Here is a 40,778-nt window from a genome sequence, read left to right as displayed (position 1 = left end):
GCCGCGCCCCGGGCGAAGCCGGCGGTGTCGGGCCAGGCGCCTGCGCGCGCGTCGGCGGTGACCACGTCGCCCGCACGCGCGCCGAAGACGGCGCCTTCGAGCAGCGAGTTCGACGCGAGCCGGTTGGCGCCGTGCACACCCGTGCGCGCCACCTCGCCGACGGCGTAGAGGCCCGGCAGGCTCGTGCGGCCGAACAGGTCGGCCGTGATGCCGCCCATGAAATAGTGCGCGGCGGGCGTCACGGGGATGGGCTCTCGCGACCAGTCCCACCCGCGCTCGCGCACGGCGCCGTCGATCGTCGGAAAGCGGCGGGCGAGGAATGACGACGTCTGCTTGCGGGTCGGGCGCAGCCCGGTCGCATCGAGCAGCACGGGGCGCCCGCCTTGGCTCGCCATGACATCGGCGATCGTGCGGGCGACGACGTCGCGCGGGGCGAGTTCGGCGTCGGGGTGCACGTCGAGCATGAAGCGCCGCCCCTGCTCGTCGCGGAGCACCGCCCCCTCTCCGCGTACAGCTTCGGAGACGAGGAAAGGTGCCGCGGCCGCGCCGTCGGCGCTGTGCGCCGGGAGCACCGTCGGGTGGAACTGGAAGAACTCAAGGTCGACCACGGCCACGCCGGCCCGGAGCGCCGCGGCGATGCCGTCGCCCGTGGCGACCGGCGGGTTCGTCGTGTGCGCGTACAGCTGGCCGGCGCCACCCGTCGCAAGGATCACGGCGTCGGCCTTGAGCCGCTCGCGGCGAGCGGTCTCGCCGACGGGGGAACCGCCGGGAGCCGGGGCGTCGACGAGCAGGTCGACACCTGTCACTCGGCCGCCGTCCACCACGAGATCGACGAGGAAGGCGTGCTCGACGATGCGCACCGCACCGGCACGCACGCGCTCGACGAGAGCGTGCTCGATCGCGCTGCCGGTCGCATCTCCACCCGCGTGCAGCACGCGCGGATACGAGTGCGCCGCCTCGAGGCCCTTCACGAGCGCGCCGTCGGGGCCGCGGTCGAACGCCACACCCTCTTCGATCAGCTCGCGGATGCGGGCGGGGCCCTCTTCGACGAGCGCGCGCACCGCGTCGGGGTCCGACAGCCCGGCGCCGGCGACGAGGGTGTCGTGCAGATGCGCGGCGGCGCTGTCGTCGTCGAACATGACCCCGGCGATCCCGCCCTGCGCGTACCGGGTGTTGGCGTGGTCGAGCACGTCTTTCGTGACGAGGGTGACGTGGCATCCGGATGCCACGGCGTGCAGCGCCGCCGTCAGGCCCGCGATGCCCGACCCGACGACGACCACCGCGGTCATGGCCGCGCCGCCAGCATGCGCTCGAGCGCGACGCGCGCCGGATCGGCGACGCCTGCCGGCACCTCGATGCGGTTGACGACCCGCCCTGCGACCAGTTCTTCGAGCACCCACGCGAGGTAGCCCGGGTGGATGCGGTACATCGTCGAGCATGGGCAGACGACGGGGTCGAGGCAGAAGATCTCGTGCTGCGGGTACTGCGCGGCCAGGCGCTGCACGAGGTTGATTTCGGTGCCGATCGCGAAGGTCGTCGGCTCGGTGGTGGCGGCGATGGCCTTGCGGATGTAGTCCGTCGAACCGGCTTCGTCGGCGGCATCCACGACGGCCATCGGGCATTCGGGGTGCACGATCACGCGCACGCCGGGGTGCTCGGCGCGCGCCTGATCGATCTGATCGACCGTGAACCGGCGGTGCACCGAGCAGAAGCCGTGCCAGAGGATGACGCGGGCGTCGGCGAGCTCGCGCTCCGACGATCCACCGAGGGGCTTGCGCGGGTTCCACATCGGCATCTGCTCGAGCGGCACGCCCATCGCCTTGGCGGTGTTGCGGCCGAGGTGCTGGTCGGGGAAGAAGAGCACCCGACGCCCGCGGGCGAAGGCCCACTCGAGCACCGTACGGGCGTTCGACGAGGTGCAGACGATGCCGCCGTGCCGCCCCACGAACCCCTTGATCGCGGCCGACGAGTTCATGTAGGTCACCGGGACGACGGGGACGAGCCCGTCGGCACCTGGCGTGTCGAGGTCGCCGTAGAGGTCGGCGAGCTGTTCCCAGCAGTCTTCGACCTCGTCGATCGAGGCCATGTCGGCCATCGAGCAGCCCGCAGCGAGGTTCGGCAGGATCACCGCCTGGTCGGGGCGGGAGAGCAGGTCGGCGGTCTCGGCCATGAAGTGCACACCGCAGAAGACGATCGCCTCGGCCTGCGGCTGGGTGAGGGCCGCGTTCGCGAGCTGGAACGAGTCGCCCACATAGTCGGCGTGGGCGACGACCTCTTCGCGCTGGTAGAAGTGCCCGAGCACCACGACGCGGTCGCCGAGGGCCGCTTTCGCCGCAGTGATGCGGTCGTGCAGCTCTGCTTCGGATGCCTCGCGGTACCCCGCAGGCAGCTCGCCCTGGCGCGGCGCACCCGTCGGGATCACATCGCCCATCGACGACCCCGGGCCGTACCCGGGCCGCGCGTCGAAGTCCCACGGACCCGCGGCGAGGTCGGTGTTGCACGTCTCGGCGTTCGAGGCGCCCGACACGATCGCCTGGATGCCGTGGTCGACCGAGGGGTCGGCAGGCTCGCCGGGCCGGGTGGACTGGAGCGTGAGAAGGGTCATGCGAGAGCCTTTCGGGAAGGAAGGGTTCGGCCGGGCAGCGGGCCGCGATCGGCCAGCTCGACGTCGTGGTCGTAGCGGTAAAGACGGGCGGGGCGGTGGCTGCCCGTGCGGAACCGCTCGGTGGGGATGAGGTTTCCCGAGTTCTCGACCTGGCGGCGGAAGTTCGCGGGGTCGAGGTCGCGTTCGAGGATCGCCTCGTATACCTCGCGGAGCTCAGCGAGGGTGAACAGGTCGGGCAGCAGGCCGTGGGCGATGCGGCTGTAGCCCACCTTGTTCTGCAGCCGCCACAGCGCGTAGTCGACGATGTGGTTGTGGTCGAAGGCGAGCGGCGGCAGGTGAGCGGCGTCGAACCACGACACGTTCTGTGCATCGAGGGGCAGCTGGGCCCCTTCTCGCAGAAGCGCCCAATAGACGATCGACACCACACGCTCGGGGGACCGGTCCACGTCTCCGAACGCGTAGAGCTGTTCGAGGTAACTGGGAGCGAGTCCGGTGGTTTCGGCGAGGGTGCGCGAGGCGGCGTGCTCGAGGTCTTCGCTGTGCGCGAGCCAGCCGCCCGGCAGGGCCCAGCGGCCCTCGTGCGGGTCGCGCGTGCGCCGCACGAGCGGCAGGACGACAGACATGCCTCGCCCGCCGGCGCCGCGGCGCAGGCTGAAGATCACGGTAGAGACCGCGACGCGGATGCCGTCGACTGACGGGTCTGTTCTTGTCATGATGACCATAACCTCGCTGCGATCTTAGAGTCAGAGTGACTCGAAGGGCAAATCCAGTTCCTCCCGCATTCGGCGTCATCGTCGGCAGATGCGCAGGCAAGGCAGAGCCGCGCCCGCTACCGTGAGCGCGGAAGGGGGTCCCGTGCTGATCGTCGATGTCATCGCCGTGGTCGTTCTCATCGGCGCGTTCGCCGGAGGGCTCGCGCGCGGCTTCTTCGCCAGTCTCGGCACGGTCGTGGGTACCGTGCTCGGCGCCGTCGCCGCGTTGTGGCTGCTGCCGCTCGTGACCCCGTGGGTCGCCACGGTCGTGCCCGAGGGCGTCTGGCGTGCGGCGGCTCTCGCCGCCGCGGCGGTCGCGCTCGTGGCCGTGTGCGCGGCGATCGGTGGCGCTATCGGCCACGTGATCCGGCGCGGCGTCGACCGGGTGCGCCTGCGCGCGGTCGAGCGCTTCTTCGGGGGCGTGCTCAGCCTCGTCGCCGCCTCACTCGTGCTCGTACTCGTGGGGACGGGGCTCGCGGGCGCGGGCATTCCGCAGGTCTCGGCGGCGGTCGCCTCCTCGCGCGTGATCGGCGCGCTCGACGCTCTCACTCCGGCTCCGGTCGAAGACGCCCTCGCCCGCGCGCGCGGTGCCTTCCTCACCGACGGCCTGCCTCGCCTCGAAGCGGTGATCGGCGCGGTCGTCGCCCCGACCGAGCCGGCGATCGCGCTCGATGACCCGGAGCTGCAGGCCGCGGCATCCTCGGTGGCGCGCATCAGCGGCACGGCGTACGCGTGCGGCGTCTCGCTCACCGGGTCGGGCTTCGTCGCCGCGCCCGGCCTCGTCGTCACGAACGCGCACGTCATCGCGGGCGTCGACGCGCCCGTCGTCGAGCTTCCGGGTGGCCGCGCCGCCGAAGGCCGCATCGTGCTGTTCGATCCGACGGTCGACCTCGCGGTCATCGCGATCGGCGGGGTGGATGCCACGCCGCTCGTGATCGCGCCGACGGCGCCCGCCGGCACGCAGGCCGCCGTGCAGGGATATCCGCACGGAGGACCCTTCACGAGCACGACCGCCGCGATCCTCTCGGTGGCGACGGTTCCCGTGCCCGACATCTACGACGCCGCGTCGGCGCCGCGCGAGATCTACGTGCTCGAGGCCGATGTGCAACCGGGAAACTCCGGCGGACCGCTCCTCGACGCCGACGGGGAGGTGCTCGGCGTCGTCTTCGCGCGCGGCACCGGCACCGACGAGGTGCGCGGCTACGCCATCACGACCGACGAGCTCACACCCGTCCTCGGCAGCGTCACGGCCGACTCGCCGAGCGTCAGCTCGGGAACCTGCACGGGCTGACGACGCTCGCCCACCGCTCGAGCCGCTATGCTGACACCGCAACTGAAGACAGGCCGCATGACGTGTGCGGGAGAGCCCTGGCATCCATTTTCTCCACGGAGGCCGGGCACCGAAGGAGCAAGCCTCCCCGCCAATCTCTCAGGTCCGCGTACCGCACGCGTCCGGCCGCTCTGAAAAGCGATCCCCGCCGTGTGATGGGGGATCCGCCGACGGTGAAAGCCGGCTCGCGCCGGTGAAGCTCTCAGGCCCATGACAGAGGGGGAGTTCCCGCCTGCCGGTTCCGGCAGGCGCCAGCCCGCCACCCGGGAGAACTCGTGTCAGACCTTCGCACCACTCCGCTCCACGATCGCCATGCCGCCCTCGGTGCCTCGTTCACCGACTTCGGCGGCTGGTCGATGCCCGTGCGCTACACCTCCGACCTCGCCGAGCACCACGCGGTGCGCGACGCGGCGGGGCTGTTCGACATCTCGCACATGGCCGAGTTCACCCTCGTCGGCCCCGAGGCGGCGGCTGTGCTCGACCACGCGCTGGCCGGACGGATCTCGGCGATGAAGATCGGCAAGGCCAAGTACTCGCTGCTGCTCTCGGATGCCGGGGGTGTCGTCGACGACGTCATCGTCTATCGGCGCGGTGACGAGGACTTCCTGGTGATCTCGAACGCGGGAAACCGCGGCCTCGTCGCCGCCGCGCTCGACGGCTATCGCGACCGCGCGGAGATCACGGACATCTCCGACGACGTCGCCCTCATCGCCGTGCAGGGGCCCCGCGCCCGCGAGATCGTGGAGGCGACCGCAGGGATCGACGGCGTCGCACCGGCTCTCGCCGACCTCGGCTACTACGCCTGGTCGGGCGGCACCTTCGACGGCGAGCCGCTGTTCATCGCGCGCACCGGCTACACCGGCGAAGACGGCTTCGAACTGCTCGTGCCGAACGCGGTCGCCGCCGCCCTGTGGGACGCGCTGCTCGTCGCGGGCGAGCCCCTCGGTCTCGTTCCCGCCGGCCTCGCCGCGCGCGACACCCTGCGCCTCGAGGCGGGCATGCCGCTGCACGGTCACGAACTGACCGACGAGATCCTCCCCGCGCAGGCCGGGCTCGACCGCGTCGTCGCCACAGACAAAGACGACTTCGTCGGAAAGGCCGCCCTCGCCCAGGCATCCGACGACCTTCCGGTGCTCGTCGGTCTCGCCGCCGAGGGGCGCCGCGCGGGCCGTGCCGGCTACGCGCTCTACGCGACCGTCGACGGCGCCGAGCCCGTCGGTGAGATCACGAGCGGCGTGCTCAGCCCGACCCTGGGGCATCCCGTCGCCATGGCTTTCGTGCCGCCCGCCCTCTCGGCGCTCGGCACCGACCTGTTCATCGACGTGCGCGGAACCCGCATTCCCGCGACCGTCACCGCCCTGCCCTTTTACCGGAGGAACGCATGACCGATCTCACCGCCCTCAAGTACACCGACGAGCACGAGTGGGTCGCCCTCGCGGGCGACGTCGCGACCGTCGGCATCACCGACTACGCCGCCGACAAGCTGGGTGACGTCGTGTTCGTCGACCTGCCCTCGGTGGGCTCGTCGGTCACCGCCGGCGAGGTCTGCGGCGAGATCGAGTCGACGAAGTCGGTGGGCGAGCTCTACGCGCCGCTCACCGGCGAGGTCGTCGAGGTCAACGACGCCGTGATCGACGACCCCGCGTCGGTCAACGGCGGCGCGTTCGACGCGTGGCTGATCAAGATCCAGGTCGACCCGGCCGACGTCGAGGCACTCCTCGACCGGGCCGCCTACGTCGCTCTCACGGGCGGCGAGGCGTGAGCTCCACCGCCTTCGGGATCGACGAGGGGTTCCGCGCCCGCCACATCGGCACCGACGCCGATGCGCAGGCGATCATGCTGAACGCCTTGGGCTACGACTCGGTCGAGGCCCTCGTCGAGCGCGCCGTTCCCGGCTCGATCCGCCCTGCCGGCGGTGCCGTGCCCGGCCCGAGCGACGGGAGCGTGATCCCGCCCGCCGCGACCGAGGCCGAAGCGCTGGCCGAGCTCCGCGCCCTCGCCGCTCTGAACAAGCCGGCGCGCCCGATGATCGGGCTCGGCTATTACGACACGCTCACGCCGTCGGTGATCGCCCGGAACGTCTTCGAGAACCCGTCCTGGTACACGGCGTACACGCCCTACCAGCCTGAGATCTCGCAGGGGCGCCTCGAGGCCCTCATCAACTTCCAGACGATGGTCACCGACCTCACGGGGCTCGCGACGGCCAACGCCTCGATGCTCGACGAGTCGACCGCCGTCGTCGAGGGCATGCTCGTCGCGCGGCGCGCCTCGAAGTCGGCCTCGAACGTGTTCCTGGTCGACGCCGACGCGCTGCCCCAGACGAAGGCGCTGCTCGCGCACCGCGCGGCGGCGCTCGGCATCGAGATCGTCGAGGTGCCAGTCGGCCCGTGGGAGGGTTCCGGCGCGGGCTTCGAGGCGGACGTCGCCACCGAAGCAGCCGGGATCGACGCGTTCGGCGCCTTCTTCCAGTACCCGGGCGCGAGCGGTCGCGTGTGGGATCCGTCGGGTCCGATCGCCGCCGTCCAGGCCCAGGGCGGCCTCGCGGTCGTCGCCGCCGACCTGCTCGCCCTCACCCTGCTGCGCTCGCCCGGATCACTCGGCGCCGACATCGCCGTCGGCACGACGCAGCGTTTCGGTGTGCCACTCGGCTTCGGGGGACCGCATGCCGGCTACATGGCGGTGCGCACGGGGCTCGAGCGGCAGCTCCCCGGGCGTCTCGTCGGTGTGTCGGTGGATGCCTCGGGCGCGCCCGCGTACCGGCTGTCGCTGCAGACCCGCGAACAGCACATCCGCCGCGAGAAGGCGACCTCGAACATCTGCACCGCCCAGGTGCTGCTGGCCGTCATGGCATCCATGTACGCCGTCTACCACGGGCCCGACGGCCTCCGCCGGATCGCCGCCGACGTCACCCGCAAGGCGCACCTGCTGCGCGACTGGATCGTCGAGGCCGGGAACGACGTGCTGCATGAGGACTTCTTCGACACGATCGTCGTGTCGGTGCCCGGGCGTGCGGGCGCCGTAGTCGAGGCGGCACGCGAGCGCGGGTTCCAGCTGTGGTTCCGCGACAGCGACTCGGTCGGTATGTCGGTCGATGAGACCACCACGACGAGCGAGCTGCACGCGCTCGCGCAGGTGTTCGGTGGGCCCGAGCAGCGGGCGTTCGGATTCTGGGCGAGCTCGGGGCCGGAGCACCTGACCGGGCTTCTGCCCGAAGCGTTGCGGCGCGAGGACGAGTTCCTGACGCACCCGGTGTTCCACGTGCACCACTCCGAGACGGCGATGATGCGCTACCTCAAGCAGCTCGCCGACCGCGACTACGCGCTCGATCGTGGCATGATCCCGCTCGGCTCGTGCACGATGAAGCTCAACGCGGCGACCGAGATGGCGGCCGTGTCGTGGCCCGAGTTCTCGCGCGTGCACCCGTTCGCGCCCGCCGACGACGTCGCGGGGTACCTCGTGCTCATCGAGCAGCTCGAGTCGTGGCTCGCCGAGATCACCGGCTACGACGCGGTGTCGCTGCAGCCGAACGCCGGCTCTCAGGGCGAGCTCGCGGGGCTCCTCGCGATCCGCGGGTACCATCACGATCGGGGCGACCTGCAGCGCGACGTCTGCCTCATCCCGTCGTCGGCGCACGGCACGAACGCGGCGTCGGCCGTGCTCGCGGGCATGCGCGTCGTCGTCGTCGCGTGCGACGAGGCAGGGAACGTCGACCTCGGCGATCTGCGTGCGAAGATCGCCACGCACGCCGATGCGCTCGCGGCGCTCATGATCACCTACCCCTCGACCCACGGTGTGTACGAGCACGATGTCGTCGACATCTGCGAGGCCGTGCACGAGGCGGGCGGGCAGGTCTACGTCGACGGCGCGAACATGAACGCGCTCGTCGGTCTCGCCCGCTTTGGCGACTTCGGCGGCGACGTGTCGCACCTGAACCTCCACAAGACCTTCGCGATCCCGCACGGCGGCGGCGGGCCCGGCGTCGGACCGGTCGCGGCCAAGGCGCACCTTGCGCCATATCTGCCTTCGCACCCGCTCGCGCAGCGCGCCGAGCACGCGGGCGGATTCGTCTTCGACGGGGGTCCGGTGTCGGCCGCGCCGTACGGCTCGGCATCCATTCTGCCGATCTCGTGGGCGTACATCCGCCTGATGGGCACCGACGGGCTGAGGGATGCCAGCGGCGCCGCCGTGCTCGCGGCGAACTACGTCGCCGAGCGGCTCCGCGGGCACTATCCCGTGCTGTACGCGGGCGACGGCGGGCTCGTGGCGCACGAGTGCATCCTCGACCTGCGGCCGCTGAAGGACGAGACCGGCGTGACGGTCGACGACGTCGCCAAGCGCCTGATCGACTACGCGTTCCACGCCCCGACGATGTCGTTCCCCGTGGCGGGAACGCTCATGGTCGAGCCGACCGAGTCGGAGGACCTCGGCGAGATCGAGCGCTTCATCGAGGCGATGATCGCGATCCGCGCCGAGGCTGCGCGGCTGCAGGCGGGGGAGTGGGAGGCATCCGACAACCCGCTCGTGAACGCCCCGCACACCGCCGCGGCCGTCGTCGCGACGGAGTGGACGCACCCCTACCCGCGCGAACTGGCCGTGTACCCCGTGCACACGCTCGTGCGCACGAAGTACTGGCCGCCCGTCCGCCGCATCGACAACGCCTACGGCGACCGCAACCTCGTCTGCGCGTGCCCTCCCGTCGAGGCCTTCGCGTAGCCGCCCGCCCTCGCGCTGCGCTTCTCCTCGACGAGACACCGCCTGTGCGCCGAGACACCACCGATGGACCGGCGTCTCGGCGCACGGGCGGTGTCTCGTCGCCGCGCGCCCGATCAGTGGCCGCGTACGGCGGTCGGGAGCGTCGCGAGGAAGGTCGGCTGGGGCGCCCGGACGATGGGGATGCCCGCACTGAGAAGAGCCGTCCGCAGCGGAGCGGCGTCGATCGCATCGGCCCACGACCAGTGCGGTACGGCGGCGACGCCGCGGGCGATCAGTCGACCGTCGCGTGTGCGTCGTGCGCGCAGCGCCTCACGGGCATCGCCCATGGCCCCGCTGTACTTGACGTCGCCGTCGCCGTCGGCTTCGCCGGCGACGTTCCACCGCCGCCAGAACAGATCGACGCGGTCATCACCGATCCACACTTGCGATTCTGCAGCCGGGAAACCGAGCCACTCGATCACGGCGATGCTCACGCTCTCGAGCGGTGATTCCGGTGTTCCGGTCGCCCTCGCGCACACCCACCGCGCGCGCGACCGACCTCGTGACGAGGGGTGGGTCTCCGCGAGGTCACCGATGTCGGCGACCGTGAGAGTCCCGTCGGCTCGGAGTGCACTGTCAGCGATCGCGAGCGCGACCGCCGGGTGCGACAGGCGCGCCGCGTCGGCCGCGACTTCACCCGCCGTGGCGACGTTGAAGCTGCCGAGCCGCTCGAACCGCGGCATCCGTTCTGCGGCGTGAAAGCGCGTCGTGCCTCTGATGCGGGTGCGTCCCGCGTCCTGCGCGACGGCGTGGACGTCGCGCGGCTCGCCGAAGACCGCGATGCCCCGGAGCGCGGCTGCGGACTCGCGCACGAAGATGGCGTTCGGATGCCTGAGGGCGACAGCGTGCACGCGGGCGAGGTAACGGTCCCACGGGGCGAGCGCGTCCCACAGCGTCTTCGGCGCGTACACCCCGCGGTCGACGCGCGCGAGATCGCCGCGGGCGACGTCTCGGTCGATGTGCGTCGCAGCGGCGCGGGTGACGAACGGAACCGGACAGGCACGCGCATCGGACAGGAGCGGAAGCGGCATCCACGCATCACACCGCATGTCGCCCACCACCGGGAGCGCCTCACCCCGGATTGTGCACAACTCCGTCGATCCCGCCCCTGTGGACAACGCGGCGCGCGCGAACGCGCCCCCGGACGAGACACCGTCTCCGCGCCGAGACACCGGTCCATCGGCGGTGTCTCGGCGCACCAACGGTGTCTCGCGGGCGGAGGGGCCGGACCGGGGCCACGCGCCGCGCTGGGGTCAGAACACGCCGGGCCACCAGGCGGCGGCGAGGGGATAGCCGACGAAGGCGATCACGTCGATCACGGTGTGGGCGATCACGAGGGGCATGACCCGCCCGAACCGGGCGTAGACCCAGCCGAACACGATGCCCATCGCCATGTTGCCGATGATCGAGCCGAAGCCCTGGTACGCGTGGTACGCACCGCGGAGGGCCGCAGTCGAGAGGATGACCGTCCACGTGCTCCAGCCGAGCCGGCGCAGCCGGTCGAAGAGGTACCCGATGAAGATCACCTCTTCGGTGAGCCCTGCGCGAAGCGCCGCGAGAAGCAGGAGCGGGATCGTCCACCACGAGGCATCGAGGGGCGCGGCATCCACCTGCACGGTGACCCCGAGGGCGCGCCCGGCGGCGTACAGGCCGAGCCCGGGCACGCCGATGACCGCGACGAGCAGCAGACCTGTGCCGAGATCCCGCCCGGCATGGCGGAAGTCGAGGCCGATCCGGCGGAACGCCGACACCCCCGGCTCCCACAGCAGGTAGATGGCGAGCGCGATGGGCGCGAACCCGAAGAACGCCCCGACGAACTGGTAGAGCACGTCCCAGAACTGCTGTGCGTTCGCCCCCGGATTCAGCGAGGTCGACTGGTCGCCCAGTGCCTCCTCGCGGGTGAGGGCCTGCACGAGCTGCAGCACCGAATACACCGCCGAGCGCCCCACCGAGAGTGAGAGCACGATCGCGATCTCCCACCAGAGCGAGGTGCGCAGTCGGGCGGTGGATGCCGAGGGTGCAGCAGGGCCGAATGGGTCACGATCGGCGATCATCTTGTCAGATTGCCACATCTGGCGTCGCTTGAGTTAAGGGTCTGTAACGTTTTCCCGGGTTGATTTGTCGAAGACTGTCGCGTTACTTACAGTTTCCCTATTCCCGCCCCTGCGTTCACACAGCACGCTGTGGGCGATTCACCCTTGCACAGGAGGACAAGTTGAAGCGCAACAAGATCGCCCTTGCGGGCATCGCGCTGCTGGTCGCCGGAGGACTCGCTCTCGCGGGTTGCTCCAGCAGCGGCAGCGGTACGCCGAGCGCATCGGGCGGCAACACCACCGCCATCATCAAGACCAACGGTTCCGAGCCCGAGAACCCGCTGATCCCGACCAACACCAACGAGGTCGGTGGCGGCAAGATCCTCGACGAGATCTTCGCGGGTCTCGTCTACTACGACGCCAAGGGTGCGCCGCAGAACGACATGGCCGAGTCGATCACGGTCGACGACGCGCAGCACCTCACGGTCAAGCTCAAGAAGGGCCAGAAGTTCACGGACGGCACCGAGGTGCAGGCCCACAACTTCATCGAGGCCTGGAACTACGGCGCGAAGCTCTCGAACAAGCAGCTCAACAGCTACTTCTTCGAGGACATCGAGGGCTTCAGCTACGACGCCGACGCCGAGCTGACCGGCCTCAAGGAGGTCGACGACTACACCTTCACGATCGCGCTCAACAAGCCGGCATCCGACTTCGCGCTGCGCCTGGGCTATTCGGCCTTCTACCCGCTGCCCGACTCGGCGTTCGAGGACATGGATGCCTTCGGTCAGAACCCGATCGGCAACGGCCCCTACAAGATCGCTTCGGACGACGCGTGGCAGCACAACGTGCAGATCTCGCTCGTAAAGAACGACGACTACCAGGGCGGCCGTGCAGCGCACAACGCCGGCCTCGACATCGTCTTCTACGCGACGCAGGACGCGGCATACGCCGACCTGCTCTCGGGCGAGGTCGACGTCATCGACGGCGTTCCCTCGTCGGCGCTCGCGACCTTCGAGTCGGAGCTCGGCGACCGCGCGGTCAACCAGCCCGCCGCCGTGTTCCAGTCGTTCACCATCCCGGGCCGCCTCGCGCACTTCTCGGGTGAAGAGGGACAGCTCCGCCGCCAGGCGATCTCGATGTCGATCAACCGCGAAGAGATCACAAAGGTTGTCTTCAACGGCACGCGTACCCCCGCGAGCGACTTCACCTCGCCCGTCATCGACGGTTGGTCGGACAAGCTCGAAGGCTCCGAGGTGCTCGCGTACAACCCGGACGAGGCCAAGAAGCTGTGGGCCCAGGCCGACGCCATCTCGCCGTGGTCGGGCACGTTCCAGATCTCGTACAACGCCGACGGCGGCCACCAGACGTGGGTCGACGCGGTTGTGAACTCGATCAAGAACACCCTCGGCATCGACGCGTCGGGCAACCCCTACGCCGACTTCGCCTCGCTCCGCAAGGACGTCACGAGCCGTACGATCGAGACCGCGTTCCGCACCGGTTGGCAGGCCGACTACCCCGGTCTGTACAACTTCCTCGGCCCGCTGTACGCGACCAACGCCGGCTCGAACGACGGTGACTACTCGAACCCCGAGTTCGACAAGCTCCTCTCCGACGGCATCTCGGCGACCGACTCGGCCGCGGCCAACGAGGACTTCCAGAAGGCTCAGTCGATCCTGCTGAAGGACCTCCCGGCGACCCCGCTGTGGTACTCCAACGTCACCGGCGGTTTCGCCGAGGGCGTGCAGAACGTCGAGTTCGGTTGGAACTCGGTGCCGCTGTACTACCTCATCACCAAGTAATCAGATCATCCCGGATCGTCCCGTGGGGCGGTGACACCTCGTCACCGCCCCGCGGTATGTCCATCTGGCTCTCGCGTCCGCGCTCCCCGCGCGGCACGATGTTTCTCGCGGGTGACTCAGGCCGTGCCCGACGCGCCGCACCCCACATCTGAAGGAGAGGGATGTTCGGTTACATCCTCAGACGCCTGTTGCAGGTGATCCCCGTGTTCTTCGGGGCCACCCTGCTCATCTATTTCATGGTCTTCGCGCTGCCCGGAGACCCGATCATCGCGCTGTTCGGTGACAAGACGCCGAACCCGGCGGTCGTCGAGCAGCTGCGCGCGCAGTACCACCTCGATCAGCCGTTCATCGTGCAGTACTTCTACTACATCACCGGCATCTTCCAGGGAAACCTCGGCTCGACGTTCTCGGGGCAGTCGGTCAACGACGTGCTCGCCCGGACGCTCCCGGTCACCGCGCGCCTGGCCGTCATGGCCATCGCGATCGAGTTCACGCTGGCGATCATCATCGGCACCGTCTCGGCGCTGCGCAAGGGCAAGCTGTTCGACAACACGATGCTCATCATCGCGCTGATCTTCGTCGCCCTGCCGATCTTCGTGTTGAGCTTCCTGGCCCAGTACTTCCTCGCGATCCAGTGGGGCTGGTTCAAACCCACGGTCGGCGCGCAGAACGATTGGGGCGACCTCTGGCTGCCCGCGATCGTGCTGGGTCTCAGCCTCTACGCCACCAGCATGCGCCTGATGCGCTCGTCGGTGATCGACACGCTCAACCAGGACTGGGTGCGCACCGCCTACAGCAAGGGCCTGACCCGCTCGCGCGTCGTCCCCGTGCACGTGCTGCGCAACTCGCTCATCCCCGTCATCACGAACTCCGCCACGAACTTCGGCGTGCTGCTGGTGGGTGCCACCGTCACCGAGGGCATCTTCAACGTGCCCGGCGTCGGCAACACCCTCTTCCACGCCGTGCAGAAGCACGAGGGGCCCACGGTCGTCTCGTTCGTCACGGTGTTCGTGATCATCTATGTGCTCGTCAACCTGGTCGTAGACCTGCTCTACGGCCTGCTCGACCCGAGGATCCGCTATGTCAAGTGATCTCAACGACCCCACGGGGGTGAACCACTACGTCGCTCCCGCCCCGACCACGACCCTCGTCGTCGATGCCGTCCGCGTCGACGAGAAGCCGAGCAACCTCTGGAGCGACGCGTGGCGCGACCTGCGCCGCCGCCCCGTGTTCTGGCTGAGCCTGCTGGTGGTGGCCATCGTCCTGCTCATGGCCATCTGGCCGACCCTGTTCACGCAGGTGCCGCCGAACAACGACTGCCAGCTGGCAAACAGCAACGGCGGCCCGACCGACGGGCATCCGCTCGGCTTCACGTTCCTCGGCTGCGACGTCTGGGCGCGCATGGTCTGGGGTGCGCGCACCTCGCTGACCGTCGGCCTGCTCGCGACGATCATCGGCACGGTCATCGGCCTCATCATGGGCGCGTTCGCCGGCTTCTACGGCGGCTGGCTCGACTCGCTGCTCTCGCGCATCGGCGACATCTTCTTCTCGATCCCGTACATCCTCGCGGCGATCGTCGTGATGAGCGTCTTCTCCACGAACCGCAACGTGTTCACGCTGGCGTTCGCGATCGGTGGCTTCGCCTGGGCATCCACCGCCCGTGTCGTCCGCGCCGAAGTGCTGCGCGTGCGTCAGGCCGACTTCGTCACCGCCTCCCGGGCGCTCGGCAAGTCGCGCTTCGGCACGCTCGTCAGCCACGTCGTGCCGAACGCGATAGCGCCGCTGCTGGTCATCACGACGATCTCGCTGGCGGCGGCGATCGTCGCCGAGGCGACGCTCGCGTTCCTCGGTGTCGGCCTCGGCAGCAACGTCATGTCCTGGGGCAACGACATCAGTGCCGCACAGCAGTCGCTGCGCGTCGCGCCGATGGCGCTCATCTACCCGTCGATCATCCTGACGGTGACGGTGCTGGCCTTCATCCTTCTGGGCGAGCTCATCCGCGACGCCCTCGACCCGAGAGCGAGGGCCCGCCGATGAACGCGACCTCACGCGAGCCGCTGCTGAGCGTGCGCGACCTGCACGTCGCGTTCGAGTCGCAGTCGGGCAGCCGCGAAGTGCTGCACAGCGTCACGTTCGACATCTTCCCGGGCGAGACCATCGCCATCGTGGGCGAGTCGGGGTCGGGCAAGTCGACGACCGCGTCGGCGATCATCCAGCTGCTTCCGGGCACCGGGCACGTGACGTCGGGCAGCATCATGCTCGGCGACGACGACCTGACGCTGTACAACCAGGCGCAGATGGCGAACATCCGGGGCCGTGAGATCGGCTACGTGCCGCAGGACCCGATGTCGAACCTCAACCCGGTGTGGTCGATCGGCTTCCAGGTGAAGGAGGCGGTGCGTGCCAACGGCATCGCGAGCGGCAAGAAGGAGATCGAGGCCCGCGCGGTAGAGGTGCTGAAGCAGGCGGGTCTGGCGGATGCCGAGAAGCGCATGCACCAGTACCCGCACCAGTTCTCGGGCGGCATGCGCCAGCGCGCGCTCATCGGCATCGGCCTCGCGGCCGACCCGAAGCTGCTCATCGCCGACGAGCCGACCTCGGCGCTCGACGTGACGGTGCAGCGCGTGATCCTCGACCACATGGCGAAGCTCACGCGCGAAAAGGGCACGTCGGTGCTCCTCATCACGCACGACCTGGGCCTTGCGGCCGAGCGCGCCGAGCGGATCATCGTGATGAAGGACGGCGAGATCGTCGAGTCGGGGCCGAGCCGGCTCATCCTCGAGAACCCGCAGCACCCCTACACGCAGCGGCTCGTCGCGGCGGCGCCCTCGATCGCCTCGCAGCGCATTCAAGCGGTCGTGGAGGATCGCGGCGTCACGAGGGCCGCCGACATCGTCGACGCGACGCCGACCCTCCGCGTGCGCGAGCTGACCAAGGACTACAAGATCCGTCAGGGCAGCTTCCGCAGCGAGCCGTTCCGTGCCGTGGATGCCGTGTCGTTCGACATCCCGCGCGGCAAGACCCTCGCCCTCGTCGGCGAGTCGGGGTCGGGCAAGTCGACCGTCGCGAAGATGGTGCTGAAGCTCGAGGAGCCGACGTCGGGCACGATCGAGGTCGACGGGGTGGATGTCGCGGGGCTCTCCCGCAGGGAGACGTTCGCGCTGCGCCGTCGCATGCAGCCGGTGTTCCAGGACCCGTACGGCTCGCTCGACCCGATGCGCAACATCGGCAACACGATCGCCGAGCCGCTCGAGATCCACAAGGTCGGCGACGCCGCGTCGCGCCGCGCACGGGTGACGGAGCTGCTCGACCAGGTGTCGCTACCGCAGTCGCTCGCCTCACGGTACGCGAACGAGCTGTCGGGCGGCCAGCGTCAGCGTGTCGCGATCGCGCGCGCTCTGGCGCTCAAGCCCGACATCGTCGTGCTCGACGAGGCCGTCTCGGCGCTCGACGTGCTGGTGCAGGATCAGATCCTGAAGCTGCTCGCCGACCTGCAGTCCGAGCTCGGGCTCACGTACCTGTTCATCACGCACGACCTCGCGGTCGTGCGGGTGGCGGCCGACCTCGTCTGCGTCATGGAGCGCGGAAAGGTCGTCGAGCAGGGCACGGTCGACGAGATCTTCGCGAACCCGACCGAGGAATACACCAAGCGCCTCCTCGACGCGATCCCCGGGGCATCCATCCCGCTCGGCGGGGGAGCGGCGGCCGGGCTCTGAGCGGGCGACGCTTCTCCGGCGCGGCGGGTGTCACCCCGCCGCGCCGGACCCTCCGCGCGACGTCGGGCACCATCGCACTGATCTTCGCGGGCGCCGTCGCGGTGCTGCTGCTCGGCGACGCGCTCGTGCGGGCGGGTGTCGTCGAGATGCTGCGCCTGGTGCCCTGGGTGCTGCTCGCCGTATGGGCGGTATACGTGCTGCTCTACGCCTCGCACATCACCTTCGACCGCGAGGGCGCCACCGTGCAGAACTATCTGCGTATCACCCGGGTGCCCTGGCCGCGCGTGCGCGACATCGCGATGCGCTGGCAGGTCGTGTTCGGCCTCGACGACGGCTCGTCGCTGCCCGCCTCCGGGGGCCCGGGGGCGGGTCGGCGGGGGCGCGCACCCCGCACCGACCGGCCGCGGTCGGCCGGCACGGGCCCCGCCGACCCGTCACCGGGGCGCGCGGTGCCCGCCGCGCTGCGCGACGTCGCCGAACTGCGTGACGCCTGGCAGGGCGTGGATGCCTGGCAGTCGGGCGACGCCGCCGGGGCCCCCGCCGGTCGGGATGCCGGCGACCTCGGCATCCAGCGATCGTGGGATGTTCCCGCCCTCGTGGCTCTCGCCGTCGTCGTGGTCGGCGCAGTGATCTCTGCGCTCAGCACGACCGCCTGAAAGTATCAGGATTGCCTATGAACGCCACCACGCACGGGTCATTTTGCGAAGGCGTGACCCAATGTTACGGTCGTGCAAAGACTCCACAGCACCGACGGTCGCAGCGTCGCGCCGGGGTTAGGGTCGAAGGATCGGGAGCCTCCATGCGTTCCCCGCACACGCTGCATCCCCTGATCTGATTCGACGAAAGAACGACGATGTACACGTCTGACCCCCGGCAGGCCGCGAGGCCGGCTCAATGACCATCTACATCTTTCGGCGGTTCCTGAACTACGCCATCCTGAGCCTCATCGCGACGTGCATGGCGTACATCCTCGCGAGCATCGCGCTCGACCCCGCCGCGCGCTTCTACGGAATGAACCCGAGGCCGCCGCAGTCCTCGATCGACGCGTCGCTGGATGCCATGGGCGTGAACCCCGACGTGCCGATCCTCGTGCGGCTGTGGCACTGGCTGACGAACCTGTTCACCCAGTTCTCGCTCGGCACCACGGTCGGGGGCGCCCAGGTGACGGCGGAGATCGCCGCTCGCTCGGGCGCGAGTCTTCGCCTGCTGCTGATCGGCTCGATCATCGGCGCCGTGCTCGGCGTGCTGCTGGGCGTCTGGGGGGCGGTGCGCCAGTACCGCGCCAGCGACCAGATCGTCACGTACGCCTCCTACATCGTGTTCGCGACGCCGACCTTCGTGATCGGCGTGCTGCTGATGATCCTCGCGACGCAGTTCAACAACCTCGTCGGGTCTCAAGTCATCAACTTCACCGGGGAGTACACCGCCGGCATCAGCGGGAGCTGGTGGGATCTCGCCGTCGATCGAGCGGTGCATCTGCTGCTGCCGACGCTCGCGCTCGTGCTGATCGGCGCGGCATCCTTCTCGCGCTACCAGCGCAGCGTGATGCTCGACGTCCTCGGCGCCGACTACATCCGCACCGCCCGCTCGAAAGGGCTGCCGCGCACGAAGGCGCTCGTCCGTCACGGCGTGCGGCTCGCGCTCATCCCGATGTCGACGTTCTTCGCGTACAGCTTCGGCGTGCTCATCGCCGGCTCCGCGATGCTCGAGATCGTCTTCAGCTGGCGCGGCATGGGGCAGTTCCAGATCGAGGCCATCCAGAAGAACGACATCAACGCGGTCGCCGGTGCCGCCCTGTTCGTCGCGATCCTGTACCTCATCGCGTCGACGCTGTCCGAAGTGCTCTACGCCGCACTCGATCCGAGGGTGAGGAGCTGACGTGTCCGTGATGCAGGAGAAAGCGATCGAGGAACCGCTCGAGCCCGTCAGCGACGTCACGCAGACTCGCAAGCCGCTCTCGCGCTCGGGGCTCGTCTGGTCGCGGTTGAAGAAGATGCCCCGATTCTGGATCGGCATCACGGTCGTCGTCGCGATCATCCTCTGGGCGTTTGTCGGCCCCCTCGTCTATCCGTGGTCGATCACCGACCGCGACCCGCTGAACATGGGCCTCGGGCCCACCATGATCCACTGGTTCGGCACCAACTCGATCGGGCAGGACATCTACGCCCAGACCCTCGCGGGCCTGCAGAAGTCGCTCGTCATCGGTCTGGTCGCCGGACCGACGGCCACGATCATCGCGGCGCTCGTGGGTTCGACGGCCGGATACATCGGCGGCTGGGTCGACCGGGTGATCCAGTGGATCATCCTGCTGCTGCTCGTCATCCCCGCCTTCTTCCTGTTCATCTTGCTGAGCCCCCTCATCAAGGGCCTGTCGTGGGTCGTGCTGATGTTCTACATCGCCCTGTTCAGCTGGATGATCATGGCGCAGGTCGTGCGATCTCAGACGAGGTCCCTGCGAAACCGCGACTTCGTGCGTGCGGCCCGGTACATGGGCGAGCCGACGCGCACGATCCTCACGCGGCACATCATCCCGAACATGGCATCGATCTTGATCATCGACGCGACGCTCGGCGTCGTCTCGGCGATCATGGCCGAGACGTCCCTCAGCTACTTCGGCTTCGGCATCCAGAAGCCCGACGTCTCCCTCGGCACGCTCCTGTCCGACGGCACCGCCGCGGCGGTGACGCGCCCGTGGCTGTTCGTCTTCCCCGCCTTCGTCCTCATCATCCTGCTGTTCGCCATCAGCCTCGTCGGCGATGCGCTGCGCGACGCGATCGACCCCACCTCTGGAATGAACCGTGACTGAGCCCGCCACCTTCGCCACCGCAACGCGCGAGCGGACGGGGACACCGCTCCTGTCGGTGCGCGACCTCAGCGTGACCTTCCCGCAGCGCGACGGCGCGCCCGTGCATGCCGTGCGTGGCATCTCGTACGACGTGTATCCGGGTGAGTTCCTCGGCATCGTCGGCGAGTCGGGGTCGGGAAAGTCCGTCTCGTCGCTCGCGATCATGGGCCTGCTGCCCTCGACGGCCGAGATCACCGGCTCGATCGAGTTCGAGGGCCGCCCGCTGATCGGTCTCGACGACAACAAGCTCTCTCGCATCCGCGGCAAAGAGCTCGCGATGGTGTTCCAGGACCCGCTGTCGGCGCTGACGCCGGTCTACACGGTGGGCGACCAGATCAGCGAGGCGCTGCGCCTGCACGACTCGAAGCTGTCGGCGCAGGCCGCGGCGGCCCGTTCGGTCGAGCTGCTCAAGATCGTGGGCATCCCCGATGCCGAGCGGCGCGCGCGTGCCTTCCCCCACGAGTACTCCGGCGGCATGCGCCAGCGCGCCATGATCGCGATGGCGATCGCCAACGATCCGAAGGTCATCCTCGCCGACGAACCGACGACCGCGCTCGATGTCACCATCCAGGCGCAGATCCTCGACGTCCTCGAGAAGGCGAAGGAGATCACCGGGGCATCTGTGGTGCTCATCACCCACGACCTCGGCGTCGTCGCCGGGCATGCCGATCGTGTCGGTGTGATGTACGCGGGCAAGATGGTCGAGCTCGGCGCGACCGGCGAGGTGTTCGCCGCGCCGCAGATGCCGTACACGATCGGCCTCCTGCGCTCGGTGCCGAACATGCTCACCGCCGGCACGCAGCGGCTCGTGCCGCTCGAGGGGCGCCCGCCGTCTCTCGCGAACCTGCCGACCGGATGCCCCTTCGCCGCCCGGTGCCCGATCGCGATCGACGCGTGCCGCGACGTCGAGCCCGCGCTCATCGCCCACGATCCGCAGGCGCCGCTGCACACCTCGGCGTGCATCCGCGCGAGTGAGATCACCCGCGGCGAGCTCGTTCGCTCCGAGGTGTTCCCGCGGCCCGAGCCGCTCCCCGCCGAGGAGCGCGCCGAGACCGACGACGCGCCGGTGCTCGAGGTCGCAGACCTCAAGCGGCATTTCCCGCTGATGCGCGGCTCGGTGTTCCCGCGCCGCGTGGGCACGGTGCGCGCCGTCGACGGCGTGTCATTCACGCTCCGCCCCGGCCGCACGCTCGGCCTCGTCGGCGAGTCGGGGTGCGGCAAGACGACGACGATCCTCGAGGTCATGGAGATGACGGCCCCCCAGTCGGGCTCGATCCGCATCGAGGGCATCGACGTGTCGGATGCCTCGAAGAAAGACGTCAAGAAGCTCCGCCGCGACGTGCAGATCGTCTTCCAAGACCCGATGGGGGCGATCGACCCGCGGCTGCCGATCGGCGAGGTCATCACCGAGCCGCTGCAGGTGCAGGGCGTGCCCAAGGCGCAGCGCGACGCGCGCGTGACGGAGCTCCTCGACCTCGTCGGGCTCGACCCGGCGATGGCCGACCGCTACCCACACGAGTTCTCGGGCGGTCAGCGTCAGCGCATCGGCATCGCGCGTGCGCTGTCGACGAACCCGGCCGTGCTCATCCTCGACGAGCCCGTCTCAGCCCTCGACGTGTCGATCCAGGCGGGTGTGATCAACCTGCTCGAAGACCTGGGGGAGCGGCTCGGGCTGTCGTACCTGTTCGTCGCGCACGACCTCGCGGTCGTCCGGCAGATCGCCGACGACGTCGCCGTGATGTACCTCGGCGTGATCGTCGAGCAGGGACCGGTCGCCGAGGTGTTCAACAATCCGCGGCATCCGTACACGAAGGCCCTCATCTCGGCCGCCCCCATTCCCGACCCGGCGATCGAGCGCGGGCGCACCCGGATCCTGCTCAACGGCGACCTGCCGAGCCCGACGCAGGAGATCAGCGGCTGCCTCTTCCGCACCCGCTGTCCGTTGTATGCCCTGCTCGACGAGTCCGCGCAGGAGCTCTGCCGGGCCTCCGACCCGCAGCTCACCCCCCACGGCCGTTCGAAGGTCGCGTGCCACCACGCCGACCGCTCCGAGCTCGTCTCCGACACGGTGCTGGCCGCCGCGTCGTAACAGACCCCCGGCGAGCGCACCACCTCGCCCGGGCCCCCAGAAGGTAACGAGAGGAAAGATCACATGAGGACACGGAGTGCAAAAGCGCTCGGCGCCATCGCGATGCTCAGCGCAGCCGCGATGCTGTTCGCCGGCTGCGCCGCAGGCAACACCGCGCCCAGCGAGAGCAACAGTCCGTCCGCGGCCCTGCCGACGGTCGACTGGGATGCCGCTGACGCGGGCGACGTGCAGGACGGCGGCACGCTGACGCTCGCCGTCGGCGCCCTGCCGGTCAACTACAACAACTCGGAGATCGACGGCAACGACGTCGACACCAACACGATCCTCGCGGCCACGCAGGGCGGCCCGCTGCGCATCACGACCGAGGGCGCGTCGGAGGTCAACCCCGACTACGCGTCGTCGGTCGAGCTCGTGAGCGACGACCCGCAGGTCGTCGAGATCAAGCTGAACCCGAAGGCAGTCTGGGAAGACGGCACGCCGATCACGGTCGCCGATTATGAGGCCACCTGGAAGGCGCTCAACGGCTCGAACGAGGCCTACCAGGTCGTTTCGACGACCGGATGGGACCAGATCGGCTCGGTCGAGCAGGGCACCGATGAGTTCGACGTGAAGGTCACGTTCAGCTCGACCTTCGCCGACTGGCAGTCCCTGTTCGGTGGCACCGTACTGCCGGCGGCCATCGCGAACGATCCTACGGCGTTCAACACCGGCTTCACCGAGAAAGCCATGCCGTCGTACGGCCCCTACGCGATCTCGAAGATCGACCAGACCGGTCAGGTCATCACGCTGACGCCCAACCCCGTGTGGTGGGGCGCGAAGCCGAAGCTCGACACGATCCTGTTCAAGGTCGTCAGCCAGGCCCAGCAGGGTTCGTCCTTCGCCAACAAGGAGATCGACGCGCTGTCGATCTCGGCGAACGCCGACCTCTACGCCACCGCGAAGGCGCGTGACGACGCCGAGCTGCAGGCCACCAACGGCCTCACCTGGACGCACGTGACGATGAACGCCAAGGAGGGCCCGCTCTCCGACGTCAACGTGCGCAAGGCCGTGGCATCCGTCGTCAACCGCGAGCAGATCTCGTCGGCGGCGAACACCCCCGTCGGCGTTCCCGCCGTCACGCAGGGCGACTACATCTTCATGAACGGCCAGAAGGGCTACCAGGACAAGGCGCTGCCGCACGACACCGCCGCGGCCGAGGGCTTCATGAAGGACGCCGGCTACACGAAGGACGGCGACAGCTGGACGAAGGACGGCGAGGCGCTCAAGCTCACGATCACGGTTCCCGCCGACACGGCGACGAACATCCAGCGTTCCGAGCAGGTGCAGGCCGACCTCGGTGACTTCGGCATTCCGGTGGAGCTGACGACGGTTCCGGCCGCGCAGTACTTCAGCGACTACGTGATCCCCGGCAACTTCGAGATGGTCTCGTTCTCGTGGCAGGGCACGCCGTTCCCGATCTCGTCCGCCGAGGCGATCTTCTACCCGCTCGACTCGGGCCAGAACTTCACCGGTACGACCGACGAGAAGCTCGGCGACCTGTGGACGAAGGCGAACGCCGAGCTCGACCCGGCCAAGCGCATCGAGATCGCCAACCAGATCAACGAAGAGATCTGGTCGTACGTGCCGATGTTCCCGATCGCCCCGCTGCCCAACGTCTGGGCCGTGAAGCAGGGTCTCGTCAACTACGGTGCCGCGATGTTCGGCTACTCGCCCGTCGACTGGACGATCGTCGGCTGGAAGAAGTGAGGCCTGACCGTCACTGACGGTCATCCCTTGTAGAATGGGATGCGCTCCACTCGGGGCGCATCCCATTCTTTCTTTCCTTTTCTCCTTATTTCGATAGGTACTCCATGGCGCACGCCCTCCGTCCTGACCTCCGCAACGTCGCGATCGTGGCGCACGTCGACCACGGCAAGACGACGCTCGTCGACGCGATGCTGCGCCAGACCGGCTCGTTCGGCTCGCACGAGCACATGGAAGAGCGCGCGATGGACTCGAACGACCTCGAGCGCGAAAAGGGCATCACGATCCTCGCCAAGAACACGGCGATCACCTACAACGGCATCCACTCCGACACCCCCGTCACGATCAACGTGATCGACACCCCCGGTCACGCCGACTTCGGCGGCGAGGTCGAACGCGGTCTGTCGATGGTCGACGGCGTCGTGCTGCTCGTGGATGCCTCGGAGGGCCCCCTGCCTCAGACCCGCTTCGTGCTGCGGAAGGCCCTCGAGGCGAAGCTGCCCGTCATTCTGCTCGTCAACAAGACCGACCGCCCTGACGCGCGCATCGCCGAGGTCGAGGAAGAGGCGCACGACCTGCTGCTGGGTCTTGCCGGCGACCTCGTCGACGACGTGCCCGACCTCGACGTCGATGCGCTGCTGGACGTCCCCGTCGTCTACGCCTCGGGACGCGCCGGCGCGGCATCCCGCAACCGGCCCGAGAACGGCGAGCTTCCCGACAACGGCGACCTGGAGCCGCTGTTCGAGGCGATCCTCGAGCACGTGCCCGCGCCCGAGTACGACGACGAGGCCCCCCTGCAGGCCTGGGTCACGAACCTCGACTCGTCGCCCTTCCTCGGCCGTCTGGCGCTCCTGCGCGTCTTCAACGGCACGCTCAAGAAGGGACAGACGGTCGCCTGGGTGCGCCACGACGGCTCGCACTCGAACGCCCGCATCACCGAGCTGCTGAAGACCCGCGCGCTCGAGCGCTACCCGGCCGAGTCGGCGGGCCCCGGCGACATCGTCGCGATCGCGGGCATCGAAGACATCACGATCGGCGAGACGATCGCCGACCCCGACGACGTGCGGCCGCTGCCGGCCATCACGGTCGACGACCCGGCCATCTCGATGACGATCGGTACCAACACCTCGCCCCTCATGGGCAAGGTCAAGGGCCACAAGCTCACGGCGCGCATGGTGAAGGACCGCCTCGACCGCGAGCTCATCGGAAACGTGTCGCTCAAGGTCGTCGAGATCGGCCGCCCGGATGCCTGGGAGGTGCAGGGCCGTGGCGAGCTGGCCCTCGCGATCCTCGTCGAGAACATGCGCCGCGAGGGCTTCGAGCTCACCGTCGGCAAGCCGCAGGTCGTCACCCGCCGCGGCGAGGACGGCAAGCTCAAGGAGCCGTTCGAGCACCTGACGATCGACGCGCCCGAAGAGCACCTGGGTGCGATCACGCAGCTCATGGCGGCGCGCAAGGGCCGCATGGACACGATGACCAACCACGGCACCGGCTGGGTGCGCATGGAGTTCGTCGTGCCCTCGCGCGGCCTCATCGGCTTCCGCAGCGAGTTCCTCACGATCACGCGCGGCACCGGCATCGCGAACGCGATCTCGCACGGCTACGACGACTGGGCGGGCACGATCACGACCCGGCAGAACGGCTCGATCGTCGCCGACCGCTCGGGCGTCGTGACCCCGTTCGCGATGATCGCCCTGCAGGAGCGCATGTCGTTCTTCGTGCAGCCGACCGAAGAGGTCTACGAGGGCATGGTCATCGGCGAGAACTCGCGCGCCGACGACATGGACGTCAACATCACGAAAGAGAAGAAGCTCACGAACATGCGTTCGTCGACCTCCGACTCGTTCGAATCGATGACGCCGCCGCGCCTGCTGACACTGGAAGAGTCGCTCGAGTTCGCCCGCGACGACGAATGCGTCGAGGTCACGCCCGAGAAGGTGCGCATCCGCAAGGTTGTGCTCGACGCGACGGAGCGCGGTCGCGCCGCGTCGCGCGCGAAGCGCCAGGACGCCTGAGCCCCGCCGTCCCCGTCGGCTTCACGCCGGCGGGGCCGGACGGGCCGCGCGCATAAGGAGCGGACGAGCGATGACGGATGCCTCCGACGCCGCCCGCCGCGCGCGGCGCGACGGGCTCGGCGTGGCGCTCGCCACGAGCGCGTACGGCATCTCGTTCGGGGCGCTGGCCGTGGCATCCGGCCTCGACGTCTGGCAGACCTGCGTGCTCAGCCTCGTGATGTTCACGGGCGGCTCGCAGTTCGCCTTCATCGGCGTGATCGGTGCCGGGGGACTGGCCGCGGCACCGGCGGCCATCGCCTCGGCAGGACTGCTCGGCGTGCGGAACGTCGCGTACGGGCTGCGGATGGCGCCCGTGATCGGCACCTCGCGGTGGCGCCGCATCGTGGCGCCGCAGTTCACGATCGACGAGTCGACCGCGGTCGCCCTCGCGCACGAGGAACCGCGGGCGCGAGGGCTCGGGTTCTGGGTGACCGGGATCGGCATCTACCTTGGCTGGAACCTGACGACGCTGCTCGGCGCGCTCCTCGGCGACGTGCTCGGCGACCCGCGCGCCTACGGCCTCGACGCCGCCGCCGCGGCGGCCTTTCTCGCCCTGCTGTGGCCGCGCCTGAAGCAACGCCAGGCGATCGCGGTGGGAGTCGCCGCCGCCGTCGTCGCGACCGTGCTCACCCCGGTGCTCATGCCCGGCATGCCCGTGCTGATCGCGGCGCTCGTCGCGGTGGTCGTGGGGTGGACGAACTGGTTCGCGCCCGGGGCTGCTGTGCGGCGGGGGCACGGGCGGAACGAGCCCGGTGAACCGGCTGGCGCAGAGCGGCCGCCGGACGACCCGCAGGGGCCCGGGGGAGAGCTGGAGGGACTGCCGTGACCCTGTGGACCGCCGTGCTCGTGGCATCCCTGCTCTGCTTCGTACTGAAGGCGCTCGGCTACCTGATCCCGCCGCGCTGGTTCGCCGCGCCCGCGCCCTCGCGCATCATCGACCTGCTGACCGTGGCCCTCCTCGGTGCTCTCGTGGCCGTGCAGACCCTCGGCGTCGGGCAGCAGATCGTCGTGGATGCCCGGGTGCCGGCCCTGCTCGTCGCGGCCGGCCTGCTGACGGTGCGCGCGCCGTTCCTCGTGGTCGTCGTCGCGGCCGCCGTCGTCGCGGCGCTCTTGCGGCTGTGGGGCCTGGCCGCCTGAGCCGCACGCGTACACTCACGGTGTGGGATTCTCTTGGGCACGCGTGGGCACCTGGATCGTCGCGGGGGTGATCGGCCTCGTTTACGGCGTCGCCGGCACGATCGGTCAGGCCGCGATGTGGGGGGCGGTGCCGCTCGGGCTCGTGATCGCCGTGATCGGCGCCGGCGCGCTGCTGCTCGCCGTGCGGAACCTCACCGACGACCGCTGGGCCGCGCTCGCGTGCGGCCTGGGCGCCATGCTCGCGACGCTCGTGTTCTCGGGGCGGGGGCCGGGCGGATCGATCGTCGTGCCCGCACCCGCGGACGGACAGCTCTCGACCGGCATCGTCTGGACGATCGCGGTGCCCCTGCTCGCCGCGGTGATCGTCGGCTGGCCCTCGCACGCGACGCGCGCCGCGGAGCCCGCGGAGGAGACGACGAACTAGACTCGAGGGGTGACGTATGTGATCGCCCTGCCGTGCGTAGATGTGAAGGACCGTGCCTGTATCGACGAATGCCCCGTCGACTGCATCTACGAAGGCGAGCGCTCGCTCTACATCCACCCCGATGAGTGCGTCGACTGCGGTGCGTGCGAGCCGGTCTGCCCCGTCGAGGCGATCTACTACGAAGACGACCTGCCGGCCGAGTGGCAGGACTACTACACCGCCAACGTCGAGTTCTTCGAAGACATCGGCTCGCCCGGCGGCGCCGCCAAGGTGGGTGTGATCCCGAAGGACCACCCGATCATCGCCGCACTGCCCCCGCAGAAGCACTGACCCCGATGGCCGTCCGCGACCTCGACGACTACCCCTGGGACGCCGTCGCCCCCTACGCGGCGCGCGCCAAGGAACACCCCGGCGGTATCGTCGACCTGTCAATCGGGTCTCCCGTCGACCCGACGCCCGCCGTCGTCGCCGACGCCCTGCGCGCGGCGACCGATGCGCACGCCTACCCGCAGACCGTCGGAACGCCGGCGCTCCGCGAAGCGATCGTCGACTGGTACGCCCGCCGCCGCGGCGTCGCAGGGCTGAGCGTCGACGAGGTGCTGCCGACTGTCGGTTCGAAAGAACTGGTGGCGCTCCTCCCGCTCCTGATCGGCGTCGGCCCGGGCGACATCGTCGTGCATCCGCGCGCCGCCTACCCGACCTACGCCGTGGGCGCGAAGCTCGTCGGCGCCGTGCCCGTGGCATCCGACGACCCCGCCGCATGGCCCGGGGGCACGAAGCTCGTCTGGCTGAACACGCCCGGCAACCCCGACGGACGCGTGCTCGACGCCGCCGAGCTGCGCGCCGCGGTCGCCCGGGCGCGCGAGCTCGGCGCCGTGATCGCCTCGGACGAGTGCTACGCCGAACTCGGCTGGGACGGCCCGTGGGCGGATGAGCCGGTGCCGAGCATCCTCGATCCGCAGGTGACGGGCGGCGACCGCCGTGGCATCCTGTCGGTCTATTCGCTCAGCAAGCAGTCGAACCTCGCGGGCTACCGCGCCGCGTTCCTGGCCGGCGACGGCGCGCTCGTGGCCGACATCCTCACGGCCCGCAAGCACTTGGGGCTCATGCTGCCCGGCCCCGTGCAGGCGGCGATGGTCGCCGCGCTCGGCGACGACGCGCACGTCGCCGCGCAGCGAGAGCGCTATCGTGCCCGCCGCGATGTGCTGCGGCCCGCCCTCGAGCGCGCCGGGTTCCGCATCGACCACTCCGAAGGCGGCCTGTACCTCTGGGCGACCGAGGGGCGCGACGCGTGGGAGACGATGGGCGCGCTCGCGGAGCGCGGCATCCTGGCCGGTCCCGGTCACTTCTACGGCGAGCACTTTCCGCAGCACGTGCGGTTCTCGCTCACGGCCACCGACGAGCGCATCGCCGAGGCCGCGCGGCGGCTGGGCGCGTAGCGCGAGTTCGTGGGTTTCCTCCGAGGCATCCGCCCGTCCTTTGGCGGAGATCTGAGTAGGCCGTGACGACTACTAGGCTGTAGAGGATCCCCCGACCACTGAAGGAGGCTTCGTGAGCGACACGGGCAACCCCCAGACCGCGACTGTCACGGTCGGCGACAAGACCGCCGAGCTGCCGGTTCTCTCCGGCACCGAAGGGACCCCGAGCGTCGACTTCTCGGCGTTCACGAAGCAGACGGGCCACACCGCCCTCGACTACGGATTCGTCAACACGGCCGCCACCAAATCGGCGATCACCTACATCGACGGCGACCAGGGGATCCTCCGTTACCGCGGCTACCCGATCGAGCAGCTCGCGAAGAACAGCACTTACCTCGAGGTCGCCTGGCTGCTCCTCTACGGCGAGCTCCCCACCGCCGACCAGCTCGCCGACTGGGACGACAAGATCCGTCACCACACGCTGCTGCACGAAGACCTCAAGCGCTTCTTCTCGTCGCTGCCGCACACGGCGCACCCGATGTCGGTGCTGTCGGCGGCGACCGCCGCGCTTTCGACCTACTACGAGGGGCAGTCCGACCCCGACAACCCCGAGCACGTCGAGCTGAACACCATCCGCCTGCTCGCGAAGCTGCCGGTGATCGCCGCTTACGCGCACAAGAAGTCGATCGGCCAGGCGTTCCTCTACCCCGACAACTCGCTGAGCTTCGTCGACAACTTCTTGAAGCTCAACTTCGGCAACCTCGCCGAGGTCTACGAGGTGAACCCGATCACCTCGCGCGCGCTCGAGCGCCTGCTGATCCTGCACGAAGACCACGAGCAGAATGCCTCGACCTCGACGGTGCGCCTGGTCGGGTCGACCGGCGCCAACCAGTTCTCGTCGATCTCGGCGGGCATCAACGCCCTCTACGGCCCCCTGCACGGCGGCGCCAACGAGGCGGTGCTCGACATGCTCGCGCGCATCCGCGACTCGGGTGAGAGCGTTCAGCGCTTCGTCGAGCGGGTGAAGAACAAGGAAGACGGCGTGAAGCTCATGGGCTTCGGGCACCGCGTCTACAAGAACTACGACCCGCGCGCCAAGCTCGTGAAAGAGTCGGCCGACGAGATCCTCGCCGAGCTCGGCGTGCACGACCCGCTGCTCGACCTCGCGCAGGAGCTCGAGCAGGTCGCCCTCGAAGACGACTACTTCAAAGAGCGTCGCCTGTACCCGAACGTCGACTTCTACACCGGCGTCATCTACAAGGCGATGGGCTTTCCCACCCGCATGTTCACGCCGCTGTTCGCGATCGGTCGCCTGCCCGGCTGGCTCGCGCACTGGACCGAGATGCAGAACGACCCGCAGACCAAGATCGGCCGCCCGCAGCAGCTCTACATCGGCGCCGGCGAGCGGAACTACCCCGGCATCTGACCCGCGGCGAGACCCGCTAGGGTCGAGCCATGTCGCGTCTGCTCGTCCGTCGTCCGTCGCCCCTCCTCGCCGACGGCGAGCTGACCCACCTCGATCGGGTGCCGGTCGACCCTGACCTCGCCCTCGCGCAGTGGCGCGGCTACGTGGATGCCTTCCGTCAGCGCGGCTGGGAGATCGTCGAGGTCGACCCCGCCGACGATCAGCCCGACGGGGTCTTCGTCGAAGACGCTGTCGTCGTGTTCGACGACTTCGCGGTGCTCTGCCGCGCGGGCGCCTCGTCGCGGCGGGGTGAGGCGGAGACGATTGCTGAGGCGGTGTCGGCGCTCGGCCTCGAACACGCCGCGATCGAAGAGCCGGGCACGCTCGACGGCGGCGACGTGCTGAAGGTCGGCCGCACCGTGTGGGTGGGGCAGTCGTCGCGCACGAACGAGGCGGGCATCGCGCAGCTGCGCGCCCTCGTCGAGCCGCGCGGGTGGGAGGTGCGCACCGCGCCGGTCACCAAGGTGCTGCACTTCAAATCGGGTGTCACGGCGCTCCCCGACGGCACGGTCGTCGGCTACGAGCCTCTCGTCGACCAGCCGGACCTCTTCGCCGCGTTCGTCGCCACCCCCGAGGAGCATGGCACGGCGGTCGTCATCCTCGACGAGCAGAGCGTGCTGATGTCGTCCGACGCGCCCGAGACCGCCGCGCTCTGGCGCGCACGGGGGCTGGACGTCGTCGAGGTGCCGATCAGCGAGTTCGAGAAGCTCGAAGGCTGCGTCACCTGCCTGTCGGTGCGGGTGCGCTGACGCGCGCGGCGTGACGTCTCAGCCGCCGCGTCAGGCGTTCGCGACGACCTCGGCGGCGTAGTCGGGCACGTAGTTCTGCAGATCGCGGGGCGGGCGCTCGTAGCCGCCCGAGGCGGGGCGGGGCGGGATCTCGATCGGGTCGCGCTCCACCTGTTCGTAGGGGATCTGCGACAGCAGGTGGTGGATCATGTTGATCCGGCCGCGGCGCTTGTCTTCGTTGTCGACCTCGAACCAGCGCGCCTCGGGGATGTCGGTGTGCACGAACATCGTGTCTTTCGCGCGCGAGTAGTCCTCCCACTTGGTGATCGAGAGCACGTCGTTGGGGGAGAGCTTCCACCGCCGCATCGGGTCTTCGTTGCGCGAGCGGAAGCGCTTCTCCTGCTCGACGTCGGACACGCTGAACCAATACTTCAGCAGGATGATGCCCTCTTCGACCAGCATCCGTTCGAAGATCGGCGCCTGGTGCAGAAAGCGGTGGTACTGCGCGTTCGTGCAGTACCCCATCACGTGCTCGACGCCGGCGCGGTTGTACCAGGAGCGGTCCATCAGCACGATCTCACCGGCGGCCGGCAGGTGCGCGATGTAGCGCTGAAAGTACCACTGGGTCTTCTCGCGCTCGGTCGGGGTCGGTAGCGCGACGGTGCGGGTGACGCGGGGGTTGAGGAACTGCGAGACGCGGCTGATGGTCGAGCCCTTGCCGGCGGCATCGCGGCCCTCGAAGATCACCACGACCCGCGCCCCGGTCGTCTGCACCCAGGCCTGCATGTCGACCAACTGCGCTTGCAGCGCCTTCAACTCGCGTTCGTACAGCTTCTTCGGCATGCGCTCGCTCATCTGCCGACTGTAGCGCGGCGCGTGCCGAACGCCTGCTCGGCGGGCCGGGAGTGCACCCCGTCGGGGTCTGAGGCGACTTCTGTCACACCCCGCAGTGTTTCGTCACGCTCACGTGTGTCGTCACGCCGACGACGGGCGCGGCCAGAGCAGCTCGAACCGCTCGCAGAGGATCGGCATGTCGGGCGCGAAGCCGCGGGGCGAGGCCGAGTAGCGCCGCCAGTAGCGTTCGTGGGCCTCGCGCCATGAGGCGAGGGTGCGCTCGCCCTCGCCTTCGGAGTGCGCGTGATCGGCGCTCACGCGGTCGAAGGGCACGATCTCGAGCGCGGTCGTCCGGATGAGCGCGCGCGGCTCGCCCGACCCGTCGAGGATGGTGCTGAGCTCGCCTACCTGCGGCATCGGCTCGTCGCCGTCTTCGTACTCCCAGACGGTCGACGCGGTGCCCGTCTTGATGCCGGCGAGCACGAGCGCGAGCAGTTCGTCGGCGTGCGCGGGCGTGGCCCCGAAGGGCCACGCCTCGGGAGCCTGCGGCGGCAGCGTGGCATCCTCGGCGCGTCGCTCTTCCCAGAACGCGGCGACGGATGCCTCGCTCACGCGTGCAGCGCCTCGTTGAGGGTCACGCCGACGCCTTCGCGGCGCACGGCCTCGACGGCGCCGGTGAGGGAATTCCGGCGGAAGAGGATGCCGTTCTGACCCGACAGCTGCGCGCCCTTGACCACGGGGCGCGAGCCGTCGTGCAGGGGCGCCTCGTTCGGCAGCACGATCTTCGATCCAGCCGTGACGTACAGGCCCGCCTCGACGATGCAGTCGTCGCCGAGCGAGATGCCGATCCCGGCGTTCGCGCCGAGGAGGGTGCGTGCGCCGATCGACACGCGATGCGTGCCGCCGCCCGAGAGGGTGCCCATGATGGATGCCCCGCCGCCGATGTCGGACCCGTCGCCGACCGTGACGCCCTGCGAGATGCGGCCCTCGACCATCGAGGCGCCGAGGGTGCCCGCGTTGAAGTTCACGAAGCCCTCGTGCATCACGGTGGTTCCGGGGGCGAGGTGCGCGCCGAGCCGAACGCGCGAGGCATCCGCGATGCGCACCCCCGCCGGCACGACGTAGTCGGTGAGGCGCGGGAACTTGTCGAGCCCCTGCAGCTGGATGCCGGCGCGCTGCAGCTGCGGGCGCAGCCGCGCGAAGGCCTCCGGGTGCACCGGGCCCGCGTTCGTCCACGCGACGTTCGGCAGGTGCGCGAAGACACCGGCGAGGTTGAGGTCGTTCGGCGCGACGAGCAGGTGCGAGAGGGCGTGCAGGCGCAGGTAGGCGTCGCTCGTCGACTGGGGCGCCTCGTCGAGGTCGATCTCGATCACGACCACCTCGACGGTGACGTCGCGTCGCGGGTCGGGGCCGGCGGATGCCTCGAGGCCCGACGCGTCCGCGTCAGCGGGCGCGCGACCCGCTGCGGGCGCGGGGAACCAGGTGTCGAGAACGGTGCCGTCGCCGGCGATCGTGGCAAGTCCGGCACCCCAGATCCAACGCTGTTCAGTCATGCCCCCCAGCGTATCGGCCGCGCCCGCGCCGGCTCGTGCTGTGCCGCGCTGGATAGACTCGGGCGCATGGCACGCCTCGACCTCACCGCCGGTTCTGTCGACCTCACCCGTGCGATCTGCGACATCCCGAGCGTGTCGGGAGACGAGGCGACACTCGCCGACGCGATCTTCGCGGCGGTCTCGCCGCTCGCGCACCTCGACGTGTACCGCGACGGCGACACGATCGTCGCGCGCACCCACCTCGGCCGCGCGCAGCGGGTCGTCATCGCGGGGCACATCGACACGGTGCCGATCAACGAGAACCTGCCGACGCGCGACATCGTCGACGACGGTATCGCCTACCTCTGGGGGCGCGGCACGGTCGACATGAAGGGCGGCACCGCCGTGCAGCTGAAGCTCGCCGCCGAGCTCTCAGACCCCCGTGTCGACATCACCTGGATGTGGTACGACAACGAAGAGGTCGACTCGGACCGCAACGGGCTGACCCGCCTCGCGCGCACGCGGCCCGACCTCTTCGCCGGCGACTTCGCGATCCTCGGCGAGCCGTCGAACGGCGGCGTCGAAGGCGGCTGCAACGGCACGCTGCGCGCCGTCGTGCGCACCCATGGCGTGCGCTCGCACAGCGCTCGCGCGTGGATGGGCGAGAACGCGATCCACCGCGCCGCGCCGATCCTCACCCGCCTCGCCGAATACCGGCCGCGCGAGATCGAGGTCGACGGCCTCGTGTACCGCGAGGGGCTGAACGCCGTGCGCATCGCGGGAGGCGTCGCCGGAAACGTGATCCCCGACCTGTGCGAGGTCGAGGTCAACTTCCGCTTCGCGCCGAGTCGCACCGTCGAGGATGCCGAGGCGCACGTGCGGCGCGTGCTCGAGGGCTTCGAGGTCGAGATCGTCGATGCCGCGGCCGGTGCCCGGCCGGGGCTCGACGCGCCACTCGCCCAGGAGTTCCTCGCCGCCGTCGGGGGAGGAGCACGCCCGAAGTACGGCTGGACCGACGTCGCCCGCTTCTCGGCGCTCGGCGTGCCGGCGGTCAACTACGGCCCCGGCGACCCGAGTCTCGCCCACCACGATCAGGAGCGCGTGCCCGTCGCGCAGATCGAAGACGTGGAGCGTGGCCTGCGCGCCTGGCTGACCGCGTCGTGACGGGCGAGCAGTTGGTCGACGCGCCGCCGCGACTCCGGCAGCGCCCCGCCCTCACCGTCGGGGCGATCTACCTCGCCGCGCGGGCGATCACGACGATCTTCCTGCTCATCGGCGCGGAGATCGCGAACCGGAACGGCGCCACCGGCGCGACGATCGGGTCGCTCTCGATGCGGTGGGACGGTCAGTGGTACTGGGTGGTCGCGACGAGCGGTTACCCCGCCGAACTGCCCCTCGACGAACACGGCGATGTGACCCAGAACGCGTGGGCGTTCATGCCGCTGTACCCCGTGCTCGCGCGCGGACTGTCGTTCGTGCTCGGCGGTCAGTACCCGATCGCGGCGATCGCCGTCGCCCTCGTCGCGGGCTACTTCGCGAGCCTCGCCCTCTACCACCTGTTGCGCGAGCGCATCGATGCTACTGCTGCCCTCTGGGCGGTCGCCCTCTTCGCCGCGGGCCCGCTCGCCGCGCTCTTCCAGATGGGCTATGCCGAGAGCCTCTTCCTGCTCTGGCTCTTCCTCGCGCTCCTCGCCCTCGTACGGCGCCGGTTCGGGTGGCTGTACCTGTTGATCCCGCTCATGGGATTGACCCGCCCGGGCGTGCTCGCGTTCGCGCTGTTGCTCGGGGTCTACGGCCTGTGGCGGTGGCGGCACCGCGCCACCGATCCGCTCCCGGCGCGCCAGATCGTGCACATCGTGTCGCTCGGCGCCCTCGCGGTGGCCGTCGGCTTCTCATGGCAGGTCATCGCCGGTATCGCGACGGACGACCCGTCGGCGTACCTCCACACCGAGTTGTCGTGGCGCCGCGGGTGGACGGGCGACGACGGCGGGTTCGTGCCGTTCGAGGGGTTCGTGCAGGCATCCGCCATCTGGTTCCGCGTCTGGGGGCTCCCCGAACCGCTCGGCTACGTCGCCCTCGCGGTGCTCGTGGCCGCCATCGCGGCGCTCCTGCTGTTCGAACCGCACGTGCGCCGGCTCGGCGTCGAGATCCGCCTGTGGTCGGCGAGCTACGTGCTGTACCTGCTGCTGGTGTTCTTTCCGCAGTCGAGCATCTTCCGCCTGCTTCTGCCGCTCGCGCCGCTGTATGGCGCGCTCGCGCTGCCGCGTCACCCCGCGTGGCGCTGGACGGTGCTCGGCGTGGGCCTCGTGCTGCAGTGGTGGTGGATCTATCAGATGCTCGTGCTCGGCACGACCTTCACCCAGATCCCGTGACCTCCGCGCGCGCCGCGCGCTGGGCGATGAGGCGCAGGATGTCAAGCGTGACCGTGGCTGTCCCGGCGTACCGATAAACTCTTGGTGTAGTCCGAAGACGAAAGGGAGCCCCCAAATGGCAGCCATGAAGCCGCGAACCGGAGACGGACCTATGGAGGCCGTGAAGGAGGGACGCCTCATCATCGTGCGCGTTCCCCTCGAGGGCGGTGGCCGTCTGGTCGTCTCCGTCAATGACGACGAGGCGAAAGAACTCCACGGCGTGCTCGGCGAGGTCGTCGGCGCCTGAACCCCGCTGATCCGTGCGAACGGCCGGCGCCTTTTCGAAGGCGACCGGCCGTTCGGCGTCTACGGGCAGTGCCGTCTGGCGCATGCCGGCGGCGGGGTCACAGCCGGTGCGTGACGGCTGCGAGGTCAGTGCTCCGCGGGTACCGTCGTCAGCTGCAGCAGCCCTTCGCCAACGATCGAGAGGGCTCCGAGGACGGCGGGCGACGCCTGCGTCTCTTGGATCAGCGAGCGGAACGCCGTCGTGATCGGGTCGCGCCGCACCGGGTCTGCGACCGCCCCACCGCGCAGCGCACGCGGCACGAGCACCGTACCGCCGGCGCGGACGAGGCGCAGCCCGTGTTCGACGTATTCGATCACGCCCTCGGGATCGGCGTCGACGAGGACAATGTCATAGGATGCCTCGTTCATGCGCGGCAGCACATCGGCGGCGCGGCCGGTGATGAACCGGGAGCGGGCGGCGGGGATCTTCGCTTCGGTGAACGCGGTGCGTGCCGCGGCGAGGTGCTCGGGCTCGATGTCGATCGTCGTGAGCGTGGCGCGGGGCGAGCCGTGCAGCAGCCACAGGCCCGACACGCCCGCGCCGGTGCCGATCTCGACGATGTTGAGGGCCGCGGTCGCCGCGGTGACGACGGCGATCTGCGCTCCGACGGCGGCGCTGATCGGGTCGGCGCCGAGCTCGACCGCACGCGCCCGCGCCCGCTCGATCGATTCGGGTTCGACGGCGGCCTCCAGGGCGTACCTGCGGATCGCGTCTGATTCGGCCATGAGCACTCCTTCACCGCCAGCGTACGGTGCGCGCAGGCCGAGATGCCGCAGGCGCACGGGTAACCTGGAGGCATGTTCTTCGGCTACGACATGGAGAAGTTCCTCCTGCTCCTCGTCGTGGCTGCTCTGCTCATCGGGCCCGAGCGGCTGCCGCGGTACGCGGAGAGTCTGGCCCGGCTCACGCGGCGCTCTCGGGAGTGGCTGGCCGGTGCGCGCACGCGCGTGAAAGAGGAGATGGGCGACGACTTCGACGAGGTCGAGTGGCGGAAGCTCGACCCGCGCCAGTACGACCCGCGGAGGATCATCCGCGACGCGCTGCTCGAAGACGCGCCGGTTCCCACCGTGCAGGCGGCAGCGGTCGGCGCGGCGGCCGCCGCGACCGCGACGACGCCGCTCGCGCCCGTCTTCGACCCCGACCGCGCGGTGGCCGGCGTGCCGTACGACGACGAAGCGACCTGATCGCCCGCGTCAGCGCGGGGTGAACGGGAGCGCGCGGCCGGCGAGACCCCGGCCGGTACGCGCCAGGGTGTCGGCGATGCGCGAGATCGCCTGTGCCGCGACATCCGACGGCTCGCCGACGACGACCGGGATGCCGGTGTCGCCGCCGCGGCGGAGCGCGACGCTGAGCGGCACCGAGCCGAGCAGGGGCACCGCCGCACCGTCGGGGTCCGCGTCCGAGAGCGCATCGGCGACGGCCTGACCGCCGCCCGCACCGAAGAGGTCGAGAACCGAGCCGTCGGGCAGCGTCATCGCCGCCATGTTCTCCACGACGCCGATGACGTGCTGACCGGTCTGGCCGGCGACGAGCCCGGAACGGACGGCGACGTCGGATGCCGCGGTCTGCGGCGTCGTCACGACGAGCACGCCAGCGTGCGGCAGCAGTTGGCCGACCGAGATCGCGACGTCGCCGGTACCGGGGGGCATGTCGAGCAGCAGCACGTCGAGATCGCCGAAGTAGACGTCGGTGAGGAACTGCGACACCGTGCGGTGGAGCATGGGCCCCCGCCAGGCGACCGCCGCGGCGGGCTGGTCGCGCGGCAGGAACATGCCGATCGAGATCGTCTTCACCCCGTACGCGACGGGCGGCAGCATGAGGTCGTCGATGCGGGTGGGCTGCGGCGGCAGGCCATCGGGCTCGACGAGACCGAGGAGGGGCGGGATCGAGAACCCGTGGACATCCGCGTCGACGAGGCCCACGGCGAGCCCCCGCTCGGCGAGTGCGACCGCGAGATTCGCGGTGAGCGTCGACTTGCCGACGCCGCCCTTGCCGCTCGTCACGGCGATCACGCGGGTGAGCGAATCCGGCCCAAACGGCATGACGCGCGCGGCGCCGCCGCGCAGGCGCTCGGTGAGGGCGGCGCGCTCGGCTGGGGTCATCACGCCGATCTCAAGGTCGACCTGTGCGACGCCGGGAACGGATGCCGCGGCCGCCCGCACGTCGCGCTCGATGCGTTCGGCGGCGGGGCATCCCACGATCGTCAGTGCGATCTCGACGTGCGCGGTGTCACCCTCCACGCGGACCGAGCGCACCATGTCGAGGTCGTCGAGCGGGCGGCGGATCTCGGGGTCGGTGACGGCGCCCACCGCCCGCGACACGGCATCGGTGTCAGGAGGCGTCATCGTGCGGAGGGCCCGGGCGCGGGCTGGGACTTCGCGGGCGTGCTCGAGGGGTCGGTCGGTGCGGTCGGAGCGGGGGATGCCTCGACGGGTGCCAGTTCCTCGAGCAGAGCGTAGAGCTCTTGGCGCAGCACGTCGCGGGTGAGCACCTGGTCGGAGACGTCGGTCATCGCCATGCGCAGGGCGACCACCTCGCGGGCGAGGTATTCCGTGTCGGCCAGGTTCCGCTCGGCGCGCTGACGGTCCTGCTCGATCTGCACCCGGTCGCGGTCGTCCTGCCGGTTCTGCGCGAGCAGGATGAGGGGGGCGGCGTACGACGCCTGCAGCGACAGCACGAGCGTGAGCACCGTGAACCCGTAGGTCTGCGAGTCGAAGCGCCATGCCTCGGGCGCAAGGGTGTTCCACATGATCCAGCCGACGCAGAACAGGCTCAGGATGAGCAGGAACATCGGCGTTCCCATCGCGCGCGCCACCCACTCGGTGAACCGGCCGAAGCGGTCGCGCGAGGGCGCGGGCGTGCGGGTCAGCACCCCGGCGCGCCGGCCGCGCGGGTCTTCCAGGTTCACCTTCTGGGTGCGTGCCATCATCGCCGGACCTCTGCGGCCGTCGCCTCGGCCGATTCATCGCCATCGTGCGAGCGCCAGTCCTCGGGCAGCAGGTAGTCGAGTACGTCGTCGACACTCACCGCGCCGACGAGCCTGTGCGCCTGGTCGACCACGGGCAGCGAGACGAGGTTGTAGCTCGCGAGCATGCGTGCGACCTCGGCGGCCGAGGCGGTCGCCGGCACCGCATCGGCCGCCTCGTCGATGATCGCGCCGAGCCGTTCGTGCGGGGGATAGCGCAGCATCCGCTGGAAGTGCACCGTGCCGAGCAGCCGCCCGGTGGGGGTCTCGTAGGGGGGAAGCGTGACGAAGACGGCGGCGGCCAGGGCCGGGTGCAGCTCGTGACGGCGGATGAGCGCGAGGGCTTCGGCGACCGTGGCATCCGCCGACAGCACGATCGGCTCGCTCGTCATCAAGCCGCCGGCGGTGTCGGGCCCGTACTTCAGCAGGGCGCGGACGTCTTCCGCCTCCTCGGGCTCCATCAGCTCGAGCAGCTCTTCGCGCTGATCCTCGGGCAGCTGGGCGAGGACGTCGGCGGCGTCGTCGGGCTCCATCTGATCGAGGATGTCGGCGGCGCGCTCGTCGCCGAGCGCCTCGAGGATGTGCACCTGATCGTCTTCGGGCATCTCTTCGAGCGCGTCGGCGAGACGGTCGTCGCTGAGCTCTTCGGCGACTTCGAGCAGCCGCTCGTCGGGCAGGTCGAGCAGCGTGTTCGCGAGGTCGGCGGGCTTCAGGTCGGAGTACGTCGCGACGAGCTGCTCGGCCGACTGCGCCTCGCCGGGCGACTGCTGCTCGCGCACGTCTTTCCAGTCGGCGAACGTCGTCGGGCCCTTCGCGAAAGGAGAGGCGGATGTCTTGGGCTTGCGCAGGAACAGCTGCCCGATGTCCCACATGCCGAGGCGGTCACGCTCGATCGCGACGTCTTCGATCACGGCCTCGCCCGAGCCGTCGGTGAAGTACACCTTGCGACCGAGGAGCTCGGTCATCACCCGCACCTCGCCGCCGCGCTGTTGGAAGCGGCGCACGTTGATGAGGCCGGTCGTGATGACCTGACCCGCCTGGATGGAGGTGACACGTCCGATCGAGAGGAACACGTGCCGGCGGCCCGGAATCTCGACCACGAGACCCACGACCCGCGGGGGGTCGTCTTTTCGGTAGATCACGACGACGTCCCGGACTTTGCCCAGACGGTCGCCGGCGGGATCGAAGACGGTGCACCCGACCAGGCGCGCCACGAAAACCCGTTGCGTACTCACCTCTCCAGCGTAGTCGGCGCGACCGCCTCGGAGCGGGACGCACCGTCGGCGCCCGTGACAAGATGGAGCGATGAGCATGATGGGCGGCACGCCGCAGGAGCACGGCGAGAAGATCGCCGACTACGCGACCTATCAGGGCGCCCAGCAAGCGGTGTCGCAGCTGGTCCAGGGCGACATCCCCGCGCGCGACATCGCGATCGTCGGCCACGGGCTTCGCTCGGTCGAGGCCGTTACGGGGCGGCTCGGCTATGCGGCCGCGGCGCGCTCGGGCGCGATCAACGGCGTGCTGCTCGGGTTGCTCTTCTCCGCGATCTTCGTGCTCGGCACGCCGGGCGCGGCGATCCAGCTCTTCGCCGGGGTGATGCTCGTCGGCATCGCGATCGGCATGCTGCTGAGCCTCGTCACGTATGCGGTGCTGCGGCGTCGCCGCGATTACACGTCCGTCACGCAGGTGCTCGCCGATCGTTACGAGGTGACGGTGCTGCCACGCAGCATCCACCGTGCCCGCGAGATCGTCGGCCGCGTGGTCGCGGCCGCGCCCGCACCGGCCGTCGCACCGGTCGACCTGACGACTCCGCCGCAGTACGGCGAGCGGATCGATCCCGCGCCCGCGGGCGCCCCGGCC

38 protein-coding genes and 2 riboswitches are annotated in these 40,778 nt (G+C 69.9%); of the genes, 26 read left to right on the top strand and 12 right to left on the bottom strand.

Annotation, left to right across the window (positions count from 1 at the left end; all coding sequences use genetic code 11):
- From nadB to G3N18_RS07965, 3 genes are all read right to left on the bottom strand, one after another.
- Positions 1-1,289 (bottom strand): L-aspartate oxidase (gene nadB / locus G3N18_RS07975; RefSeq protein WP_196383764.1); only part of this gene is annotated, 1,289 nt, incomplete at its 3' end.
- Positions 1,286-2,605, bottom strand: a complete 1,320-nt coding sequence (nadA, locus tag G3N18_RS07970) for a quinolinate synthase NadA (RefSeq protein WP_196383763.1) — start codon at positions 2,603-2,605, stop codon at positions 1,286-1,288. The genes nadB and nadA, both read right to left, overlap by 4 nt.
- Positions 2,602-3,318, bottom strand: coding sequence for an NUDIX hydrolase (locus tag G3N18_RS07965; protein ID WP_196383762.1), 717 nt, complete (start codon positions 3,316-3,318; stop codon positions 2,602-2,604). Before G3N18_RS07965 ends, nadA begins: the two co-directional genes overlap by 4 nt.
- Positions 3,319-3,460: 142 nt before the next feature.
- On the opposite strand from G3N18_RS07965, the gene G3N18_RS07960 reads away from it, so the two are divergent.
- The 4 genes from G3N18_RS07960 to gcvP all read left to right on the top strand — a co-directional run bounded on the left by G3N18_RS07960 (position 3,461) and on the right by gcvP (position 9,400).
- Entirely contained in the window at positions 3,461-4,648 is a 1,188-nt protein-coding gene (locus G3N18_RS07960) for a MarP family serine protease (protein ID WP_196383761.1), read from the top strand.
- A gap of 57 nt (positions 4,649-4,705) precedes the next feature.
- Positions 4,706-4,812, top strand: a riboswitch (glycine riboswitch).
- Position 4,813: 1 nt separating this feature from the next.
- Positions 4,814-4,911: riboswitch (glycine riboswitch) on the top strand.
- 51 nt (positions 4,912-4,962) lie between these two features.
- Positions 4,963-6,072, top strand: a complete 1,110-nt coding sequence (gene gcvT / locus G3N18_RS07955; protein WP_196383760.1) for a glycine cleavage system aminomethyltransferase GcvT — start codon at positions 4,963-4,965, stop codon at positions 6,070-6,072.
- On the top strand, positions 6,069-6,449 hold the full coding sequence (gene gcvH, locus G3N18_RS07950; RefSeq protein ID WP_196383759.1) for a glycine cleavage system protein GcvH: 381 nt from the start codon (positions 6,069-6,071) through the stop codon (positions 6,447-6,449). The genes gcvT and gcvH overlap by 4 nt, the downstream gene beginning before the upstream one ends.
- A gap of 74 nt (positions 6,450-6,523) precedes the next feature.
- Positions 6,524-9,400, top strand: a complete 2,877-nt coding sequence (gene gcvP / locus G3N18_RS07945; RefSeq protein WP_230404011.1) for an aminomethyl-transferring glycine dehydrogenase — start codon at positions 6,524-6,526, stop codon at positions 9,398-9,400.
- A 113-nt stretch (positions 9,401-9,513) separates the two neighbouring features.
- Here gcvP and G3N18_RS07940 read toward each other — a convergent pair whose 3' ends face one another.
- Both G3N18_RS07940 and G3N18_RS07935 read right to left on the bottom strand, forming a co-directional pair.
- A complete protein-coding gene (locus tag G3N18_RS07940) occupies positions 9,514-10,470 on the bottom strand; it encodes a hypothetical protein (RefSeq protein ID WP_230404007.1) in 957 nt (318 codons plus the stop codon).
- Positions 10,471-10,692: 222 nt separating this feature from the next.
- Positions 10,693-11,493, bottom strand: coding sequence for a CPBP family intramembrane glutamic endopeptidase (locus tag G3N18_RS07935; RefSeq protein WP_230404006.1), 801 nt, complete (start codon positions 11,491-11,493; stop codon positions 10,693-10,695).
- A gap of 161 nt (positions 11,494-11,654) precedes the next feature.
- On the opposite strand from G3N18_RS07935, the gene G3N18_RS07930 reads away from it, so the two are divergent.
- The 17 genes from G3N18_RS07930 to ddaH all read left to right on the top strand — a co-directional run bounded on the left by G3N18_RS07930 (position 11,655) and on the right by ddaH (position 30,911).
- Positions 11,655-13,271, top strand: coding sequence for a peptide ABC transporter substrate-binding protein (locus G3N18_RS07930; protein WP_196383757.1), 1,617 nt, complete (start codon positions 11,655-11,657; stop codon positions 13,269-13,271).
- 161 nt (positions 13,272-13,432) lie between these two features.
- Positions 13,433-14,362 (top strand): ABC transporter permease, encoded by a 930-nt coding sequence (locus tag G3N18_RS07925; protein WP_196383756.1) that lies wholly within the window; start codon positions 13,433-13,435, stop codon positions 14,360-14,362.
- A complete protein-coding gene (locus tag G3N18_RS07920; RefSeq protein ID WP_196383755.1) occupies positions 14,352-15,308 on the top strand; it encodes an ABC transporter permease in 957 nt (318 codons plus the stop codon). Before G3N18_RS07925 ends, G3N18_RS07920 begins: the two co-directional genes overlap by 11 nt.
- Complete coding sequence (locus G3N18_RS07915; protein ID WP_196383754.1) at positions 15,305-16,987, top strand: dipeptide ABC transporter ATP-binding protein; 1,683 nt, start codon at positions 15,305-15,307, stop codon at positions 16,985-16,987. Before G3N18_RS07920 ends, G3N18_RS07915 begins: the two co-directional genes overlap by 4 nt.
- Before the next feature lie 101 nt (positions 16,988-17,088).
- Entirely contained in the window at positions 17,089-17,643 is a 555-nt protein-coding gene (locus G3N18_RS07910; RefSeq protein ID WP_338038391.1) for a PH domain-containing protein, read from the top strand.
- A gap of 238 nt (positions 17,644-17,881) precedes the next feature.
- Positions 17,882-18,865 (top strand): ABC transporter permease, encoded by a 984-nt coding sequence (locus tag G3N18_RS07905; RefSeq protein ID WP_196383753.1) that lies wholly within the window; start codon positions 17,882-17,884, stop codon positions 18,863-18,865.
- Positions 18,866-18,875: 10 nt separating this feature from the next.
- Positions 18,876-19,793, top strand: a complete 918-nt coding sequence (locus tag G3N18_RS07900; protein WP_206693072.1) for an ABC transporter permease — start codon at positions 18,876-18,878, stop codon at positions 19,791-19,793.
- Positions 19,786-21,921, top strand: coding sequence for a dipeptide ABC transporter ATP-binding protein (locus tag G3N18_RS07895; RefSeq protein ID WP_196383751.1), 2,136 nt, complete (start codon positions 19,786-19,788; stop codon positions 21,919-21,921). Before G3N18_RS07900 ends, G3N18_RS07895 begins: the two co-directional genes overlap by 8 nt.
- Positions 21,922-21,984: 63 nt before the next feature.
- Positions 21,985-23,667 carry an ABC transporter family substrate-binding protein gene (locus tag G3N18_RS07890; RefSeq protein WP_196383750.1) on the top strand — a complete coding sequence of 561 codons (1,683 nt, stop codon included), beginning with the start codon at positions 21,985-21,987 and terminating at the stop codon, positions 23,665-23,667.
- A gap of 104 nt (positions 23,668-23,771) precedes the next feature.
- On the top strand, positions 23,772-25,679 hold the full coding sequence (gene typA / locus G3N18_RS07885) for a translational GTPase TypA (protein WP_196383749.1): 1,908 nt from the start codon (positions 23,772-23,774) through the stop codon (positions 25,677-25,679).
- 70 nt (positions 25,680-25,749) lie between these two features.
- Entirely contained in the window at positions 25,750-26,544 is a 795-nt protein-coding gene (locus G3N18_RS07880; RefSeq protein WP_196383748.1) for an AzlC family ABC transporter permease, read from the top strand.
- Positions 26,541-26,855: an AzlD domain-containing protein gene (locus G3N18_RS07875; protein ID WP_196383747.1), complete on the top strand. Its 315-nt coding sequence runs from the start codon at positions 26,541-26,543 to the stop codon at positions 26,853-26,855. Before G3N18_RS07880 ends, G3N18_RS07875 begins: the two co-directional genes overlap by 4 nt.
- Before the next feature lie 22 nt (positions 26,856-26,877).
- Positions 26,878-27,279, top strand: coding sequence for a histidinol dehydrogenase (locus G3N18_RS07870; protein ID WP_196383746.1), 402 nt, complete (start codon positions 26,878-26,880; stop codon positions 27,277-27,279).
- Between the two features lie 9 nt (positions 27,280-27,288).
- Entirely contained in the window at positions 27,289-27,609 is a 321-nt protein-coding gene (gene fdxA / locus G3N18_RS07865) for a ferredoxin (RefSeq protein ID WP_196383745.1), read from the top strand.
- A 5-nt stretch (positions 27,610-27,614) separates the two neighbouring features.
- Positions 27,615-28,718: a succinyldiaminopimelate transaminase gene (dapC, locus tag G3N18_RS07860; protein WP_196383744.1), complete on the top strand. Its 1,104-nt coding sequence runs from the start codon at positions 27,615-27,617 to the stop codon at positions 28,716-28,718.
- 112 nt (positions 28,719-28,830) lie between these two features.
- Positions 28,831-30,123, top strand: a complete 1,293-nt coding sequence (locus G3N18_RS07855) for a citrate synthase (RefSeq protein ID WP_196383743.1) — start codon at positions 28,831-28,833, stop codon at positions 30,121-30,123.
- Between the two features lie 29 nt (positions 30,124-30,152).
- On the top strand, positions 30,153-30,911 hold the full coding sequence (ddaH, locus tag G3N18_RS07850; RefSeq protein ID WP_196383742.1) for a dimethylargininase: 759 nt from the start codon (positions 30,153-30,155) through the stop codon (positions 30,909-30,911).
- 30 nt (positions 30,912-30,941) lie between these two features.
- Here ddaH and ppk2 read toward each other — a convergent pair whose 3' ends face one another.
- The 3 genes from ppk2 to dapD all read right to left on the bottom strand — a co-directional run bounded on the left by ppk2 (position 30,942) and on the right by dapD (position 33,277).
- Complete coding sequence (ppk2, locus tag G3N18_RS07845; protein WP_196383767.1) at positions 30,942-31,733, bottom strand: polyphosphate kinase 2; 792 nt, start codon at positions 31,731-31,733, stop codon at positions 30,942-30,944.
- Between the two features lie 132 nt (positions 31,734-31,865).
- Complete coding sequence (locus tag G3N18_RS07840) at positions 31,866-32,336, bottom strand: ASCH domain-containing protein (protein ID WP_196383741.1); 471 nt, start codon at positions 32,334-32,336, stop codon at positions 31,866-31,868.
- On the bottom strand, positions 32,333-33,277 hold the full coding sequence (dapD, locus tag G3N18_RS07835) for a 2,3,4,5-tetrahydropyridine-2,6-dicarboxylate N-succinyltransferase (RefSeq protein ID WP_196383740.1): 945 nt from the start codon (positions 33,275-33,277) through the stop codon (positions 32,333-32,335). The genes G3N18_RS07840 and dapD overlap by 4 nt, the downstream gene beginning before the upstream one ends.
- 66 nt (positions 33,278-33,343) lie before the next feature.
- Between dapD and dapE the strand changes: the two genes are divergently transcribed.
- The 3 genes from dapE (at position 33,344) to G3N18_RS07820 (ending at position 35,914) form a co-directional block, all read left to right on the top strand.
- Positions 33,344-34,420 carry a succinyl-diaminopimelate desuccinylase gene (gene dapE, locus G3N18_RS07830; protein ID WP_196383739.1) on the top strand — a complete coding sequence of 359 codons (1,077 nt, stop codon included), beginning with the start codon at positions 33,344-33,346 and terminating at the stop codon, positions 34,418-34,420.
- Positions 34,417-35,628, top strand: coding sequence for a hypothetical protein (locus tag G3N18_RS07825; protein ID WP_338038389.1), 1,212 nt, complete (start codon positions 34,417-34,419; stop codon positions 35,626-35,628). The genes dapE and G3N18_RS07825 overlap by 4 nt, the downstream gene beginning before the upstream one ends.
- 115 nt (positions 35,629-35,743) lie before the next feature.
- Positions 35,744-35,914 (top strand): DUF3117 domain-containing protein, encoded by a 171-nt coding sequence (locus tag G3N18_RS07820; protein WP_135113329.1) that lies wholly within the window; start codon positions 35,744-35,746, stop codon positions 35,912-35,914.
- Between the two features lie 125 nt (positions 35,915-36,039).
- On the opposite strand, the gene G3N18_RS07815 is transcribed toward G3N18_RS07820, so the two are convergent.
- Positions 36,040-36,678 (bottom strand): O-methyltransferase, encoded by a 639-nt coding sequence (locus G3N18_RS07815; protein WP_196383738.1) that lies wholly within the window; start codon positions 36,676-36,678, stop codon positions 36,040-36,042.
- A 72-nt stretch (positions 36,679-36,750) separates the two neighbouring features.
- Between G3N18_RS07815 and G3N18_RS07810 the strand changes: the two genes are divergently transcribed.
- On the top strand, positions 36,751-37,137 hold the full coding sequence (locus G3N18_RS07810; RefSeq protein ID WP_196383737.1) for a twin-arginine translocase TatA/TatE family subunit: 387 nt from the start codon (positions 36,751-36,753) through the stop codon (positions 37,135-37,137).
- Positions 37,138-37,146: 9 nt separating this feature from the next.
- Here the strand turns inward: G3N18_RS07810 and G3N18_RS07805 are convergent, their stop codons facing one another.
- The 3 genes from G3N18_RS07805 to G3N18_RS07795 are packed head-to-tail and all read right to left on the bottom strand — an operon-like array spanning position 37,147 to position 40,153.
- Positions 37,147-38,298, bottom strand: a complete 1,152-nt coding sequence (locus G3N18_RS07805) for an Mrp/NBP35 family ATP-binding protein (protein ID WP_196383736.1) — start codon at positions 38,296-38,298, stop codon at positions 37,147-37,149.
- Complete coding sequence (locus tag G3N18_RS07800; protein ID WP_196383765.1) at positions 38,295-38,879, bottom strand: DUF1003 domain-containing protein; 585 nt, start codon at positions 38,877-38,879, stop codon at positions 38,295-38,297. Before G3N18_RS07800 ends, G3N18_RS07805 begins: the two co-directional genes overlap by 4 nt.
- On the bottom strand, positions 38,879-40,153 hold the full coding sequence (locus G3N18_RS07795) for a magnesium transporter MgtE N-terminal domain-containing protein (RefSeq protein WP_196383735.1): 1,275 nt from the start codon (positions 40,151-40,153) through the stop codon (positions 38,879-38,881). The genes G3N18_RS07800 and G3N18_RS07795 overlap by 1 nt, the downstream gene beginning before the upstream one ends.
- 70 nt (positions 40,154-40,223) lie before the next feature.
- Between G3N18_RS07795 and G3N18_RS07790 the strand changes: the two genes are divergently transcribed.
- On the top strand, positions 40,224-40,778 hold a 555-nt coding region (locus G3N18_RS07790), incomplete at its 3' end, for a YflT domain-containing protein (RefSeq protein ID WP_196383734.1).

The organism is Microbacterium paulum, from assembly GCF_015707995.1.
Taxonomy (GTDB): Bacteria; Actinomycetota; Actinomycetes; order Actinomycetales; family Microbacteriaceae; genus Microbacterium; species Microbacterium paulum.
This window is presented reverse-complemented; position numbering and strand designations above follow the sequence as displayed.

Excerpts from the sequence above, each read along its gene's own strand:
- nadA (WP_196383763.1), bottom strand. The coding sequence starts at position 2,605 with ATGACCCTTCTCACGCTCCAGTCCACCCGGCCCGGCGAGCCTGCCGAC.
- G3N18_RS07965 (WP_196383762.1), bottom strand. The coding sequence starts at position 3,318 with ATGACAAGAACAGACCCGTCAGTCGACGGCATCCGCGTCGCGGTCTCT.
- gcvH (WP_196383759.1), top strand. The coding sequence starts at position 6,069 with ATGACCGATCTCACCGCCCTCAAGTACACCGACGAGCACGAGTGGGTC.
- gcvP (WP_230404011.1), top strand. The coding sequence starts at position 6,524 with ATGCTGAACGCCTTGGGCTACGACTCGGTCGAGGCCCTCGTCGAGCGC.
- G3N18_RS07940 (WP_230404007.1), bottom strand. The coding sequence starts at position 10,470 with ATGCCGCTTCCGCTCCTGTCCGATGCGCGTGCCTGTCCGGTTCCGTTC.
- G3N18_RS07935 (WP_230404006.1), bottom strand. The coding sequence starts at position 11,493 with ATGATCGCCGATCGTGACCCATTCGGCCCTGCTGCACCCTCGGCATCC.
- G3N18_RS07925 (WP_196383756.1), top strand. The coding sequence starts at position 13,433 with ATGTTCGGTTACATCCTCAGACGCCTGTTGCAGGTGATCCCCGTGTTC.
- G3N18_RS07920 (WP_196383755.1), top strand. The coding sequence starts at position 14,352 with ATGTCAAGTGATCTCAACGACCCCACGGGGGTGAACCACTACGTCGCT.
- G3N18_RS07915 (WP_196383754.1), top strand. The coding sequence starts at position 15,305 with ATGAACGCGACCTCACGCGAGCCGCTGCTGAGCGTGCGCGACCTGCAC.
- G3N18_RS07905 (WP_196383753.1), top strand. The coding sequence starts at position 17,882 with ATGACCATCTACATCTTTCGGCGGTTCCTGAACTACGCCATCCTGAGC.
- G3N18_RS07900 (WP_206693072.1), top strand. The coding sequence starts at position 18,876 with ATGCAGGAGAAAGCGATCGAGGAACCGCTCGAGCCCGTCAGCGACGTC.
- G3N18_RS07890 (WP_196383750.1), top strand. The coding sequence starts at position 21,985 with ATGAGGACACGGAGTGCAAAAGCGCTCGGCGCCATCGCGATGCTCAGC.
- typA (WP_196383749.1), top strand. The coding sequence starts at position 23,772 with ATGGCGCACGCCCTCCGTCCTGACCTCCGCAACGTCGCGATCGTGGCG.
- G3N18_RS07880 (WP_196383748.1), top strand. The coding sequence starts at position 25,750 with ATGACGGATGCCTCCGACGCCGCCCGCCGCGCGCGGCGCGACGGGCTC.
- dapC (WP_196383744.1), top strand. The coding sequence starts at position 27,615 with ATGGCCGTCCGCGACCTCGACGACTACCCCTGGGACGCCGTCGCCCCC.
- ddaH (WP_196383742.1), top strand. The coding sequence starts at position 30,153 with ATGTCGCGTCTGCTCGTCCGTCGTCCGTCGCCCCTCCTCGCCGACGGC.
- ppk2 (WP_196383767.1), bottom strand. The coding sequence starts at position 31,733 with ATGCCGAAGAAGCTGTACGAACGCGAGTTGAAGGCGCTGCAAGCGCAG.
- dapD (WP_196383740.1), bottom strand. The coding sequence starts at position 33,277 with ATGACTGAACAGCGTTGGATCTGGGGTGCCGGACTTGCCACGATCGCC.
- dapE (WP_196383739.1), top strand. The coding sequence starts at position 33,344 with ATGGCACGCCTCGACCTCACCGCCGGTTCTGTCGACCTCACCCGTGCG.
- G3N18_RS07820 (WP_135113329.1), top strand. The coding sequence starts at position 35,744 with ATGGCAGCCATGAAGCCGCGAACCGGAGACGGACCTATGGAGGCCGTG.
- G3N18_RS07815 (WP_196383738.1), bottom strand. The coding sequence starts at position 36,678 with ATGGCCGAATCAGACGCGATCCGCAGGTACGCCCTGGAGGCCGCCGTC.
- G3N18_RS07810 (WP_196383737.1), top strand. The coding sequence starts at position 36,751 with ATGTTCTTCGGCTACGACATGGAGAAGTTCCTCCTGCTCCTCGTCGTG.
- G3N18_RS07805 (WP_196383736.1), bottom strand. The coding sequence starts at position 38,298 with ATGACGCCTCCTGACACCGATGCCGTGTCGCGGGCGGTGGGCGCCGTC.
- G3N18_RS07800 (WP_196383765.1), bottom strand. The coding sequence starts at position 38,879 with ATGGCACGCACCCAGAAGGTGAACCTGGAAGACCCGCGCGGCCGGCGC.